The 55,711-nt window shown below is 70.4% G+C and carries 50 protein-coding genes (1 of these 50 cut by a window edge); 16 read left to right on the forward strand and 34 right to left on the reverse strand.

Annotated features, from left to right (window positions below):
* Positions 1-94: 94 nt before the first annotated feature.
* The 9 genes from dnaQ to uvrB form a co-directional block, all read right to left on the reverse strand.
* The gene (gene dnaQ / locus V6M57_RS12305; protein ID WP_332815284.1) at positions 95-823 is read right to left on the reverse strand and encodes a DNA polymerase III subunit epsilon; all 729 of its coding nucleotides are present in this window, start codon (positions 821-823) and stop codon (positions 95-97) included.
* A gap of 56 nt (positions 824-879) precedes the next feature.
* Positions 880-1,218 (reverse strand): ISC system 2Fe-2S type ferredoxin, encoded by a 339-nt coding sequence (gene fdx, locus V6M57_RS12310; RefSeq protein ID WP_332815285.1) that lies wholly within the window; start codon positions 1,216-1,218, stop codon positions 880-882.
* Positions 1,219-1,220: 2 nt separating this feature from the next.
* Positions 1,221-3,080 (reverse strand): Fe-S protein assembly chaperone HscA, encoded by a 1,860-nt coding sequence (gene hscA, locus V6M57_RS12315; RefSeq protein ID WP_332815286.1) that lies wholly within the window; start codon positions 3,078-3,080, stop codon positions 1,221-1,223.
* A 4-nt stretch (positions 3,081-3,084) separates the two neighbouring features.
* Positions 3,085-3,603 (reverse strand): Fe-S protein assembly co-chaperone HscB, encoded by a 519-nt coding sequence (gene hscB / locus V6M57_RS12320; protein ID WP_332815287.1) that lies wholly within the window; start codon positions 3,601-3,603, stop codon positions 3,085-3,087.
* On the reverse strand, positions 3,600-3,923 hold the full coding sequence (gene iscA / locus V6M57_RS12325; protein WP_332815288.1) for an iron-sulfur cluster assembly protein IscA: 324 nt from the start codon (positions 3,921-3,923) through the stop codon (positions 3,600-3,602). Before iscA ends, hscB begins: the two co-directional genes overlap by 4 nt.
* Before the next feature lie 31 nt (positions 3,924-3,954).
* A complete protein-coding gene (gene iscU, locus V6M57_RS12330) occupies positions 3,955-4,341 on the reverse strand; it encodes a Fe-S cluster assembly scaffold IscU (protein ID WP_332815289.1) in 387 nt (128 codons plus the stop codon).
* 31 nt (positions 4,342-4,372) lie between these two features.
* Entirely contained in the window at positions 4,373-5,599 is a 1,227-nt protein-coding gene (locus V6M57_RS12335) for an IscS subfamily cysteine desulfurase (protein ID WP_332815290.1), read from the reverse strand.
* Between the two features lie 55 nt (positions 5,600-5,654).
* Positions 5,655-6,188, reverse strand: a complete 534-nt coding sequence (iscR, locus tag V6M57_RS12340) for a Fe-S cluster assembly transcriptional regulator IscR (RefSeq protein ID WP_332815291.1) — start codon at positions 6,186-6,188, stop codon at positions 5,655-5,657.
* Between the two features lie 239 nt (positions 6,189-6,427).
* A complete protein-coding gene (uvrB, locus tag V6M57_RS12345; protein WP_332815292.1) occupies positions 6,428-8,536 on the reverse strand; it encodes an excinuclease ABC subunit UvrB in 2,109 nt (702 codons plus the stop codon).
* A gap of 112 nt (positions 8,537-8,648) precedes the next feature.
* Between uvrB and V6M57_RS12350 the strand changes: the two genes are divergently transcribed.
* The 3 genes from V6M57_RS12350 to rsxB all read left to right on the forward strand — a co-directional run bounded on the left by V6M57_RS12350 (position 8,649) and on the right by rsxB (position 12,154).
* The gene (locus tag V6M57_RS12350; protein ID WP_332815293.1) at positions 8,649-9,848 is read left to right on the forward strand and encodes an amino acid aminotransferase; all 1,200 of its coding nucleotides are present in this window, start codon (positions 8,649-8,651) and stop codon (positions 9,846-9,848) included.
* 309 nt (positions 9,849-10,157) lie between these two features.
* Positions 10,158-11,501 (forward strand): polyhydroxyalkanoate depolymerase, encoded by a 1,344-nt coding sequence (locus V6M57_RS12355; protein WP_332815294.1) that lies wholly within the window; start codon positions 10,158-10,160, stop codon positions 11,499-11,501.
* Complete coding sequence (gene rsxB, locus V6M57_RS12360) at positions 11,498-12,154, forward strand: electron transport complex subunit RsxB (RefSeq protein ID WP_332815295.1); 657 nt, start codon at positions 11,498-11,500, stop codon at positions 12,152-12,154. The genes V6M57_RS12355 and rsxB overlap by 4 nt, the downstream gene beginning before the upstream one ends.
* 5 nt (positions 12,155-12,159) lie before the next feature.
* On the opposite strand, the gene V6M57_RS12365 is transcribed toward rsxB, so the two are convergent.
* The 10 genes from V6M57_RS12365 to scpA all read right to left on the reverse strand — a co-directional run bounded on the left by V6M57_RS12365 (position 12,160) and on the right by scpA (position 25,917).
* Positions 12,160-12,600, reverse strand: coding sequence for a CBS domain-containing protein (locus tag V6M57_RS12365; RefSeq protein WP_332815296.1), 441 nt, complete (start codon positions 12,598-12,600; stop codon positions 12,160-12,162).
* A gap of 37 nt (positions 12,601-12,637) precedes the next feature.
* Positions 12,638-13,693, reverse strand: a complete 1,056-nt coding sequence (locus tag V6M57_RS12370) for a 2-oxoacid:ferredoxin oxidoreductase subunit beta (protein ID WP_332815297.1) — start codon at positions 13,691-13,693, stop codon at positions 12,638-12,640.
* Positions 13,690-15,543, reverse strand: coding sequence for a 2-oxoacid:acceptor oxidoreductase subunit alpha (locus V6M57_RS12375; protein ID WP_332815298.1), 1,854 nt, complete (start codon positions 15,541-15,543; stop codon positions 13,690-13,692). Before V6M57_RS12375 ends, V6M57_RS12370 begins: the two co-directional genes overlap by 4 nt.
* Complete coding sequence (locus V6M57_RS12380) at positions 15,540-17,363, reverse strand: FAD-dependent oxidoreductase (RefSeq protein WP_332815299.1); 1,824 nt, start codon at positions 17,361-17,363, stop codon at positions 15,540-15,542. The genes V6M57_RS12375 and V6M57_RS12380 overlap by 4 nt, the downstream gene beginning before the upstream one ends.
* Before the next feature lie 136 nt (positions 17,364-17,499).
* The gene (locus V6M57_RS12385) at positions 17,500-18,537 is read right to left on the reverse strand and encodes a D-cysteine desulfhydrase (RefSeq protein WP_332815300.1); all 1,038 of its coding nucleotides are present in this window, start codon (positions 18,535-18,537) and stop codon (positions 17,500-17,502) included.
* On the reverse strand, positions 18,524-19,021 hold the full coding sequence (locus V6M57_RS12390) for a VOC family protein (protein WP_332815301.1): 498 nt from the start codon (positions 19,019-19,021) through the stop codon (positions 18,524-18,526). The genes V6M57_RS12385 and V6M57_RS12390 overlap by 14 nt, the downstream gene beginning before the upstream one ends.
* 121 nt (positions 19,022-19,142) lie before the next feature.
* Positions 19,143-21,191 (reverse strand): acetyl/propionyl/methylcrotonyl-CoA carboxylase subunit alpha, encoded by a 2,049-nt coding sequence (locus V6M57_RS12395; RefSeq protein ID WP_332815428.1) that lies wholly within the window; start codon positions 21,189-21,191, stop codon positions 19,143-19,145.
* Positions 21,192-21,211: 20 nt separating this feature from the next.
* Complete coding sequence (locus V6M57_RS12400; protein ID WP_332815302.1) at positions 21,212-22,744, reverse strand: acyl-CoA carboxylase subunit beta; 1,533 nt, start codon at positions 22,742-22,744, stop codon at positions 21,212-21,214.
* A gap of 32 nt (positions 22,745-22,776) precedes the next feature.
* On the reverse strand, positions 22,777-23,763 hold the full coding sequence (gene meaB / locus V6M57_RS12405; RefSeq protein ID WP_332815303.1) for a methylmalonyl Co-A mutase-associated GTPase MeaB: 987 nt from the start codon (positions 23,761-23,763) through the stop codon (positions 22,777-22,779).
* Positions 23,764-25,917: a methylmalonyl-CoA mutase gene (gene scpA / locus V6M57_RS12410; protein WP_332815304.1), complete on the reverse strand. Its 2,154-nt coding sequence runs from the start codon at positions 25,915-25,917 to the stop codon at positions 23,764-23,766.
* 116 nt (positions 25,918-26,033) lie between these two features.
* Between scpA and V6M57_RS12415 the strand changes: the two genes are divergently transcribed.
* Positions 26,034-26,669 (forward strand): GntR family transcriptional regulator, encoded by a 636-nt coding sequence (locus V6M57_RS12415; protein WP_332815305.1) that lies wholly within the window; start codon positions 26,034-26,036, stop codon positions 26,667-26,669.
* 3 nt (positions 26,670-26,672) lie between these two features.
* Here the strand turns inward: V6M57_RS12415 and ispF are convergent, their stop codons facing one another.
* Entirely contained in the window at positions 26,673-27,155 is a 483-nt protein-coding gene (gene ispF / locus V6M57_RS12420; protein ID WP_332815306.1) for a 2-C-methyl-D-erythritol 2,4-cyclodiphosphate synthase, read from the reverse strand.
* Positions 27,152-27,832, reverse strand: coding sequence for a 2-C-methyl-D-erythritol 4-phosphate cytidylyltransferase (gene ispD, locus V6M57_RS12425; protein WP_332815307.1), 681 nt, complete (start codon positions 27,830-27,832; stop codon positions 27,152-27,154). Before ispD ends, ispF begins: the two co-directional genes overlap by 4 nt.
* Positions 27,833-27,955: 123 nt before the next feature.
* On the opposite strand from ispD, the gene mfd reads away from it, so the two are divergent.
* The 3 genes from mfd to V6M57_RS12440 all read left to right on the forward strand — a co-directional run bounded on the left by mfd (position 27,956) and on the right by V6M57_RS12440 (position 33,702).
* The gene (gene mfd / locus V6M57_RS12430) at positions 27,956-31,402 is read left to right on the forward strand and encodes a transcription-repair coupling factor (RefSeq protein WP_332815308.1); all 3,447 of its coding nucleotides are present in this window, start codon (positions 27,956-27,958) and stop codon (positions 31,400-31,402) included.
* 133 nt (positions 31,403-31,535) lie between these two features.
* Positions 31,536-32,900: an NfeD family protein gene (locus tag V6M57_RS12435; RefSeq protein ID WP_332815309.1), complete on the forward strand. Its 1,365-nt coding sequence runs from the start codon at positions 31,536-31,538 to the stop codon at positions 32,898-32,900.
* Between the two features lie 31 nt (positions 32,901-32,931).
* Positions 32,932-33,702, forward strand: a complete 771-nt coding sequence (locus V6M57_RS12440; RefSeq protein WP_332815310.1) for a slipin family protein — start codon at positions 32,932-32,934, stop codon at positions 33,700-33,702.
* 25 nt (positions 33,703-33,727) lie between these two features.
* Here V6M57_RS12440 and V6M57_RS12445 read toward each other — a convergent pair whose 3' ends face one another.
* Complete coding sequence (locus V6M57_RS12445) at positions 33,728-35,173, reverse strand: carotenoid oxygenase family protein (protein ID WP_332815311.1); 1,446 nt, start codon at positions 35,171-35,173, stop codon at positions 33,728-33,730.
* 172 nt (positions 35,174-35,345) lie between these two features.
* Between V6M57_RS12445 and serB the strand changes: the two genes are divergently transcribed.
* Positions 35,346-36,068, forward strand: coding sequence for a phosphoserine phosphatase SerB (gene serB / locus V6M57_RS12450; protein WP_332815312.1), 723 nt, complete (start codon positions 35,346-35,348; stop codon positions 36,066-36,068).
* Positions 36,069-36,092: 24 nt separating this feature from the next.
* On the opposite strand, the gene V6M57_RS12455 is transcribed toward serB, so the two are convergent.
* Positions 36,093-38,531: a 7TM diverse intracellular signaling domain-containing protein gene (locus V6M57_RS12455; protein ID WP_332815313.1), complete on the reverse strand. Its 2,439-nt coding sequence runs from the start codon at positions 38,529-38,531 to the stop codon at positions 36,093-36,095.
* A 90-nt stretch (positions 38,532-38,621) separates the two neighbouring features.
* On the reverse strand, positions 38,622-39,896 hold the full coding sequence (locus V6M57_RS12460; protein ID WP_332815314.1) for an MFS transporter: 1,275 nt from the start codon (positions 39,894-39,896) through the stop codon (positions 38,622-38,624).
* Positions 39,897-40,016: 120 nt separating this feature from the next.
* Between V6M57_RS12460 and V6M57_RS12465 the strand changes: the two genes are divergently transcribed.
* Positions 40,017-41,132, forward strand: coding sequence for an ABC transporter substrate-binding protein (locus V6M57_RS12465; RefSeq protein ID WP_332815315.1), 1,116 nt, complete (start codon positions 40,017-40,019; stop codon positions 41,130-41,132).
* Positions 41,133-41,253: 121 nt separating this feature from the next.
* Positions 41,254-41,880, forward strand: coding sequence for a CDP-alcohol phosphatidyltransferase family protein (locus V6M57_RS12470; protein WP_332815316.1), 627 nt, complete (start codon positions 41,254-41,256; stop codon positions 41,878-41,880).
* Positions 41,881-41,893: 13 nt separating this feature from the next.
* Here V6M57_RS12470 and V6M57_RS12475 read toward each other — a convergent pair whose 3' ends face one another.
* The 3 genes from V6M57_RS12475 to V6M57_RS12485 are packed head-to-tail and all read right to left on the reverse strand — an operon-like array spanning position 41,894 to position 42,794.
* Positions 41,894-42,160, reverse strand: a complete 267-nt coding sequence (locus tag V6M57_RS12475; RefSeq protein WP_332815317.1) for a DUF5985 family protein — start codon at positions 42,158-42,160, stop codon at positions 41,894-41,896.
* A gap of 3 nt (positions 42,161-42,163) precedes the next feature.
* A complete protein-coding gene (locus V6M57_RS12480) occupies positions 42,164-42,424 on the reverse strand; it encodes a DUF5985 family protein (RefSeq protein WP_332815318.1) in 261 nt (86 codons plus the stop codon).
* Position 42,425: 1 nt separating this feature from the next.
* The gene (locus tag V6M57_RS12485) at positions 42,426-42,794 is read right to left on the reverse strand and encodes a hypothetical protein (RefSeq protein WP_332815319.1); all 369 of its coding nucleotides are present in this window, start codon (positions 42,792-42,794) and stop codon (positions 42,426-42,428) included.
* A 107-nt stretch (positions 42,795-42,901) separates the two neighbouring features.
* Here V6M57_RS12485 and thpR point away from each other — a divergent pair, with 107 nt between their 5' ends.
* From thpR to V6M57_RS12500, 3 genes are all read left to right on the forward strand, one after another.
* Positions 42,902-43,438 (forward strand): RNA 2',3'-cyclic phosphodiesterase, encoded by a 537-nt coding sequence (thpR, locus tag V6M57_RS12490; protein WP_332815320.1) that lies wholly within the window; start codon positions 42,902-42,904, stop codon positions 43,436-43,438.
* 136 nt (positions 43,439-43,574) lie between these two features.
* A complete protein-coding gene (locus V6M57_RS12495; RefSeq protein ID WP_332815321.1) occupies positions 43,575-44,381 on the forward strand; it encodes a DUF6502 family protein in 807 nt (268 codons plus the stop codon).
* A complete protein-coding gene (locus V6M57_RS12500; protein ID WP_332815322.1) occupies positions 44,378-45,676 on the forward strand; it encodes a DUF5666 domain-containing protein in 1,299 nt (432 codons plus the stop codon). Before V6M57_RS12495 ends, V6M57_RS12500 begins: the two co-directional genes overlap by 4 nt.
* Positions 45,677-45,725: 49 nt before the next feature.
* Here V6M57_RS12500 and V6M57_RS12505 read toward each other — a convergent pair whose 3' ends face one another.
* The 4 genes from V6M57_RS12505 to trxC form a co-directional block, all read right to left on the reverse strand.
* Positions 45,726-46,349: a hypothetical protein gene (locus tag V6M57_RS12505; protein ID WP_332815323.1), complete on the reverse strand. Its 624-nt coding sequence runs from the start codon at positions 46,347-46,349 to the stop codon at positions 45,726-45,728.
* Between the two features lie 7 nt (positions 46,350-46,356).
* Positions 46,357-46,710 carry a PilZ domain-containing protein gene (locus V6M57_RS12510; RefSeq protein ID WP_332815324.1) on the reverse strand — a complete coding sequence of 118 codons (354 nt, stop codon included), beginning with the start codon at positions 46,708-46,710 and terminating at the stop codon, positions 46,357-46,359.
* Between the two features lie 50 nt (positions 46,711-46,760).
* Entirely contained in the window at positions 46,761-47,075 is a 315-nt protein-coding gene (locus tag V6M57_RS12515) for a PilZ domain-containing protein (RefSeq protein ID WP_332815325.1), read from the reverse strand.
* 147 nt (positions 47,076-47,222) lie between these two features.
* Positions 47,223-47,687 carry a thioredoxin TrxC gene (gene trxC / locus V6M57_RS12520; protein ID WP_332815326.1) on the reverse strand — a complete coding sequence of 155 codons (465 nt, stop codon included), beginning with the start codon at positions 47,685-47,687 and terminating at the stop codon, positions 47,223-47,225.
* Positions 47,688-47,964: 277 nt separating this feature from the next.
* Here trxC and V6M57_RS12525 point away from each other — a divergent pair, with 277 nt between their 5' ends.
* Both V6M57_RS12525 and V6M57_RS12530 read left to right on the forward strand, forming a co-directional pair.
* The gene (locus tag V6M57_RS12525) at positions 47,965-49,146 is read left to right on the forward strand and encodes a WD40/YVTN/BNR-like repeat-containing protein (RefSeq protein WP_332815327.1); all 1,182 of its coding nucleotides are present in this window, start codon (positions 47,965-47,967) and stop codon (positions 49,144-49,146) included.
* Between the two features lie 115 nt (positions 49,147-49,261).
* On the forward strand, positions 49,262-52,054 hold the full coding sequence (locus V6M57_RS12530; protein WP_332815328.1) for a cation-translocating P-type ATPase: 2,793 nt from the start codon (positions 49,262-49,264) through the stop codon (positions 52,052-52,054).
* Between the two features lie 30 nt (positions 52,055-52,084).
* On the opposite strand, the gene V6M57_RS12535 is transcribed toward V6M57_RS12530, so the two are convergent.
* Complete coding sequence (locus tag V6M57_RS12535; protein WP_332815329.1) at positions 52,085-54,112, reverse strand: penicillin-binding protein 1A; 2,028 nt, start codon at positions 54,110-54,112, stop codon at positions 52,085-52,087.
* A 187-nt stretch (positions 54,113-54,299) separates the two neighbouring features.
* On the opposite strand from V6M57_RS12535, the gene V6M57_RS12540 reads away from it, so the two are divergent.
* Positions 54,300-54,962: a class I SAM-dependent methyltransferase gene (locus V6M57_RS12540; protein ID WP_332815330.1), complete on the forward strand. Its 663-nt coding sequence runs from the start codon at positions 54,300-54,302 to the stop codon at positions 54,960-54,962.
* On the opposite strand, the gene V6M57_RS12545 is transcribed toward V6M57_RS12540, so the two are convergent.
* Together V6M57_RS12545 and V6M57_RS12550 are read right to left on the reverse strand one after the other, a co-directional pair.
* Positions 54,928-55,524: a DUF2889 domain-containing protein gene (locus V6M57_RS12545; RefSeq protein ID WP_332815331.1), complete on the reverse strand. Its 597-nt coding sequence runs from the start codon at positions 55,522-55,524 to the stop codon at positions 54,928-54,930. The two genes, V6M57_RS12540 and V6M57_RS12545, sit on opposite strands and share 35 nt — an antisense overlap.
* Position 55,525: 1 nt before the next feature.
* Positions 55,526-55,711, reverse strand: the end of a protein-coding gene (locus tag V6M57_RS12550) for a helix-turn-helix domain-containing protein (protein WP_332815332.1). Its footprint extends 237 nt past the window's final position; 186 of the gene's 423 nt are visible here — the last part of the coding sequence; its start codon lies off the right edge, out of view; the stop codon is at positions 55,526-55,528.

Below are 55,711 nucleotides of genomic sequence, written 5' to 3' on the forward strand. Positions count from 1 at the left end.
GACCCCTGCCGTGTGAAGGCAGTGCTCTACCGCTGAGCTAATCACCCTCTTCTCGCCAGCGGACCGCGTGTGTCAACTGCCGGAAAGCGCAGGATTATGCCACAGGCGCAAAGCCGCCTTCGCGCGTCTGGATGCGCCAGAGCGTCTTGCCGCCGCTGGCCTTGTCCAACTGGGCCAGCACTTCCTCGTGGGCGGCGGCTTCCTGGTCGTTGGCCCGCAGCACGGGCAGCGTGAAGGCGCGCAGGTCGACGCGGGTCTGGATCGTGGCGATGGCGTCGGCCGGGCCGGCGTCGATCAGCAGGACCTCCTGGCCGCGCGTGAGATTGATGTAGACGTCGGCCAGCAGCTCGGCGTCCAGCAGCGCGCCGTGCAGGGTGCGGCCGGAGTTGTCGACGCCCAGGCGGTCGCACAGCGCGTCCAGGCTGTTGCGCTTGCCGGGGTACATCTCCTTGGCCATCGAGAGCGTGTCGATGACGCTGTCCACGTGCGAGCGGAAGGCGGGCCTGCCGGCCAGTTCCAGCTCCTTGTCCAGGAAGCCGAGGTCGAACGCGGCGTTGTGGATGATGATCTCGGCGCCCTGCACGTACGCCAGCAGTTCCTCGACGATCTGCGGGAAGCGCGGCTTGTCGCGCAGGAATTCGCTGGTGATGCCGTGGACCTTGAGCGCGTCCTCGTGGCTGTCGCGGTCGGGGTTCAGGTACCAGTGCTTGTTGTGGCCCGTGAGCTTGCGCGCCACCAGTTCCACGCAGCCGATCTCGATGATGCGGTCGCCGGTTTCGGCGGACAGGCCCGTGGTTTCGGTGTCGAGGACGATCTGGCGCATGAGGGAATTATGGCTCTGCCATGGCGCCCACCGGGCCCATTCCCCTTGCGAAACCCTCAGTGGTTCTCTTTCGCGTGGTTGATCGAGTACTTCGGGATCTCGACCACCAGGTCCTGCTGCGCCACGATGGCCTGGCAGGACAGCCGCGAGTTCGGCTCCAGCCCCCAGGCGCGGTCGAGCATGTCTTCCTCGTTCTCGTCCATCTCGCCCAGTGAATTGAATCCCTCGCGCACGATGACGTGGCAGGTGGTGCAGGCGCAGCTCATGTCGCAGGCATGCTCGATGCGGATGCCGTTGTCCAGCAAGGCCTCGCAGATCGACGTGCCGGCCGGCGCCTGCAGTTGCGCGCCCTCGGGGCAGTACTCGGGGTGCGGCAGGATGCGGATGACGGGCATGCCTACAGGCTCTCCACCTTGCGGCCGGCCAGCGCCTGCCGGATGCTCTGGTTCATGCGCCGGGCTGCGAAAGCCTCGGTCCCCTTGGCCAGGGCTTCGGTGGCCGCCTCGATGGCGGCCGCCTCGGTGCCGGCCGCCGACTGGCGCTGCAGGTCGTCCATCAGCGTGCCGATCGCGGCCCGTTCGGCCGGCTTCAGCAGGCCGCCGTCGGCCTGCAGCGCGCTGGCCGTCGCCAGCAGCAGGCGTTCCGCATCGATCTTGGCCTCGGCCAGCGCGCGCGCCTGCACGTCCTGCTGCGCGGTGGCGAAGCTCTCCTGCAGCATGGCGGCGATCTGCTCGTCGGTCAGGCCATAGGAGGGCTTGACGTCGATCTTCGCTTCCACCCCGCTGGTTTGCTCGCGCGCGCCGACGCTCAGCAGGCCGTCGGCGTCGACGGTGAAGGTGACGCGGATGCGCGCGGCGCCGGCCGCCATCGGCGGGATGCCGCGCAGCTCGAACCGCGCCAGGCTGCGGCAGTCCTGCACCCGGTCGCGCTCGCCTTGCACCACGTGCAGCGCCAGTGCGGTCTGGCCGTCCCTGAAGGTGGTGAAATCCTGCGCCTTGGCGGTGGGGATGGTCTCGTTGCGCGGGACGATGCGCTCGACCAGCCCACCCATGGTCTCCAGGCCCAGCGACAGCGGGATCACGTCCAGCAGCAGCAGTTCGCCGGCCGCGTCGTTGCCGGCGAGCTGGTTGGCCTGCACGGCGGCGCCCAGCGCGACGACCTGGTCGGGGTCCAGGTTGACCAACGGCTCTCGGCCGAAGAACTCCGCCACCGCACGCCGCACCTGCGGCATGCGGGTGGAGCCGCCGACCAGCACCACGCCCTTGACGTCGTCGCGCGCGAGCTTGGCGTCGCGCAGCGCCTGGCGCACGGCCGACAAGGTGCGCTGGGTCAGGGGCGCGGTCAGGCGGTCGAAGTCGGCTCGCGTCACGGTTACCCGCGCTTGCCCGCCGGACAGTGGCAGCACGGCTTCGGCTTGCTCCTCGTCGGTCAGCCGCTCCTTGGCCGCGCGCGCCGCCAATGCCGCCGTCGCCTTGTCGGCGGGCGACGGCTCCTGCACGCCGGCGACCGCCAGCAAGTGCCCGGCCAGCGCGCGGTCGTAGTCGTCACCGCCCAGGGCCGAGTCGCCGCCCGTGGCGACGACCTCGAACACGCCGCGGGCCAGCCGCAGGATGGAGATGTCGAAGGTGCCGCCGCCCAGGTCGTAGATCGCGTACAGGCCTTCGCTGCCGTTGTCCAGGCCGTAGGCGATGGCCGCCGCCGTCGGCTCGTTGATCAGGCGCAGCACCTTCAGGCCGGCGAGCTGCGCGGCATCCTTGGTGGCCTGGCGCTGCGCCTCGTCGAAGTAGGCAGGCACGGTGATCACCGCGCCGTACAGGTCGCCCCCGAAGGTGTCCTCGGCCCGCCGGCGCAGCGTGGCGAGGACTTCGGCGCTGATCTCCACCGGCGACTTCTCGCCGGCACGGGTGCGCAGCGCCAGCATGCCGGGCTGGTCGACGAAGTCGTAGGGCAGCTGCCCGCGGCCGGCGATGTCGGCCAGGCCGCGCCCCATGAAGCGCTTGGCCGATGCGACGGTGTTCTGCGGGTCGGTGCCCTGTGCCGATTGGGCGTCGTGGCCGACCTGGCGGCCGCCGTTCTCCAGATAGCGCACCACCGAGGGCAGCAGCACCCGGCCCTGCTCGTCCGGCAGGCACTCGGGCACGCCATGGCGCACGGCGGCCACCAGCGAATGGGTGGTGCCGAGGTCGATGCCGACGGCGACGCGGCGCCGGTGCGGGTCGGGCGCCTGGCCCGGCTCGGAGATCTGGAGAAGCGCCATGCACTTATTGTCCCAGCTGGTCGAAGCGCTTTTCCACCTCGCTGGCGAAACGCTCGAGGAACATCAGCGCCCGCACCTGCTGCGCAGCCGCGCGGGGATCGCCCTCGTGGTCGAGCAGCCGCTCGATTTCGGCCAGCACGCCGGCGCGCGTGCGCCCCAGCCGTTCGGCCAAGGCATCCAGCTCGGCTTCCGAATGCGCCTCCTCCAGCGCTTCGCGCCACTCGATCTGCTCGTGCAGGAACTGCGCCGGCATGGCCGTGTTGCGCTCGGCGTCGATCGGCGCCCCGCGCAGCTCGCACAGGTAGGCGGCGCGGCGCAGCGGGTCCTTCAGGCGGTGGTGGGCCTCGTTGATGCGCACCGACCATTGCATGGCCACGCGCTGGGCCGCGGCGCCCTGCGCGGCAAAACGGTCGGGATGGGCTTCGCGCTGCAGATCCTTCCAGCGCGCGTCGATGGCGGCGCGATCCTGGGCGAACCGCTCCGGCACTCCGAACAGTGCGAAATCCGAGTCTGCGAGGTTCACACCCGGAACGATTCGCCGCAACCGCAGCGGTCGCGCTCGTTCGGGTTGTTGAAGCGGAAGCCTTCGTTCAGGCCTTCGCGCACGAAGTCGAGTTCGGTGCCGTCCATGTACGCCAGGCTCTTGGGGTCGACCATCACCTTGACGCCGTGCTGCTCGAACACCACGTCTTCCGGCGCCGCTTCGTCCACGTACTCGAGCTTGTAGGCCAGCCCCGAGCAGCCGGTGGTCTTCACCCCCAGCCGCACGCCCAGGCCCTTGCCGCGCTTGTCCAGGTAACGCTGCACGTGCCGCGCAGCCGCTTCGGTCAGTGTCACTGTCATGGTCTTGCTCGTGTTGGCACGCCCGGATCGCTCAGTGCGCGTGCTTCTTGCGGTAGTCCTCGACCGCGGCCTTGATCGCGTCCTCGGCCAGGATCGAGCAATGGATCTTCACCGGCGGCAGCGCCAGCTCCTCGGCGATCTGGCTGTTCTTCAGCGCCGCCGCCTGGTCCAGCGTCTTGCCCTTGACCCATTCGGTCACCAGCGAGCTGGACGCGATGGCCGAACCGCAGCCGTAGGTCTTGAAGCGCGCGTCCTCGATCACGCCGGTGGACGAGTTGACCTTGATCTGCAGCTTCATCACGTCGCCGCAGGCGGGTGCGCCCACCATGCCCGTGCCCACCGACTGGTCGCCCTTGTCGAAGGACCCCACGTTGCGCGGGTTCTCGTAGTGGTCGACGACCTTGTCCGAATAAGCCATTGCCGTTCCTCTCTTCGATTTATCAACTGCTTCAGTGGGCAGCCCACTGGATGGTGCTCAGGTCCACGCCGTCCTGGTACATCTCCCAGAGCGGGCTCAACTCGCGCAGCCGGGCGACGTTCTTGCGGATGGTGTCCACCGCGTAGTCGATCTCTTCCTCGGTCGTGAAGCGGCCTATGGTCATGCGCAGGCTGCTGTGCGCCAGCTCGTCGCTGCGGCCCAGGGCGCGCAGAACGTAGCTGGGCTCCAGCGAGGCCGACGTGCAGGCCGAGCCCGAGGACACCGCCAGCCCCTTGATGCCCATCATCAGCGACTCGCCCTCGACGAAGTTGAAGCTCATGTTCAGGTTATGCGGCACGCGCCGGCCCGTCGCCAGGCTGCCGTTGATGAACACCTGCTCGATGTCCTTCAGGCCATCGAGCATGCGCTGGTGCAGCGCGCCGGCCTTGGCGTTGTCCTGCGCCATCTCTTCCCTGGCGATGCGGAAGGCCTCGCCCATGCCCACGATCTGGTGGGTGGGCAGCGTGCCGGAGCGCAGGCCGCGCTCGTGGCCGCCGCCGTGCATCTGGGCCTCCAGCCGCACCCGGGGCTTGCGGCGCACGTACAGCGCGCCTATGCCCTTGGGGCCGTAGGTCTTGTGCGAGGCCAGGCTCATCAGGTCGACCGGCAGGTTCGCGATGTCGATCTCCACCTTGCCGGTCGCCTGGGCGGCGTCGACGTGGAAGACGATGTCCTTGTCGCGGCAGATGGCGCCGATCGCCGGGATGTCCTGGATCACGCCGATCTCGTTGTTGACCAGCATGACGCTGGCCAGGATGGTGTCGGGCCGCAGCGCCGCCTTGAACGCTTCCAGGTCGAGCAGGCCGTCTTCCCGCACGTCCAGGTAGGTCACCTCGAAACCCTGGCGCTCCAGCTCGCGCATGGGATCCAGCACGGCCTTGTGCTCGGTTTTCACGGTCACCAGGTGCTTGCCGCGCGTCTTGTAGAACTGCGCGGCGCCCTTGATCGCCAGGTTGTCCGACTCGGTGGCGCCCGAAGTCCAGACGATCTCGCGGGGGTCGGCACCGATCAGGGCGGCCACCTGCTCGCGGGCCTTCTCCACCGCCGCCTCCGCCTCCCAGCCCCAGGCGTGGCTGCGCGAGGCCGGATTGCCGAAGTGCTCGCGCAGCCAGGGAATCATGGCGTCCACCACGCGCGGGTCGACCGGCGTGGTGGCGCCGTAGTCCATGTAGATCGGAAGGTGCGGGGTCATGTCCATCGGAAATCGTCACTCCCGCGAAGGCGGGCTGCTGGCGTTTCTACCCTACTTGGCCTTATTTCGCCGGCGACATGCTGCCCAGCGCGAACACCGAGTTCGGCGCGTTCACGCGGATCGGCTTGACGACCGGGGCGCTGGAAATGGCACGCTTGACGGCCGGCTTGTCCTCGATCTGGATGCCCTTGGCCAGCTGCTCGTCCACCAGCTTCTGCAGGGTGACGGAGTCCAGGAACTCGACCATGCGCTGGTTCAGCTGCGACCACAGCTCGTGCGTCATGCAGCGGCTGCCGTCGTTGCAGTTCTCCTTGCCGCCGCACTGGGTGGCGTCGATCGGCTCGTCGACCGACACGATGATGTCCGCCACGGTGATGTCGGACGCCTTGCGCCCCAGCGTGTAGCCGCCGCCCGGGCCGCGGGTGGATTCCACCAGCTCGTGCCGGCGCAGCTTTCCGAACAGCTGCTCGAGGTACGACAGCGAGATCTGCTGGCGCTGGCTGATCGCCGCCAGCGTGACGGGGCCGTTGTTCTGGCGCAGGGCCAGGTCGATCATGGCGGTGACCGCAAAACGGCCTTTGGTGGTGAGACGCATGGAAATCTCCTTCGTGCGTGTCCTGTCTGGCGCCGGCACCCGGCGCGGGTCTCCGGCGCCTCGACGGGCCGGCTCGCTCTCTTTCCCGAGCAATTCCGTCAAGTATACCCTAAAACCTGATATCCCGCTGGGGTTTAAGGGCAGAAGGTGGCTGAGCGGGGGGCGCGGCCTGGCACAGGGCCACGCGTGCGCAGGCGGCGGGAGATGGATGGCGGCTCAAGGCCGCAACGAGGCCCGCGTCACTCTCGATGCCGGGCGCCCTGAAGCGGGACCACGTTGTCGTCGTGCCCGCCGGCCCCGAATGCTTGCTGCTTGAGCAGGGCCAGCTGGTCGCGAACGCGGGCCGCCTTCTCGAACTCCAGGTTGCGGGCGTGCTCGAGCATCTGCTTTTCCAGCCGCTTGATCTCCTTGGCCATGTCCTTCTCGGACATGTCCTCGGCCAGGGCCCGCTGCAGCTCCTGCCTTTCCTGCTCCCTGGCGGCCTTCTCGCTGTAGACACCGTCAATCAGGTCGCGCACCTGCTTCCTGATGCTGCGCGGCGTGATGCCGTGCGCCAGGTTGTGGGCGATCTGCCGGGCCCGGCGCCGCTCGGTCTCGCCGATCGCCTTCTTCATCGACTCGGTCATCACGTCGGCGTACAGGATGGCCTTGCCGTGCAGGTTGCGCGCCGCCCGGCCGATGGTCTGGATCAGCGAGCGCTCGGCGCGCAGGAAGCCTTCCTTGTCGGCGTCCAGGATCGCCACCAGCGACACCTCGGGGATGTCCAGCCCCTCGCGAAGCAGGTTGATGCCGACCAGCACGTCGAAGGCGCCCAGCCGCAGGTCGCGCAGGATCTCCACCCGCTCGACGGTGTCGATGTCGCTGTGCATGTAGCGCACCTTGACGCCGTTGTCGGCCAGGTAGTCGGTCAGCTGCTCGGCCATGCGCTTGGTCAGCGTCGTGATCAGCACCCGCTCGTGCTTGTCCGAGCGGATGCGGATCTCCTGCAGCACGTCGTCGACCTGGTGGGTGGCCGGGCGCACCTCCACTTCCGGGTCGACCAGCCCGGTGGGCCGCACCAGCTGCTCGACCACCTGCCCGGCATGCTCGTTCTCGTAGTTGGCCGGCGTGGCCGACACGAAGATCACCTGGTGCATGCGCGCCTCGAACTCCTCGAACTTCAGCGGCCGGTTGTCCAGCGCCGAGGGCAGGCGGAAGCCGTACTCCACCAGCGTGGTCTTGCGCTGGCGGTCGCCGTTGTACATGGCGCCGAGCTGGCCGATCATCTGGTGGCTCTCGTCCAGGAACATCAGCGCGTCCTTGGGCAGGTAGTCGGTCAGCGTGGACGGCGGCGCGCCCGGCGGCGACCCGGACAGGTGCCGGGTGTAGTTCTCGATGCCCTTGCAGTGGCCGACCTCGCTGAGCATCTCCAGGTCGAAGCGGGTGCGCTGCTCCAGGCGCTGTGCCTCCACCAGCTTGCCCATGTCCACCAGTTCGCGCAGGCGCTGCTCCAGCTCGACCTTGATCGACTCCACCGCGGACACCACCTTCTCGCGCGGCGTCACGTAGTGGCTGGACGGGTAGATGGTGAAGCGCGGCACCTTCTGGCGGATGCGGCCCGTGAGCGGGTCGAACAGCTGCAGCGACTCGATCTCGTCGTCGAACAGCTCCAGCCGCACGGCCAGCTCGCTGTGCTCGGCCGGGAACACGTCGATGGTGTCGCCGCGCACCCGGAAGGTGCCGCGCGCGAAGTCGTGCTCGTTGCGCGTGTACTGCATGCGGATCAGCTGGCTGATCACGTCGCGCTGGCCGATCCGGTCGCCCACGCGGCAGATGAAGCGCATCTGGGTGTAGTCCTCCGGCGCGCCGATGCCGTAGATGGCGCTCACCGTGGCCACGATCACCGTGTCGCGCCGCTCCAGCACGCTCTTGGTGGCCGACAGCCGCATCTGCTCGATGTGCTCGTTGATCGAGCTGTCCTTCTCGATGAACAGGTCGCGCTGCGGAACGTACGCTTCCGGCTGGTAGTAGTCGTAGTAGCTGACGAAGTACTCCACCGCGTTCTTCGGGAAGAACTCGCGGAACTCCGAATACAGCTGCGCCGCCAGGGTCTTGTTCGGCGCGAACACGATCGCCGGGCGCCCCAGCCGGGCGATCACGTTGGCCATGGTGAAGGTCTTGCCCGAGCCGGTGACGCCCAGCAGGGTCTGGAACACCTCGCCGTCGCGCACGCCTTCCACCAGCTTTTCGATCGCCTGCGGCTGGTCGCCCGCCGGCGGGTAGGGCTGGAACAGCTCGAACGGGGAATCGGGGAAGCGGATGAACTCGCCGTGTTGCTGCTGGGGGCTGGCTTCGATGGCTTCAGGCATGGACTCGTGCTGGGCTGGCGCCTGGGCAGGCGCATAAAATCGCGGGCAGCCTGGCAGCGTAACGCAAGCCCAGGCGCCGCGCCCACCCCCACCCGCTCAAGGATCCCACCGCATGTCTTTGTTCCAGTCCGTCGAAATGGCCCCGCGCGACCCCATCCTGGGTCTCAACGAGCAGTTCAACGCCGATCCCAACCCGAACAAGGTCAACCTCGGTGTCGGGGTCTACTACGACGACGACGGCAAGCTCCCCCTGCTGCAGTGCGTGCAACAGGCCGAACGGCAGATGATGGAAGCGCCCAAGGCGCGCGGCTACCTGCCCATCGACGGCATCGCCGCGTACGACTCGGCCGTCAAGAGCCTGGTATTTGGGGCCGACAGCGAGCCGGTCAAGAGCCACCGGGTGGCCACCGTGCAGGCCCTGGGGGGCACCGGCGGCCTGAAGATCGGCGCCGACTTCCTGCGCAAGGTGAATCCCGGTGCCAAGGTCCTGATCAGCGATCCGAGCTGGGAGAACCACCGCGCCCTCTTCAGCCAGGCCGGTTTCACGGTCGAAGCCTACCCCTACTACAACGCCGCCCGGCGCGGCATCGACTTCGAGGGCATGCTGGCCGTCCTGAATGCCGCCGCCGCGGGCACCATCGTCGTGCTGCACGCCTGCTGCCACAACCCGACCGGCTACGACATCACGCCCGCGCAGTGGGACCAGGTGATCGCCGCCACCCAGGCCCGCGGCCTGGTGCCCTTCCTGGACATGGCTTACCAGGGCTTCGGCCAAGGCATCGCCGAAGACGGCGCCGTGATCGGCAAGTTCGTCGCCTCCGGCCAGGACTTCTTCGTCTCGACCTCGTTCTCCAAGAGCTTCAGCCTGTACGGCGAGCGGGTCGGCGCCCTGTCCGTGCTGTGCCAGGACAAGGACCAGGCCGCGCGCGTGCTCAGCCAGCTGAAGATCATGATCCGCACCAACTACAGCAACCCGCCCACGCATGGCGCCACCGTGGTCGCCACGGTGCTCAATACGCCGGCGCTGCGGGCGCTGTGGGAAAAGGAACTCGGCGAGATGCGCCAGCGCATCAAGCAGATGCGGGTGGCGCTGGTCGACAAGCTCAAGGCCGCCGGCGTGAAGCAGGACATGGGCTTCATCGCCCAGCAGGTGGGCATGTTCAGCTACTCGGGGCTGAGCAAGGAGCAGATGGTGCGCCTGCGCAACGAGTTCGGCGTCTACGGCACCGACACGGGCCGCATGTGCGTCGCGGCGCTCAACAGCCGCAACCTCGACTACGTCTGCCAGTCGATCGCGCGCGTCGTCCAGTAGCGCCCTCCTGGCGGCGTTCCAGCCGCGACCGGCGTTGTCCGAGCCGCAATCCATCTCCCCGCGCACCATTCGACCCGGGAGATGGATTCCGGCTTTCGCCGGAATGACACTGTAGGGCGCCACTGGGGCATCCCCCCATGAGCGCTTGTTCTACAGCAATTCGGCCGCAATTCCGTCGTGTGGTGCACCGCACCAGCGCAAAGCTGTGCGGAAATGGACAGTTGTGCCTCCGGGCTCGCCTAAGGTAATCACGGATGAGCACGGTGCTGGCTCGGCTGTTATATTGCATTGCACAAATCGGGGGTTCGAATGCTTTACCAGATCTATGAAGCCCAGCGCGCGGTGATGGAACCCTTTGCCGATTTCGCGCAGGCGGCGGCCAAGCTCTACAGCGACCCGCTCACCCCCTTCGGCCAGACGCCGCTGGCCCATCGCGTTTCCGCGAGCTACGAGCTGATGCACCGCCTCTGGAAGGACTACGAGAAGCCCGAGTTCGGCATCCAGACCGTCCAGGTCGGCGGCACCGAGGTGGTCGTGCACGAAGCCGTGGAAATCGACAAGCCCTTCTGCGAGCTGCGCCGCTTCAAGCGCTTCTCCGACGACCCCGCCACGCTGGCCGGGATGAAGGCGCAGCCCACGGTCCTGGTGGTGGCGCCCCTGTCGGGCCACTACGCCACCCTGCTGCGCGACACGGTGCGCAGCCTGCTGGCCGACCACAAGGTCTACATCACCGACTGGAAGAACGCGCGAATGGTCCCGCTGGACCAGGGCGTGTTCCACCTCGACGACTACGTCGCCTACGTGCAGGAGTTCATCCGCTACGTACAGGGCATCTACGGCAACTGCCACGTCATCAGCGTCTGCCAGCCCACGGTGCCGGTGCTGGCCGCGGTGTCGCTGATGGCCTCGCGCGGCGAAGTCACGCCGCTGACCATGACCATGATGGGGGGCCCCATCGACGCCCGCAAGTCGCCCACGGCGGTGAACAACCTGGCGATGAACAAGAGCTACGAGTGGTTCGAGAACAACGTGATCCACCGCGTGCCCACCAGCTTCCCGGGAGCGGGGCGCGAGGTCTACCCCGGCTTCCTGCAGCATACCGGCTTCGTGGCCATGAACCCCGACCGGCACCTGTTGAGCCATTACGACTTCTTCAAGCACCTGGTCGCCGGGGATGACGCGGGCGCGGAAGCGCACCGCAAGTTCTACGACGAGTACAACGCGGTGCTCGACATGGACGCCGCCTATTACCTGGACACCATCCGCACCGTGTTCCAGGAGTACGCCCTGGTCAACGGCAGCTGGGACGTGATCAGCGAAGACGGTGAGCTGGAGCGGGTGCGCCCGGAGGACATCACCACCACCGCGCAACTGACCATCGAAGGCGAACTGGACGACATCTCCGGCGCCGGCCAGACCGCCGCCGCACACGACCTGTGCGTGAACGTGCCCAAATCGCGCCAGAAGCACTTCGAGGTCAAGGGCGCCGGCCACTACGGCATCTTCTCCGGCCGGCGCTGGCGCGAACTCGTCTACCCGGAGGTGCGCGAGTTCATCGCACGCTTCAACGACGGCCCGGTGCTGCCCAACGCCAAGCGCAGCGCGCCGGCCAAGGCGGCGGCACGCAGGACGGCGGCCGAACCAGCGGCATGAACGACCTCGCGGCGCGGCTGCACGCCGCGCTGCCGCAGACGCAGTGCACGCGCTGCGGCTACCCCGATTGCGAGTCCTACGCCCGCGCCATCGCCGCGGGGGAGGCGGGCATCAACCATTGCCCGCCGGGCGGCGCCGAGGGCATCGCAAGGCTGGCGGAGATCACCGGGCGGCCGCCCTTGCCGCTCGATCCGGTTCATGGCGTGGAGGGGCCGCGCACCGTGGCGGTGATCGACGAGGACTGGTGCATAGGCTGCACGCTCTGCGCCCGGGTCTGCCCGACCGATGCCATCCTGGGCCTGAACAAGCGCATGCACACCGTGGTGGAACCGTACTGCACCGGCTGCGAGCTGTGCGTCCCGGCCTGTCCCGTGGACTGCATCTCGCTGGAAAACGTCACCGGCGAGCGCACCGGCTGGCAGGCCTGGAGCGCTGGCCAAGCCGACGAGGCGCTCGAGCGCTACCGGTTGCGCCAGCAGCGGCTGGCGCGCGAAGCGCTGGAGCAGGAAGAGCGGCTGGAACGCAAGGCACGCGCCAAGCTGGCCGACCTGCCGGGCCAGACGCACGGCGCGGAAGGCGCGCAAGCCGATCGAAAGCGCGCCATCATCGAAGCGGCCCTGGCGCGCGCACGGGCCCGCAGGCAGGGGGGCTGAGCCGCTCAGCCTCCGCCGGCGTCATTCACCTGTTCATTGAATTCCGCGATCCCCATCGCCGTGCCGATCTCGCGCGGCAGCGCGTCGCGGGCCGCGAACACGCCCATCACGCGGGAGCCGCTGACCACCGGCAGGTGCCGGAAGCCCCGCTCCAGCATGATGACGACGGCTTCGGACACCGGCATCTCGGGCGGCACGCTGATCGGCTTGGCCGTCATCACGTCGCGCGCGGTGGTGCGCGCCGGGTCCAGCGAACGGGCCAGCACGCGGGTGGTCAGGTCGCGCTCGGTGACGATGCCCAGCAGCACGTCCGGCGGCTCCATCACCAGCACGCTGCTGCTGCCCGTGCGCGTCATGGCACAGGCGGTGTCATAGACGCTGGCCGTGGGACCGACCCGGACGACGTGCCGGTTGGACATGGACTGGAAAACGGTGCGCTCGCCCATGGTGCGCCTCCTCGATGGTGCTGCGCCGCGCGGGCCCCTACCTCAGCGCGGCATTGAGCCTCTCCAGCGCCGCCGGCCCCGGGCACAGCCCGGCTTCGTCGAGCGCATTGAGCGGTTGCGCGCTGGTGTTCAGCGCGGTGTGCAGGTCGGTGGCCAGCGGGTCCACGTACAGCAGCCCGGTGGCGATCTCGCCGCGGGCCTGGTACTCCTGCATGCAGGCCATCGCCTTGTGGCGGTCGGTGGGGTCGTACCCGGCATGCAGGCTGCGCAGGCGCAGCAGCGTGCCGTCGTGCTGGCGCACGTCGACCACCTCGCCCGGACCGGCCTCGGCGGTGACCTCCGCGCCCGGCGAGATGAAGTCGATGCGGCTGACGGCCTCGTTGTGCTCGCGGACGTAGTCGTAGCTCTTGGTGCTGCCCGGGTGGTTGTTGAAGGCCACGCAGGGGCTGACCACGTCGATGAACGCGGCGCCCCCGTGCTGGATCGCGCCCTTGATCAGTGGCACCAGCTGCGCCTTGTTGCCGGAAAAGCCCCGCGCCACGTAGGTGGCGCCCAGCTGCAGCGCCATGCCGACCAGGTCCACCGGGCTGTCGCTGTTCACCGCCCCCTTCTTGCTCCTGGACCCCTGGTCGGCGGTGGCCGAGAACTGCCCCTTGGTCAGCCCGTACACGCCGTTGTTCTCGACGATGTAGGCCATGCGCACGCCGCGCCGCATGGCATGGGCGAACTGGCCCAGTCCGATCGAGGCCGAGTCGCCGTCGCCGGACACGCCCAGGTACAGCAGGTCGCGGTTGGCCAGGTTGGCACCGGTCAGCACGCTGGGCATGCGGCCATGCACGGTGTTGAAGCCGTGCGAGGCGCCCAGGAAGTAGTCCGGCGTCTTGGAACTGCAGCCGATGCCCGACAGCTTGGCGACGCGGTGTGGCTCGATGTCCAGCTCCCAGCAGGCCTGCACGATGGCGGCGGAGATCGAGTCGTGGCCGCAGCCGGCGCACAGCGTGGAGATCTTGCCTTCGTAGTCGCGCCGGGTGTAGCCGACCCGGTTCTTCTCCAGCGTCGGGTGGTGCAGCGGCGGCTTGGCGAGGTAGGTCATTTCAGCAACTCCTGCGCAGCCGCGCGCGGCCGGGCCCTGGGCGCCATCGCCTCGACCTGCTTGAGGATGGCGGCGGTGATGAAGCGGGCGGTGATCGGCGTGCCGTCGAAGTGCAGCACCTTGACCAGCCGGGCCGGATCGACTTCCAGCTCGTTGACCAGCAGGTTGCGCATCTGGGCGTCGCGGTTCTGCTCGACCACGAACACCTTGTCGTGGGCGGCGATGAACTGCGCCACGCTGTCCGGGAACGGGAAGGCGCGCAGGCGCATGGCGTCCAGGTGGATGCCCTCTTCCTCCAGGGCCACCAGCGCCTCGGCCATGGCCGGGCTGGTGGAGCCGAAGTACAGGACGCCCAGTCGGGTCGGCTGCGACGCGATCCGCAACAGCGGCTGCGGCACCAGCGTGGCGGCGGTCCTGAACTTGCGCAGCAGCCGTTCGACGTTGTAGATGTAGTCGGGGCCGCGCTCGGAGTAGCGGGCATAGGGGTCGCGCGTGGTGCCGCGGGTGAAGTAGCTGCCCTTGGTCGGGTGCGTGCCCGGCAGCGTGCGCCAGGGGATGCCGTCGCCGTCCACGTCCTTGTAGCGGCCGAAATCCCTGCCGGCCTCGAGTTCCTGTGCCGTCATCACCTTGCCGCGGTCGTAGCGGCGCCCCTCCTCCCACGCGAACGGCTTGCACAGGCGCTGGTTCATGCCGATGTCCAGGTCGGTCATCACGAACACCGGCGTCTGCAGCCGGTCGGCCAGGTCCAGTGCCGCCGCGGCGTGCTCGAAGCACTCGTGCGGGTCTTCCGGCAGCAGCAGCACGTGTTTGGTGTCGCCGTGCGAGGCATAGGCGCAGGCCAGCAGGTCGGCCTGCTGGGTGCGCGTGGGCATGCCCGTGGACGGGCCGCCGCGCTGCACGTCGATGATGGTGACCGGAATTTCGGCGAAGTAGGCCAGCCCGATGAATTCGGTCATCAGCGACACGCCGGGCCCGGAGGTGGCGGTGAAGGCCCGGGCGCCGTTCCAGCCCGCGCCCACCACCATGCCGATGGAGGCGATCTCGTCCTCGGCCTGCACGATCGCGAAGCGGTTCTGCCCGGTGGCCGGATCGACCCGGTATTTGCCGCAGTACTTCTGGAACGCCTCGGCCACGGAGGAGGACGGCGTGATGGGGTACCAGGCGGCCACCGTGGCGCCCCCGTAGACGCAGCCCAGCGCCGCCGCGCTATTGCCGTCGATGAAGATGCGGTCGCCCACCTGGTCGGCGCGGCGCACGCGGATGCCCAGCGGCCACTTCAGGTGCTCGCGGGCGAAGTCGCGGCCCAGGTGCAGGGCCTGCACGTTGGAGGCCAGCAGCTTTTCCTTGCCGCGGTACTGCTCGCCGAACAGCTTTTCGATCACCTGGGGATCGATCTCCAGCAGCACCGACAGCGCGCCGACGTAGACGATGTTCTTGAAGAGCTGGCGCTGGCGCGGGTCGTTGTAGACCGCATTGCAGATCTCCGTGAGCGGCATGCCGATCACGTGGATGTCGGGGCGGAACTTCGAGGGCGGCAGCGGCCGCGTGCTGTCGTGGAACAGGTAGCCGCCGGGCTCGATCTCGGCCACGTCGGCATCCCAGGTCTGCGGGTTCATCGCCACCATCATGTCGATGCCGCCGCGCCGGCCCAGCCAGCCGGCTTCGCTGACCCGCACCTCGTACCAGGTGGGCAGGCCCTGGATGTTGCTGGGGAAGATGTTGCGCGGGCTGACCGGCACGCCCATGCGCAGGATGGCCTTGGCGAACAGCTCGTTGGCCGAAGCCGAACCCGAGCCGTTGACGTTGGCGAACTTGACGACGAAGTCGTTGATGGCTTCGATGGCCTTCATGCGGCGACCCTCTCCTTCGTGGTGCCGCGCGCGCGTGGCCCGGCCTGCGTGGTGTTGAGCAGGAACTTCTGCATGTCCCAGGCCCCGGTGGGGCAGCGCTCGGCGCACAGGCCGCAGTGCAGGCAGACGTCCTCGTCCTTGACCATGATGCGGCCGGTCTTGAGCGGCCCGCCGACGTAGAGGTCCTGGGCGAGGTTCAGCGCGGGAGCCTTCAGGCGCGACCTCAGGTCCGCCTCCTCGCCGTCTTCCGTGAAGGTGATGCAGTCCATCGGGCAGATGTCGACGCAGGCGTCGCACTCGATGCAGGCGCTTTCGGTGAACACGGTCTGCACGTCGCAGTTGAGGCAGCGCTGCGCCTCCTTGAACGCCGTGGCGGCATCGAAGCCCAGCTCCACCTCCACCTTGATGCTGGCCAGCGCCTGCGCGGCCTTGGCCCACGGCACCTTGTAGCGCTTGTCGAGCGAGGTGTCGTTGTCGTAGCTCCACTCGTGGATGCCCATCTTCTGCGACATCAGGTTCGTCATGGGCGCCGGCCGCGCCGCCGTGTCCAGCCCGTTGAGGAAGCGGTCGATCGACACCGCGGCTTCGTGCCCGTGCGCGACCGCGGTGATGATGTTCTTCGGCCCGAAGGCCGCGTCGCCGCCGAAGAAGACCCTGGGCAGCGTGGACTGGAAGCTGTCCTTGGCCAGCCTGGGCAGCCCCCGCTCGTCGAACTGGATGCCGCAATCGCGCTCGATCCAGGGGAAGGCGTTCTCCTGGCCCACGGCCACCAGGACCTCGTCGCATTCGAAGAAGGCGTCGGGCTCGCCGGTGGGCACCAGGCTGCGCCGGCCCTGGGCGTCGTAGACCGCCTCCACGAGCTCGAAGGTCATGCCCTTCAGGCGCCCGCCTTCGTGCACGAAGGCCTTGGGCACGTGGTAATTGAGGATGGGGATGCCCTCGTGCATGGCGTCTTCCTTCTCCCACGGCGAGGCCTTCATCTCCTCGAAGCCGCTGCGCACGATGACCTTGACGTCCTCGCCGCCGAGCCGCCGCGCGGAGCGGCAGCAGTCCATGGCCGTGTTGCCGCCGCCCAGCACGATCACGCGCCGGCCGATCTTCGTGACATGACCGAAGGACACCGAAGCCAGCCACTCGATGCCGATGTGGATGTGCGCGGCGGCTTCGCGGCGGCCGGGGATGACCAGGTCGCGCCCGCGCGGGGCGCCGCAGCCGACGAAGATGGCGTCGTGGTCCTGCGCGAGCAGGGCCTTCATGGATTCGATGCGCCGGCTCGCCTGGAACTGCACCCCCATGTCGAGGATGTAGCCGGTCTCCTCGGCGATGACCGACTCCGGCAGCCGGAAGCGCGGGATCTGGGTCCACATGAAGCCGCCCGCCTTGGCCTCGCCGTCGAAGACGGTGACCTCGTAGCCCAGCGGCGCCAGGTCACGCGCGACGGTCAGCGAGGCCGGCCCCGCGCCCACGCACGCAATGCGCTTTCCGTTGGGCGCGGCCGGCTTCGGCATGCGGCCGCGCACGTCGTCCTTGAGGTCGGCCGTGACGCGCTTGAGCCGGCAGATCGCGACCGGCTCCGGTTGCTGGGCATTGGCCTGTTCGACCCGGCCCCGCCGGCAGGCCGGCTCGCACGGCCGGTCGCAGGTGCGCCCGAGGATGCCCGGGAACACGTTGGACACCCAGTTGACCATGTAGGCATCGCTGTAGCGGCCCTGGGCGATCAGCCGGATGTATTCGGGGACGGGGGTGTGGGCGGGACAGGCGTACTGGCAATCGACGACCTTGTGGAAATAGGCCGGATTCGCGGTGTCGGTTCGCTGCAAGGCTGGGCCTCCTTTGCGATGCCCGCCAGCGCCCTGCAGCCCTGCCGGGAAGGGGCCGCCGGCCCCCTTCCCGGACTATTGCTCGCGGTCGCGGTGCAGCGGCTCCGGGGTAACCCCAAGCCCCGCCCACCGCGGTTCAGTCGGCCGGCGGCTCTTCGCCCAGCACCACCCGCTCGTAGGCGTGCAGCGAAGGCAGCCCGCCGGTGTGCAGGAACAGCACGTTCTCGTCGGGCTGGAAGAAGCCCTTGCGCGCCAGCCCGATCAGCCCGGCCATGATCTTGCCGGTGTAGACCGGGTCCAGCGGGATCCCTTCGGTGCGGGCCAGCATCTGCACGGCCTCGACCATGGCCGCGTTGGGCACCGAGTACTTGGGCTGCCAGTAGCTGCCGATGCTCTGCACCGCCTCGCGCGGCACCTTCAGCCCCGTGCCCAGCAGGTCCAGCACGGCCTGCGCTTCCTTGAACACCAGCGGCTCCTGGTCGGCCGGGTCGCGGCTGACGCCGATGCCGACGATGGGGATGCGGATGTTGTTGCCCAGGAAGCCGGCCACCAGCCCGCCGTGCGTGCCGGAGCTGCCGGAGCCGACCACCAGCCGGTCGATGCGCAGGCCCTGCTCGAACAGCTGTTGCTGCAACTCCTGCGCGCAGGCCACGTAGCCCAGTCCGCCGAGCGCGTTGGAGCCGCCGCCCGGGATGACGTAGCCCTTGCGGCCCTCGGCCGCCAGCGTGTCGGCCACCTTCCGCATGGCGGCCGCCATGTCGCTGCCGCCGGGCACGACGGTGATCGCCTCGACGCCCAGCAGCCGGAACATGAAGTTGTTGCCGCTGGCCTGCCTGTCGTAGCTGCCGGGCACCCGCTCCTCGATCACGAAGCGGCACTTCAGGCCTTCCTTCACGGCCGCCGCCAGCGTGATGCGGCAGTGGTTGGACTGCGGCGCGCCGCAGGTGATCAGGGTGTCGGCGCCCTGTTCCAGCGCATCGGCGACCAGGAACTCCAGCTTGCGCGTCTTGTTGCCGCCCGGGAACAGGCCCAGCATGTCGTCGCGCTTGATCCAGATGCGGGGGCCCTTGCCGCCCGGACAGGACTGCGCCAGGGCGGCGCTGAAGTGGGGGAGGAACTCGATCGGGGTGGCGAACGGCGTGTAGCGCCGGCGGGGGAATCTAGCCAGGTCCATGGACCGATTGTCGCGCAAGGGCCGCAAAGGCCTGCACCACCTCGGGTGGTGCCTGCACCAGCTCGATCAGTACGCCTTCCCCGCCGATCGGGAACTGCTCGTTGCCCTTGGGATGGATGAAGCAGATGTCGAAGCCGGCGGCGCCGCGGCGGATGCCGCCGGGAGCGAAGCGCACGCCCTGCCCTTCCAGCCACTGCGCCGCGGCCGGGAGGTCGTCGATCCACAGGCCGACGTGGTTCAGGGGCGTGGCGTGCACGGCCGGCTTCCTGTCCGGGTCGAGCGGCTGCATGAGGTCGACCTCGACCTTGAACGGGCCGGTGCCGAGGTTGCAGATGTCCTCGTCCACGTTCTCGCGGTCGCTGCGGTAGGTGCCGGCGACTTCCAGGCCGAAGACGTCGACCCACAGCTTGCGCAGGCGCTGCTTGTCGGGGCCGCCGATGGCGATCTGCTGGACACCCAGGACCTTGAAGGGACGCATTTCCATTCCTCTTCCTTGAAATGTCATTGCGGCCTTGAGCCGCAATCCACCACCTGCCGGCTGAACACGCGCCGCGGCACGCCAGCGACAGGCGATGGCTCCAGGCTTTCGCCGGAATGACAGGCCGTCATTCGAACTCCACGATCGGCTGGTCCACCGACAGCGACTCGCCCTTGCCGGCCAGCACCTTGGCGACCACGCCGTCGGCGCTGGCGAACAGCACGTTCTCCATCTTCATGGCCTCGATCACGGCCACCCGCTCGCCGGCCTGCACCTTCTGGCCGGGCTGCACGGCCACGTCCACCAGCAGGCCGGGCATGGGCGAGAGCACGTAGCGGCTCATGTCCGGCGGCGCCTTGTAGGGCATGAGGGCCTGCAGTTCCGCGGCGCGCGGCGTGAAGACCATGGCGGCCAGCCGCGTGCCGTCGTGGCTGATGGCGACGGCCAGCGGGTTCTTGGGCAGCCCGCGCTCGACCTGGGCCGTGAACGGCTTGCCATCCACGGTGCCGCGGATGCGGGCGCCGCCCAGGTGCCAACCCGAGCAGATCTCGTAGCGCCGCCCGTTGGTCTCGACCACGCTGGAGCCGGACACGGCCTTGAAGTCGGTCACCCGGGCCGACTGGCGCCGGCCTTCGCCGCCCTCGCCCAGCGTGACCGCCACGAAATCCTCGCCGACCCGGAACTCGTGGCCCCGCATCTGGCCGCTGATGCCGGCCGAGCGCTGCAGGATGCGGCGGTTCACGTAGGCCACCAGTGCCACCAGGAAGTCCGGATCGGCGTGCCGCACGTCCTCGGCCCGGAAGCCCCTGGCGTAGTGCTCGGCGATGAAGCCCGTGTTGAAGCGGCCGGCGACGAACTCCGGGTGCGCCAGCAGCGCGGCCTGGAAGGGCACGTTGCTGGAAATGCCACGGATCACGAAGGCATTGAGCGCCTCGCGCATCTTCGCGATCGCGTCCTGGCGGTCCGTCCCGTGCACGATCAGCTTGGCGATCATGGAGTCGTAGTACATCGGGATCTCGCCGCCCTCCATCACCCCGGTGTCCACGCGCACGCCGTGCAGGTGTTCGGGGTCGGCCGCCCACATGGTTTCGCGCGGCGGCTGGAAGCGCACCAGCCGGCCGGTGGAGGGCAGGAAGCTGCGGAACGGGTCTTCCGCGTTGATGCGGCACTCGATGGCCCAGCCCTCGCGCTTCACGTCGGCCTGGGCGATGGGCAGCTTCTCGCCGGCCGCCACGCGGATCATCAACTCGACCAGGTCCAGGCCGGTGATGCACTCGGTGACCGGGTGCTCCACCTGCAGCCGGGTGTTCATCTCCAGGAAATAGAACGACTGGTCCTTGCCGACCACGAACTCCACGGTGCCGGCGCTCTGGTACTTCACCGCCTTGGCCAGCGCCACCGCCTGCTCGCCCATGGCCTTGCGCGTGGCCTCGCTGATGAAGGGCGACGGCGCTTCCTCGATCACCTTCTGGTGGCGGCGCTGGATCGAGCACTCCCGCTCGTTCAGGTAGACCACGTTGCCGTGCGCGTCGCCCAGCACCTGGATCTCGATGTGGCGGGGTTCCTCGACGAACTTCTCGATGAACACCCGGTCGTCGCCGAAGCTGTTGCGCGCCTCGTTGCGGCAGGAGGCGAAGCCTTCCAGCGCCTCCTTGTCGTCGTACGCCACCCGCAGGCCCTTGCCGCCGCCGCCGGCGCTGGCCTTGATCATCACGGGGTAGCCGACGTCGCGGGCGATCTCGACCGCCCGCTCGGCCGATTCGATCGCATCGTTCCAGCCCGGGATGGTGTTGACCTTGGCTTCCTTGGCCAGCTTCTTGGAGGCGATCTTGTCGCCCATGGCCGCGATCGAATGGTGCTTGGGCCCGATGAAGGTGATGCCTTCTTCCTCCACCTGCCGGGCGAAGGCTTCGTTCTCCGACAGGAAGCCGTAGCCGGGGTGCACCGCCTGCGCGCCGGTCCGCTTGCAGGCTTCGATGATTCGGTCGGCCTGCAGGTAGCTCTCGCGGCTGGGGGCGGCGCCGATGTGCACCGCCTCGTCCGCCATCTGCACATGGCGCGCGTCGCGGTCCGCGTCGGAGTAGACCGCGACGGTCTTGATGCCCATCTTGCGGGCCGTCTTGATCACGCGGCAGGCGATCTCGCCGCGGTTCGCGATAAGGATCTTGTCGAACATGTTCTCGTCCTTGCCGTCCATCAGAGCGGGATGTTCCCGTGCTTCCTCCACGGGTTCTCGAGCTTCTTGTCCCGCAGCATCACCAGCGAGCGGCAGATGCGCTTGCGGGTCTCGTGCGGCAGGATCACGTCGTCGATGAAGCCGCGGGCGCCGGCGACGAAGGGGTTGGCGAAGCGGGCCTTGTACTCGGCCTCGCGCGCGGCCAGCTTGGCCGGGTCGTTCTTGTCCTCGCGGAAGATGATCTCCACCGCGCCCTTGGCGCCCATCACCGCGATCTCGGCGTTCGGCCAGGCGAAGTTGACGTCGCCGCGCAGGTGCTTGGAGCTCATCACGTCGTAGGCGCCGCCGTAGGCCTTGCGGGTGATCACCGTCACCTTCGGCACCGTGCATTCGGCATAGGCGAACAGCAGCTTGGCGCCGTGCTTGATGATGCCGCCGTATTCCTGGCTGGTGCCGGGCATGAAGCCGGGCACGTCGACGAAGGTGATCACCGGGATGTTGAAGGCGTCGCAGAAGCGCACGAAGCGCGCCGCCTTGATCGAGCTCTTGATGTCCAGGCAGCCGGCCAGCACCAGCGGCTGGTTGGCGACGATGCCCACCGTCTGCCCCTCCATCCGCGCGAAGCCGATCACGATGTTCTTCGCGTACTCCGGCTGCAGCTCGAAGAAGTCGCCGTCGTCCACCGTCTTGACGATCAGCTCCTTCATGTCGTAGGGCTTGTTGGGGTTGTCCGGCACCAGCGTGTCGAGCGAGTAGTCCATCCGGTCGACCGGATCGTTGCTGGGGCGGGTGGGCGGCTTCTCGCGGTTGTTCAGCGGCAGGTAGCTGTACAGGCGGCGCAGCATCTCCAGCGCTTCGACGTCGTTCTCGAAGGCCAGGTCGGCCACGCCGCTGCGGGTGGTGTGGGTGCCGGCGCCGCCCAGCTCCTCGGCCGTCACCTCCTCGTGCGTCACCGTCTTCACCACCTCGGGGCCGGTGACGAACATGTAGGAGCTGTCGCGCACCATGAAGATGAAGTCGGTCATGGCCGGCGAATACACCGCGCCGCCCGCGCAGGGGCCCATGATCAGGCTGATCTGCGGGATCACGCCGGAGGCCATCACGTTGCGCTGGAACACGTCGGCATAACCGCCCAGCGAAGCGACGCCTTCCTGGATGCGGGCGCCGCCCGAGTCGTTCAGCCCGATCACCGGCGCGCCGACCTTCATGGCCTGGTCCATCACCTTGCAGATCTTCTCGGCATGCGCCTCCGACAGCGCGCCGCCGAACACGGTGAAGTCCTGGCTGAACACGAACACCAGCCGGCCGTTGATCATCCCGTAGCCGGTGACCACGCCGTCGCCCGGGATCTTGTTGTCCTGCATGCCGAAGTCGTGGCAGCGGTGCTCGACGAACATGTCCCATTCCTCGAACGTGCCCTCGTCCAGCAACAGCTCCAGCCGCTCGCGCGCGGTCAGCTTGCCCTTCTTGTGCTGCGCCTCGATGCGCTTGGTGCCGCCGCCCAGGCGCGCGGCCGCCCGCTTCTTCTCCAGTTGGTCCAGGATGTCCTGCATCGCTCTTCTCCGGGGTGTTCCGTCGTCGTGTGTCAGTCTTGTGCGCGCCAGCTCGCCAGCAGGCGCCGGGCGGCGGTGGAGGCGGGCAGCTGGCCGCCCTCGACCTCGGCGGTCAGCTCGGGCAGCAGGGCCTGCACCTGCGGGTGCTGCCGGAAGTCCTGCCGCAGCCCGCTTTCGATGCGCTCCCACATCCACGCGCGGGCCTGGTGGCGGCGCCGGCCGGCCAGTTCGCCGCTGGACTGGCGCAACTCGCGGAAGCGGCTGACGGCCGCCCAGAAGCGGTCCACGCCCTCGCCCTTCAGGGCACTGAGTTGCAGCACCTGCGGCTGCCAGGCGCCGCGCTCGCGGCCCTGCTGCGTGAACAGGCGCATCGCGCTGGTGATCTGGGCCTGCGCCCGGGTGGCGGCCGCCGCGTCGATGTCGGCCTTGTTGATCACCACCAGGTCGGCCAGCTCCATCACGCCCTTCTTGATCGCCTGCAGGTCGTCGCCGGCGTTGGGCAGTTGCAGCAGCACGAACATGTCCGTCATCCCGGACACGGCGGTTTCGCTCTGGCCGACGCCGACCGTCTCGACGATGACCACGTCGTAGCCCGCGGCCTCGCACACCAGCATCGCCTCGCGCGTCTTCTCGGCCACCCCGCCCAGCGTGCCGCCGGAAGGGCTGGGCCGGATGTAGGCGTGCTCGTGAACGGAGAGCTTCTCCATCCGGGTCTTGTCGCCCAGGATGGAGCCGCCCGACACGCTGCTGGACGGGTCGATGGTCAGCACCGCGACGCGGTGTCCCTGCCCGATGAGGTGCAGGCCGAGGGTCTCGATGAAGGTGCTCTTGCCCACGCCGGGCACGCCGGAGATGCCCAGCCGGAAGGACCGGCCGGTGTGCGGCAGCAGTGCGGTCAGGAGGCCATCGGCCCGCGCGCGATGGTCGGCGCGCGTGGACTCCAGCAGCGTGATGGCCTTGGCGACCGCCCGCCGCTCGCCGCGCAGGATCGGCGCGATGAAATTGGAATCGGACCCCAATTAGGCGGCCGCTTTCTTGATCTGCTCCAGCACATCCTTGGCGCTGGCCGGGATGGGCGTGCCCGGGCCGTAGATGCCCTTGACGCCCGCCTCGTACAGGTAGTCGTAGTCCTGCTGCGGCACCACGCCGCCGACGAACACGATGATGTCGTCGGCACCCTGCTTCTTCAGTTCCGCCAGGATGGCCGGCACCAGCGTCTTGTGGCCGGCCGCCAGCGTGGACACGCCGACCGCGTGCACGTCGTTCTCGATCGCCTGGCGGGCGCACTCCTCGGGGGTCTGGAACAGCGGCCCGATGTCCACGTCGAAGCCCAGGTCGGCGAAGGCGGTGGCCACCACCTTGGAGCCGCGGTCGTGCCCGTCCTGCCCCAGCTTGGCGATCATGACCCGCGGGCGCCGGCCCTGTTCGCGGGCGAACTGGTCGATCTCGCCCTTCAGCTTGTCCCAGCCCTCGGCCGAGTCGTAGGCAGCTGCATACACGCCGGTCACCTTTTGCGTATCGGCGCGGTGGCGCCCGTAGACCTTCTCCAGTGCGTCCGAGACCTCGCCGACCGTCGCGCGCAACCGGATCGCCCGGATGCTCAGGTCGAGCAGGTTGCCTTCGCCGCTCTTGGCGGCGGCGGTGAGCGCCTCCAGCGCCGCCTGCACCGCCGCGGTGTCGCGCGTGGCGCGGATCTTCTGCAGGCCCGCGACCTGCTGCTCGCGCACCTTGTGGTTGTCCACCTCCAGGATCTCGACCGGGTCTTCCTTGGGCAGCCGGTATTTGTTGACCCCGACGATCACGTCCTTGCCCGAATCGATGCGGGCCTGCTTCTCGGCGGCCGCCGCCTCGATCTTCAGCTTGGCCCAGCCCGAGTCCACGGCGCGCGTCATGCCGCCCATGGCCTCGACCTCCTCGATGATGGCCCAGGCGGCGTCGGCCATGTCCTGGGTCAGCTTTTCCATCATGTAGCTGCCGGCCCAGGGATCGATCACGTCGGTGACGTGGCTTTCCTCCTGGATGATCAGCTGGGTGTTGCGCGCGATGCGCGAGGAGAACTCCGAGGGCAGCGCGATCGCCTCGTCGAAGCTGTTGGTGTGCAGCGACTGGGTGCCGCCGAACACCGCCGCCATCGCCTCGATGGTGGTGCGCACCACGTTGTTGTAGGGGTCCTGCTCGGTCAGCGACCAGCCCGAGGTCTGGCAGTGCGTGCGCAGCATCAGGCTGCGGGGGTTCTTCGCGCCGAAGCCCTTCATGATGCGGCACCACAGCAGGCGGGCGGCGCGCATCTTGGCGATCTCCAGGTAGAAGTTCATGCCGATCGCCCAGAAGAACGACAGGCGCCCGGCGAAGGCGTCCACGTCCAGACCCTTGGCCATGGCGGTCTTCACGTACTCCTTGCCGTCGGCCAGCGTGAAGGCCAGTTCCAGCGCCTGGTTGGCTCCGGCCTCCTGCATGTGGTAGCCGGAGATCGAGATCGAGTTGAACTTCGGCATCTTCGCCGCCGTGTAGGCGATGATGTCGCCGACGATCCGCATGCTCGGCTCGGGCGGGTAGATGTAGGTGTTGCGGACCATGAACTCCTTGAGGATGTCGTTCTGGATGGTCCCGGACAACTGGTCCTGCGCCACGCCCTGCTCCTCGGCCGCCACCACGTAGCCGGCCAGCACCGGCAGCACGGCGCCGTTCATGGTCATGGACACGCTCACCTTGTCCAGCGGGATGCCGTCGAACAGGATCTTCATGTCCTCCACCGAGTCGATCGCCACGCCGGCCTTGCCGACGTCGCCGGTGACGCGCGGGTGGTCGCTGTCGTAGCCGCGGTGGGTGGCCAGGTCGAAGGCCACCGACACGCCCTGCCCGCCGCGGTCCAGGCCCTGGCGGTAGAAGGCGTTGGACTCCTCCGCGGTGGAAAAGCCCGCGTACTGGCGGATGGTCCAGGGCCGCGAGGCGTACATGGTGGCCTGCGGACCGCGGATGTAGGGCTCGAAGCCGGGCAGGCTGTCGGTGTGCGGCAGGCCTTGCAGGTCGGCCGCGGTGTACAGCGGCTTGACGGTGATGCCGTCGGGCGTGACCCAGTTCAGCGCGGCGGGGTCGCCGCCGGGCGCGGACTTGGCGGCGGCCTTGGCCCAATCCTGCAGGCTGGCTTGCTTGAATTCGGGGGCAGAGCTCATGGGAGGGTTCTTCCGGAGATCCCGGGATCTTACCTGATTCATAATTATTGATGCAAAATGCGTGAGCGACGCGCTTCCGGCCAGTCGCGCCCCTCGACCTGCACCCACCGCCTCCCATGTCCGCCGTTTCGCTCGCCCCTCGCGCCCTCTACGAAGAGGTGGCGGAACTGCTGCGCCAGCGCATCTTCCGGCGCGAACTGGAGCCGGGCGCCTGGATCGACGAGGTGAAGATCGCACAGGAGTACGGCATCAGCCGCACGCCCATGCGCGAGGCGCTCAAGGTGCTGGCCGCCGAGGGCCTGGTGACCATGAAGGTGCGGCGCGGCGCCTATGTCACCGAGGTGTCGGAGCAGGACCTGGCCGAGGTCTACCACCTGCTCTCGCTGCTGGAGAGCGACGCCGCTGCCGTCGCAGCGACGCGCGCCAGCGAGGCCGAACTGCGCGAGCTGCAGGCCCTGCACAAGGAACTGGAAGGGGCCGTGCGCCAGCGCGAGAAGTTCTTCGCCATCAACGAGCGCTTCCACATGCGGCTGCTGGAGATCGCCGGCAACCGCTGGCGCAACCAGATGGTGGCCGACCTGCGCAAGGTGATGAAGCTGCACCGGCACAACTCGCTGTTCAAGTCCGGCCGCATCGACGAGAGCCTGGCCGAGCACCGGCTCGTGATGAATGCGCTGGAGAAGCGTGACGCCGCCGCCGCGCAGCAGCGCATGCAGGAGCACTTCAGGAACGGACTGGAAGCGGCGGGTTGAGGCTCAGGCCCGCTGCAGCAGCACGACGGCGCGCGCCTCGATGCTCTGGCCCTGCCCGACCGGGCCGAGCCGCTCGGCCGTCTTGGCCTTCACGTTCACCTGCTCCGGCGGCAGGCCCAGCGCGCCCGCGATGCGCGCGCGCATGGCTTCGATGTGGGGCGCCAGCTTCGGCGCCTGCGCGACCACGGTGCTGTCGACATTGGCGATGGTCCAGCCCGCAGCCGCCACCCGCGCGGCAGCTTCCTTCAGCAGCAGCACCGAGTCCGCGCCCTTGAACCGGTCGTCGGTGTCCGGGAAGTGCCGACCGATGTCGCCCAGGCCCGCGCCGCCCAGCAACGCATCGGTGATCGCGTGCAGCAGCACGTCGGCATCCGAGTGGCCGAGCAGGCCCCGCTCGTACGGCACCACCACCCCGCCGATCACCAGCGCGCGCCCCGGCACCAGCGCATGCACGTCCCAGCCTTCGCCGATGCGGATCGCCTTCATGCCGCCCGGCTCCTGAGTACCGCCTCGGCCAGCGCGAAATCCTCCGGCCAGGTCACCTTGAAGTTGTCGAGGCTGCCGGGCACCAGCAGCGGCTTGAGTCCCAGGCCCTCGACGGCGGAGGCCTCGTCCGTGACGCTGCCGGCGTGGTCCAGCGCGCGGCGCAGCAGGCCGAGCCGGAACATCTGCGGCGTCTGCGCCAGCCACTTGTGCTGGCGCGGCAGGGTCCGGGTCACGCGGCCATCCTCCTCTTCCTTCAGCGTGTCGGCCAGCGGCTGGGCCAGCAGCCCGCCGACCTCGTCGCCGATGCAGGCATCGATCAGGCGCTCGACCTGCACAGCCCGCAGCAGGCAGCGTGCGGCATCGTGCACCAGCACCCAGTCCTCGTCCTGGGCGCCGCGCGCCTCCAGTTCGGCCAGCCCGTTGGCGACGGTCTGCGCGCGCGTCTCGCCGCCGCAGCGCGCCACGTGCCAGCCCTGGCCCTGGGGCATGCGCTCGTCGCCGGGCGCGACAACCACGACCACGGAGCCGATGCGCGGCACGCACAGGAAGACGTCCAGGGTGTGCAGCACCAGCATGCGGCCGGCCAGCAGTTCGTACTGCTTGGGACCGGCCGTACCGGCGCGGCTGCCGGAGCCCCCGGCGGGGATGAGGACGTGGCAGGTCGGGGGGCGGTTCACGGAAGTCCTTGGGCACCGGCGCGGATGGCCATGACGGCCTGCGCGGGGACGGGGCATTCTAGAATCCCTGCACACCCCTCACCTTCGCCGTGCGGGGTGTTCGCGTTTGTTCCGCACTTCCTGATGGACCTCCCCAAGCTTTCCCCCGGCAAGCGATTCGCCTTGCCGCGCCCGCCCGGCTCGGCCGACGCCCTGCTGCTGGCGCGCCTGGCCGAGCGCGAGCACGCCGCCGGCCGCCCGGTGGCGATCGTCACCGCCACCGCCACCGACGCGCGCCGCCTGCTGGACGAACTGGCCTTCTTCGCGCCGGACCTGCGCTGCTGCCTGTTCCCCGACTGGGAAACCCTGCCCTACGACAGCTTCTCGCCGCACCAGGACCTGATCAGCGAACGCCTGGCCACGCTCTGGCGCATCTCGCAGGGCGAGGCCGACGTGGTGATCGTGCCCGCCACCACGGCGCTCTACCGGCTGGCACCGCCGGCGTTCCTGGCGCGCTACACCTTCCACTTCAAGGACAAGCAGAAGCTCCAGGAAGCCAGGCTCAAGGCCCAGCTCACCCTGGCCGGCTACAACCACGTGACGCAGGTGGTCAGCCCGGGCGAGTACGCGGTGCGCGGCGGCCTGATCGACCTGTTCCCCATGGGCTCGGCGGTGCCCTACCGCATCGACCTGTTCGACGACGAGATCGACTCGATCCGCGCCTTCGACCCCGACACCCAGCGCAGCCTGTACCCGGTGCCCGAGGTGCGACTGCTGCCCGGCCGCGAGTTCCCCATGGACGAGGACGCGCGGGCGAAATTCCGGCACCGCTGGCGCGAGCTGCTGGAGGGCGACCCGACCCGCAGCCGCATCTACAAGGACATGGGCAACGGCGTGGCCACCGCCGGCATCGAGTACTACCTGCCGCTGTTCTTCGACCAGACCGCGACGGTGTTCGACTACCTGGGCGCGCAGGCCACGCTGGTGCTGCATGGCGAGCTGGAGCCGGCTTTCCAGCAGTTCTGGCAGGACACGAAGGACCGCCATCGCCTGCTGCAGGGCGACCCGGACCGCCCCATCCTGCCGCCCGAGGCGCTGTTCCTGTCGATCGAGCAGTTCTACGGCAAGGCCAACGAACAGGCGCAACTGGCGATCCGCCCGGGCGTGCAGGACGTGGAAGACAGCGCCCGGTTCCGGAAGCTGCCGGAGCTGTCGGTGGTTCGCGGCGCCGAAGAGCCCCTGGCGCGCTTCAAGCAGCACGTTTGCGCCACTTCGCACCGGGTGCTGGTGCTGGCCGAGAGCGCCGGCCGGCGCGAGAGCCTGCTGGACTTCCTGCGCGCCAGCCAGCTTTCCGTGCCGGCCTTCGACTCGCTGGAGGAATTCCAGGGCAGCGACGAGAAGCTGGGCATCGCCACGGCCGCCCTGGTGGAAGGCTTCGCCTGGCCGGAAGCCGCGATCGACTTCGTCACCGAGACCGAGCTGTTCGCCGCCGGCCCGACCACGCGCCGGCGCCGCAGGCAGGAGCAGGTCAGCGACGTCGAGTCCCTGATCAAGGACCTGTCGGAGCTGAACGTGGGCGACCCGGTGGTGCACGCGCAGCACGGCATCGGCCGCTACAAGGGCCTGGTCAACATGGACCTGGGCCAGGGCAGCACCGAGTTCCTGCACCTGGAATACGCCGACAAGGCCACGCTGTACGTGCCGGTCAGCCAATTGCACCAGATCAGCCGCTACACCGGCGTATCGGCGGAGGAAGCGCCGCTGCACAAGCTCGGCTCCGGCCAGTGGGAGAAGGCCCGGCGCAAGGCCGCCGAGCAGGTGCGCGACACCGCCGCCGAGCTGCTGAACATCTACGCCCGCCGCGCCGCCCGTGAGGGCCACGCCTTCCGCTTCTCGCCGCAGGACTACGAGGTGTTCGCCAACGATTTCGGCTTCGAGGAAACGGCCGACCAGAACGCGGCCATCCACGCCGTGATCCAGGACATGATTTCGCCGCGGCCGATGGACCGGCTGGTGTGCGGCGACGTGGGCTTCGGCAAGACCGAAGTGGCGCTGCGGGCCGCCTTCATCGCCGTCACGGGCGGCAGGCAGGTCGCCTTCCTCGCGCCCACCACGCTGCTGGCCGAGCAGCACTACCAGACGCTGGTGGACCGCTTCTCGCGCTGGCCGGTGAAGGTGGCGGAGATGAGCCGCTTCCGCTCGCAAAAGGAGATCACGGCGGCGGCCAAGGGCCTGGCCGACGGCAGCGTGGACATCGTGGTGGGCACCCACAAGCTGCTGTCGCCGACGATCGGGTTCAAGAACCTGGGCCTGCTGATCATCGACGAGGAGCACCGCTTCGGCGTGCGCCACAAGGAGGCGATGAAGGCGATGCGCGCCGAGGTGGACGTGCTGACGCTGACCGCCACGCCGATCCCGCGCACGCTGGGCATGGCGCTGGAGGGCCTGCGCGACCTGTCGGTGATCGCCACCGCGCCGCAGCGCCGGCTGGCGATCAAGACCTTCGTGCGCAACGAGGGCAGCGGCGTGATCCGCGAGGCCATCCTGCGCGAGTTGAAGCGCGGCGGCCAGGCCTATTTCCTGCACAACGAGGTCGAGACCATCGAGAACCGGCGCGAGCGGCTGCAGCAACTGCTGCCCGAAGCGCGCATCGCCGTGGCGCACGGCCAGATGCCCGAGCGCGAGCTGGAGCGGGTGATGCGCGACTTCGTGGCGCAGCGCTTCAACGTGCTGCTGTGCTCGACCATCATCGAGACCGGCATCGACGTCCCCACCGCCAACACCATCGTCATCGCGCGCGCCGACAAGTTCGGGCTGGCGCAGCTGCACCAACTGCGCGGCCGCGTCGGCCGCAGCCACCACCAGGCCTATGCCTACCTGATGGTCCCGGACACGCAAAGCCTGACCCGGCACGCGAGCCAGCGGCTGGACGCGATCCAGCAGATGGAGGAGCTGGGCTCGGGCTTCTACCTGGCCATGCACGACCTGGAGATCCGCGGCGTCGGCGAGGTGCTGGGCGAGAACCAGAGCGGCAACATGCTGGAGGTCGGCTTCCAGCTGTACAACGAGATGCTGGCCGAGGCCGTCACGTCGCTCAAGGCCGGCAAGGAGCCGGACCTGCTGGCCCCGCTGTCGGTCACCACCGAGATCAACCTGCACGCGCCGGCCCTGCTGCCCGTCGACTACTGCGGCGACGTGCACCTGCGGCTGTCGTTCTACAAGAAGCTGGCCACAGCCAAGACCAGCGACCAGATCGACACGCTGATGGAGGAACTGGTCGACCGCTTCGGCAAGCTGCCGCCGCAGGCCCAGACGCTGGTCGACGTGCACCGGCTGCGGGTGCTGGCGCGCCCCTATGGCGTGGCCAAGGTGGATGCGGCGCCGGGCGTGACCCACATCACCTTCCGCGCCAACCCCCCCGTGGACGCGATGCGCATCATCGAGCTGGTCCAGAAGAACCGCCACATCAAGCTGGCCGGCAACGAGAAGCTGCGCATCGAGCGCGAACTGAAGGAGCCCAGGGACCGGGCGCTGATGGTGCGCGACGTGCTGCGGTCGCTCGGCGCGCCGAAGGCGATGGAGCCGGCGTAAGCCACTGCGCCGGCCCCGCGAACGCGGGGAACGACGCGCGCGCTCTGCGGAAGGCCCGCAGCTCGGCCATGCGCCCGCGCCGCCGCAAATGGACGAGCTTGCGAAATCGCTGACGTGTGTCGAGACTGGCCCCATGAGCCGCGCCGTCCGCCTGCTCTGCCTGCTGGCCCTGTGGTTCACCGGACCCTGGGCGGCTGCGAACGACATCGCCCGGTCCGACGTGGTGGTGCTGCAGGTCGATGGCGCCGTCGGTCCCGCGAGCGCGGACTACCTGCGCCGCGGACTGGCTGTGGCGCAGAAGCGGCAGGCGCAACTGCTGGTGCTGCAGATCGACACGCCGGGTGGCCTGGACAGCTCGATGCGCATGATGATCAAGGACATCCTGTCCTCGCCGGTGCCGGTAGCCTCCTTCGTCGCGCCCGGCGGCGCCCGGGCGGCGAGCGCCGGCACCTTCATCCTGTATGCCAGCCACATCGCCGCCATGACGCCGGCCAGCACGCTGGGCGCGGCGACGCCGGTGGCCATTGGCATGCCCGGCGGTCCGTCGCCGAACAACCCCGCTCCGGCGGCGGGCCAGCCGGCTCCCGGGGCCAGCGCGCCCGCGCCGGCCGACACCGGCGATGCGCTCTCGGCCAAGCGCGTCTCCGATGCCGCCGCCTACATCCGCGGCCTGGCGCAACTGCGCGGACGCAATGCGGAATGGGCCGAGAAGGCGGTGCGCGAGGCCGTCAGCCTCTCGGCGCCGGAGGCGCTGCAGCTCAAGGTGGTGGACGTGGTCGCCACCGACCTGCCCGACCTGCTGGACAAGCTCGAGGGCCGCGAACTGCGCATGGGCGCCAGCGTGCGCCGCCTGAGCACCCGCGAGGCACCGGTGGTGACCTTCGACGAGGACTGGCGCAGCCGCCTGCTGTCGGTGATCACCAACCCCAGCCTGGCGCTGCTGCTGATGATGGCCGGCGTGTACGGTCTGATCTTCGAGTTCAGCAACCCCGGCATGGTGGCGCCGGGCGTGGTCGGCGCCATTTGCCTGGTGCTGGCGCTGTTCGCGCTGCAGATGCTGCCGGTCGACTACGCGGGGCTCGCACTCATCCTGCTGGGTATCGCCTTCCTGGTCGCCGAAGCCTTCCTGCCGAGTTTCGGCGTGCTGGGCCTGGGCGGTCTCGCGGCCTTCGCGTTCGGCTGCGTGATGCTGATCGACAGCGACTCGCCGGGCTGGGGCATCCCGCTGCCCCTGGTGGGCGGGCTGGCGCTGGTGACCGCCGCCTTCGTGCTGCTGGTCGCCGGCATGGCCGCGAAGGCCAGGCGCCGCCCCGTCGTGACCGGCCTGCAGGGGCTGGTGGGCGCCGCCGGCGAACTGGTGGAGTTCTCGGGCGGCCAGGGCTGGGCGCTGGTGCAGGGCGAGCACTGGAAGGTGCGCGGCCCCGTGCAGCTGCGGGTGGGCGACCGGGTGCGGGTGAGCCGCCTGCAGGACGGCGTGCTGGAAGTGGTGGCAGCCTGAGGCCCCCGGCTTCGGGCCACGGGAGAACGAGATGATCGCTGGCGGCATCGGTTTGGGCTTCGTGGTGCTCCTGCTCGCGGTGTTCCTGGGGACCGCGCTGCGGATCCTGCGCGAGTACGAGCGCGGCGTGGTGTTCCAGCTCGGGCGCTTCTGGAAGGTGAAGGGGCCCGGCCTGGTGATCCTGGTGCCGGTCATCCAGCAGCTGGTGCGCGTGGACCTGCGCGTGGTGGTGATGGACATCCCCAGCCAGGACGTGATCACGCGCGACAACGTGTCGGTCAAGGTGAGCGCCGTGCTGTACTTCCGCGTGGTCGACCCGGCCCGCGCCATCATCCAGGTGGAGCGCTACCTCGAGGCCACCAGCCAGCTGGCGCAGACCACGCTGCGGGCCGTGCTGGGCAAGCACGAGCTGGACGACCTGCTGTCCGAGCGCGAGCGCCTCAACCTGGACATCCAGAAGATCCTGGACGCGCAGACCGACACCTGGGGCATCAAGGTCACCAACGTGGAGATCAAGCACGTGGACCTGGACGACACCATGGTCCGCGCCATCGCGCGCCAGGCCGAGGCCGAGCGCGAGCGGCGCGCCAAGGTCATCCACGCCGAAGGCGAGCTGCAGGCCTCGCACAAGCTGGCCGAGGCCGCCGCGGTGCTGGCGACGCAGCCGCAGGCGCTGCAACTGCGCTACCTGGAGACGCTGACGGTGATCGCCGCCGACAAGAACTCCACCATCGTCTTCCCGCTGCCGGTGGAGATGCTCGGGCCGATGCTGCGGGGAATCGCCGGCGCGCCCGAACGCTGAGGCGTCCGCCTGAGGGCCCAGGCCCTCAGGCCGGCCCGTTCCAGGCCGCGTGGAACCCGAACGGCACCACCTGCGGCAGTTCCAGCGTGGCCAGGCACTGCATCGAAGCCGGGTCGAGCACGGCCAGCTGCGTGCCGGCGTCGCCGTCGGCCAGGGTCGGCACCAGCAGCACGCCGTCCTCCTCGTCCTGCGACCCCGGCCGGTCCACCATCAGGGGCTCCATCTGCACCGCGCCTTCCGGGCGCTGCCAGCTCCCGGCGACCGCCCTGGCATCCAGGTCCAGCTTCAGGGTGCGATCGAACATCGGCGCCTGCCCGGCCGGGTCCACCCCGGCACACCAGGCGAGCCGGGCCCGCTGCCGGCCCCAACGGGAGCCGTGCACCACCGGCAGTTCGGCCCCCTCGGCCAGCCGCTGCGGCGAGGCCGCGCCGGCACCGGGCGCCAGTCGGTACCGCAGGACCTCCATCGGCAGGCCGGTGGGCCGGCCCGCGCGCAGGCGATCCAGGCGCAGGGCCTCGAAGATGCCGTCGCCCCAGGTGCACAGGTCCAGCACGGTGTCCTGGCCGTCCTCCCAGGCCTGCACGGCATGGAAGGCCATCATCGGCGGCACCGCCCAGGTCTGCACGCCGCCGTCGGCGCGCGAGACGCGGTGGATGCGCGAGCCGCCCTCCGGCTCCCAGCCGAACTTGTCCATGTACGGCGAGCCGCTGAACATGAACCTGAACATGTGCGCGCGCAGCGCGGGCTCCCACACCAGCACGTGCTCCGGCGTCAGCGCGAAGGCATGCAGGTAGCCCGGCTTGCCCACCGGGATGCGGGCCAGCACCTCGCGGCGGCGGCTGCCCGGCCGCACGCGGAACACCTTGTAGCTGCAGTGCGGGCCGAACTCGGCGCCCACGTTCCACCAGGTGCCGTCGGTCTCGGTGATGCCGTGCGCGGCCATCAGGTGCAGCGGCTCGTGGTCGTCGAACGCGAAGCGGCCGACGGTTGCCAGCGTGTCCGGATCGAATTCGGTCAGCAGGGGCGTTTCGGTCTGGGCCACCCAGCGCCCGTCGACGCGCGACATCACCACGGCGCCGTTGTCGGTGACGCGGGGCTGGCGCAACTGCCGCAGGCGCTGCCACCAGGGCTGCGGCTCGGGCGAGCCGAACCCGCCGTACGCGGGCCGCCCTGATTCGATGCTCTCGAGGTAGTCGCGGCTGCGCAGGAAGCGGCTGCGGTAGCTGGCGCCGCCCGGGGCGATGCGCACCCGGTGCAGCATGGCCAGGCCGTCGAACCAGTGCGCGTAGCTGCCGCCGGGCAGGTCCCACAGGGCCGGGCCGTTCAGCAGCAGGTCGCCGCGCAGCCACTCGGGCAGCGCGCCGCGCACCGCCACGCCGGCTTCGTCGATCTCGCGGGCGCCGCTGGCCAGGCCCCGGAGCCTTCCGGCCAGTGCGACGGCGCGGGCTTCGGCGGGATGGTGGGCAGTCATGGCAGATCCTTGCGGGCCGGCGAAGGCGGCCCCCGGGCGGCAGCATCATGCGCCTGCCCGCGACGCGCGCCAAGGCCGGTTTCAACCCGACAACGGATGACCTCGCGCTGGCCGTGGCCGGCTCGGCCGCCAGCCGGGGAGGCTGCCGCACAGATGGGACAATCGACCCATCATGAGCACCCGCGCATTCGCACCCGGCCTTGCCATCCAGGGCTTCATGCCCCCCCTGAAGCTCAGCGACTTCAAGCTCGCCGTCTTCGACATGGATTCCACGCTGATCAACATCGAATGCGTGGACGAGATCGCCGACGCGGTTGGCCTCAAGGAGGAAGTGGCGGCGATCACCGAGGCGGCCATGCGCGGCGAGATCGCCGACTACAAGGAAAGCCTGCGCCGGCGCGTGAAGCTGCTGCGGGGCGTGACCATCGCCGACATGGAGCTGGTCTATACCGGGCGGCTGCAGCTCAACCCGGGGGCGGAACGCCTGGTGCAGGCCTGCAAGGCGGCCGGCCTGAAGACGCTGCTGGTGTCGGGCGGCTTCACCTTCTTCACCGACCGCATCCGGGAGCGGCTGGGCATCGACTTCAGCCGCTCCAACGTGCTGGAGATCGAATCCGGCCCCAACTGCGGCCAGCTCACCGGCCGCATGGTCGACCAGCCCTGGGGCGACATCTGCGACGGCGCCGAAAAGCGCAAGATGCTGCTGGAGACCTGCGCGCAGCTGGGCATCGGCCCGCGCCAGGCGATTGCCATCGGCGACGGCGCGAACGACCTGCCGATGATGCGCGAGGCGGGCCTCTCCGTGGCCTACCACGCCAAGCCCAAGGTGCGCGAGCAGGCGATGGTGCAGATCAACGAGGGCGGGCTCGACCGCCTGCTGGAAGTCTTCGGCTGACCGCGCCGCGGCGCGAGCGCGCCGCTAGGCCGCCGGATCCTCGCCGCAACGCACCTCCACCCGGGCCGGGGCATCCGGATGCTGCGCCGTGGCCTCCTGCGCCAGTTCGCGGCACAGCGCCTGCAGGTCCAGTTCGCCGGGCTGCGGCGCCAGCAGGCCGGCGTCGGCGCGCGCCAGCACGCCCACCCGGTCGAGCAGGCGCGCCATGCGCTGGGTCGCCGTGCCGATCTCGTCCAGGGCCTGCAGCCGCCCGGCATCGGCCGGTGCCGCGCCCCGGCGCAGACGCTCCGCGGACGCCCGGATGGCCGCCAGCGGGGTGTGGAACTCGCGGCAGGCGACCGCCACCACCCGCGCCCGCAGTTCATTGAGCGCCTTCTGCTGCTCCAGCGCGCTGCGCATCCCGGCCTCGGAGGCCTTGCGCCCGGTGACGTCCAGGAAGGTCCAGATCACCCCGGCGTCGGGGTCGTGCGGGCGGATGCAGCTGCCGCCCATCTCCACCCAGAACAGCTCGCCGCTGCGCCGGCGCAGCTGCCGCTCGCTGGAATAGCTGTTGGACGCGATCAGCGAAGCGCGCGCTTCGGCACCGAAACGCTGCCAGCTCTCGTCGTCCGGATGGATGTAGGAGGACGGCTGGCCGATCAGCACCTGCCGCGGGTAGCCCATCATGCTGGCGAACTTCTCGTTCACCCACTCGTGCTGCCGGTTGACCGACAGCACGATGCCGACCACGGCATTGTTCAGGATCGCCTCGCGCTCCGACATGGTCACGCGCAGCTGCTGCTCGAGCTGCTTGCGCCGGCTGATGTCCATGATCACCCAGACCGTGCCCCCGCTGAGGTCGCGCCCGTTCACCGCCTTGCCCGACAGGTGGATCCAGATGCGCGTGCCGTCGAAGCGCTGCACCTGCAGCTCGCGCTCGAAGGTCTCGCCCCGCGCCACCGCGCGCGCCGAGTCGCCGCCCACCTCCAGGTACTGCTCGCGCGAGAGGTAGAACGGCTCCATCGAGGACACCGGCCGCTTGCCGGCGCCGAACATGTCCAGCATGGCCCTGTTGGCCCACTTGAGGCGTCCCGCGGCGGTGAGGAACGCGATGCCCACGATCGAGTTCTGCAGCACGATCTCGCGTTCCTGCAGCACCTCCTTGATGCGCGCCTCCGACTGCCTCAACGCCTCCACCATCGCGTGCTCGGCAGCGATGCGCGCCTGCGCCAGCTCCTTGAAGCGGCGCGCCACGTTGATGCGGTCGCCCAGCGCGAAGGACAGCAGCACCATCTCCAGCGCCGAGCCGATCAGCAGCGAGTTGGAGGTGAGCGCATTGGACGGCAGCACGCCGGTGTCGTGCAGCGCCAGCGTGCCCACGCCCAGCAGCAGCAGCGCCCAGGCCGTGAAGAACCAGCGCGCGCCGGCGTACTCGCGCCGGATGCTGACGACGCCGACCAGCGCCATCGTCACCACGCTGACGACGGCCAGCACGATCACCATCCGCGCCGAGACGACGTAGGGCAAGGCCAGCGCTGCCAGCAGGGCCAGCCCCCAGCCCGCCATCTGCGCGAGCAGCACGCGGTCCAGCCGCGGCAGCCGCGCCGCGCTGGACAGGAAGTCGCGCGCGAACAGCAGCCCGAACACCGCGGCGGCCGACAGGCCCACCGGCACCGACACGTTGTTCCACCAGCCGGCCTGCGGCCACAGGAACTGCGCGCCCAGGCCGCTGAGCGAGGCCTGCGCCAGGCCCATGGCGGCCGCGAAGGCCACGTAGTACGCGTAGCCGGGCTCTCGCACCGAGACGAACAGCAGCGCGTTGTACAGCAGCAGGCCCAGCAGCAGGCCGAAGTACAGGCTGAGCAGCGCATAGCTGGCCTGGTCGTCCCGCGCCATCGCCTCCGGCTGCCACAGGCGCACGGGCGCCACCACGGTCCCCTCCGACTGCACGCGCATGTACAGCGTGCTGCGGGCGCCGGGCGGCAGGCGCACCGGGAAGACGTGGTTGCGGTGCGCGGCCGCGCGGCTCGCAAAGGGCAGGCGGTCGCCGCCGGCCTGGTGCTCGAAGCCGAACGCACGATCGGGCGACCAGACGTCCACGCGGTCCAGCGGCGGATAGGCCACCTCCAGCAGCCAGTCGCGCGGACCGCCGGACGGAAGATCCAGCTCCACCCGGAGCCAGATGGCCGACTGCGTCAGGCCGAAATTGGCGGCGGCGCCGGCCCGCACCGGCTGCCAGCGGGCTTGCGGCGCGAGGACGTCGTCGAAGCGAAGTTCGCCCGCCGGATCTTCCAGGTAGTGGAAGGCGCCGGAGAGGTCATGCAGGCCGGCATCGAGCCGGACGCCCTCGGCCCGGACCGGCTGCAGCGCCAGGAGGAGCAGGCAGGCGCAGGCGAAAGCGAGCCGCCATGCGTGCCGCAGCAGGCCGGCCGCTAGGGCCGGCAGCGGGGTTCGACGGCGATCCGGATCGGGACCTGCGCGCATGGCCGAGCCACTATAGCAACCCGTCCATGGCGCTCCACCGACCCGAAAAGCCGGCGGACGGATGGCTGCGGCGGCGGCGCCAGCGGCGCTTCAGGCCGCCCGGCGCCGCGCCAGCACGTGCACCCGGTGCAGCAGGAACAGCACGATCGACAGGTTCAGCGCGTTCCAGGCAATGCCATTGAGGAAGGCCGCGCGGTACGAGCCGGTGAGGTCGAACACGGCGCCCGACATCCATCCGCCCAGCGCCATGCCGAACAGCGTCGCCATCAGGACCGTGCCCACCCTCGCGCCCGCCTCGGCCGGCGAGAAATGCTGCCGCACGATCAGCGCGTACGAGGGCACGATGCCGCCCTGGAACAGGCCGAACATCGCCGACACCAGGTACAGCGACACCAGCCCGTCGAACGGCAGGAACATCAGCAGCGCGACGCCCTGCAGCACCGAGCCGAGCAGCAGCGTCTTGAGGCCACCGATGCGGTCGGAGATCCAGCCCGACACCAGCCGGCTGATCACGCCCATGCCCAGCATCACGGCCAGCATTTCGGCGCCGCGCGCGGCGCCGAAGCCGAGGTCGGTGCAGTAGGCCACGATGTGCACCTGCGGCATCGACATCGCCACGCAGCAGGCCACCCCCGCCACGCACAGCAGCGCCTGCGCCGTCGCCGGGCTCAGGCCCATGGGCCGGCTCGTCCCGGAGGCCGCCGCAGCGGCCGCTTCCGGCGACGGCGCGGGCGCGGCCACGGCGAGCGGCGGGCGCGGGCGCAGGAACAAGGCCAGCGGCAGGATGCTGAGCAGGCAGAACACGCCGATGCCGATGTAGGTGTGGCGCCAGCCCGCAGCGTCGATGAAGTGCTGCATGACCGGCGGCCAGATCGCCCCCGCCACGTAGTTGCCGCTCATGCAGATGGCCAGCGCGGTGCCACGGCGGCGGTCGAACCACTGGGAGGTGTCCGAGACCAGCGGCGCGAAGGTGGCCGAGGTGCCCAGCAAGCCGATGAGAAGCCCCTGCGCAAGGCCGAAAGTCCACATCCCCGGAGCCAGGCCGGCCGCGATGAAACCGGCGCCCAGCGCCACCCCGCCCACCGCGACCGGCACCAGCACCCCGAAGCGGTCGGCCATGCGCCCCATGAGCACGCCGCCCAGCCCGAAGCCGATCATGGTCAGCGTGTAGGGCAGCGAAGCGGCCGCTCGGTCGATGCCGAACTCCGCCTGGATCGCGGGCAGCACCACCGTCACGGAATACATGCCCGAGCCGCCGATGGTCATGAGCAGCAGGGAGACGGCGAGCCGCCACCAGGCATAGGGGGATTCGACGGCGTGGCGGGCGGGGGCGGCGGGCGAGCCCAGCGTGGCGGTTCGGAGCATCCGCGGATTGGAACACTGCCGCGCGAAATGGCACAGCGGGGGCGCGCCTAGGCAATTCCCGCGATGGCCAACGGCTGGGCTTTGCTATCTTCGCCGTGTCCGCACGGAGAAGGAACCGCCATGAAGAAACTGCGCGCCGTCGCCGCAGCACTTGCCCTCGCAGCCCCGCTCGCCCACGCCGCCCCCATCGTCGTCGGCCAGGTCGCCGCAATGACCGGCATGGAAGCCAGCCAGGGCCGCGCCTATGCCGCCGGCATGCAGCTCGTCTTCAACAGCGTCAATGCCGCGGGCGGCGTGAACGGCCACACCTTCACGCTGGTGCGCAAGGACGACGGCGGCCGTTCCGAGGACACGGTGCCCGCCACCCGCCAACTGCTGGCCGACGACAAGCCGACGGTGCTGGCCGGCTACATCGGCAGCCGCAACGTGGGGGAACTGCTGCAGTCGGGACTGCTGGAGAAGGAACGCATCGCGCTGGTCGGCTACCGCACCACCGAGATCCGCCCCGACAAGGCCTGGGTGTACAGCGTGCGCGCCGGCCTGCGCGACGAACTGAACAAGCTCGCCGAACACCTTGCGACCATCGGCATCAACCGCCTGGGCCTGTTCTACGAAGACGGGCCCGGCGCACCGGCGCTGATCGCCGCGGCCGACGAATCGGCCGCCCGGGTCAAGGCGCAGGTCATTGCCCGCGGCTCCTACCCGGCGGGCGGCGCCGCCGTCGCGCAGGCCGTGGACCTGTTCATCAAGCAGCCCCCGCAGGCCATCCTGATGGTGTCCAGCGGCGCCGCGGCGGCCGCCTTCATCGAGCAGTACCGGGGCAACGGCGGCACGGCCCAGCTGTTCGCGCACTCGGGCGCCGACATCGAGCAGATGTCCAAGCGGCTGGGCGAGGAGCAGATGCAGGGCGTGGCCATCGCGCAGGTCACGCCCAGCCCCTACAAGATCGCGAACCGGCTGGCCAAGGAGTTCACCGACCTGGTCGCCAGGACGCCCAACCTGGAAGTGCCGGTGAGCTACGCCATGATGGAGGGCTTCATCACCGCCAAGGTGATCGTCGAGGCGGTGCGGCGCCAGGGCGCCCGGCCCACGCGCGAAGGCATGGTCGCGGCCCTCGACGGCATGGACCGGGTCGACCTGGGCGGCTACCTGATCGGCTTCAGGCCGGGCATGCGCACCGGCTCGCGCTTCGTCGAACTGTCCATCATCAGCGGCTCCGGCCGGATCCGGCAGTAGCGGTCGCCCGCCGGGGGCGGCTCATCCGCCGTCGGACGCTGACTACAAGGTCGCGTGCCGGGGGCCGACCGGGCACGCCGGCCGCACGGCCTAAGGTGGAGCCAGCACGCCCCACCGCCCCATGCAGCCAGCCGCCCGGCGCCACTTCTCCATGCTGCGAGGCTTCCACCTCGCCGACTTCCTCACGCTGGGCAACGCGGCCTGCGGAGTCGGCTCGGTGTTCCTGGCCATGCTGTACCTGGCCAGCGGCGACACCTCGCACTTCCTGGCGTCCGCCGCGCTCGCGCCGGCCGCCCTCGCCTTCGACGTGCTGGACGGTCGCATCGCCCGCGCCCGCCACGAGCATTCGCCACTCGGGCGCGAACTGGATTCGCTGTCCGACGTGATCTCGTTCGGCGTGGCACCCGCCGCCCTGGGCTTCGCCGCCGGCCTGCAGGGCGGCTGGGACGCGGCGGTGCTGGTCTACTTCGTCTGCTGCGGGGTGAGCCGGCTGGCCCGCTACAACGTCACTGCCGACGCGCTGGCCGGCGCCGGCGGCAAGGTCGCCTACTTCGAGGGCACGCCCATCCCGACCAGCGTGCTGCTCACGGCCGTGCTGGCCTGGGCGGCCTGGCACGGCCGGCTGGGCGATGCGATCTACGGCGGCGCGATCGCACTGGGGCCCTGGGTGCTGCACCCCCTGTCGCTGCTGTTCGCGCTGTCCGGCACCCTGATGGTCAGCAAGACCCTGCGCATCCCCAAGCTGTGAGGGTGAGCCGCCCTCAGGAGGCCGGCGGGCGCTTGCGGTTCTTCTGCAGGATGGCCAGCACGATCAACCCGTAGGCGACCACCCGCAGCAGGTAGAAGAGCGGTTCCAGTTCGCTGGCGGCGAACAGCAGGCCCAGCGCGACCCGGTTGACGGCCTCCAGCCAGAACGAAAGCGCGAAGCACAGGAAGAAACTGTCGCGGGTGCTCCGCCAGAACCGGAAGAAGAACAGTCCGACCACGAACGAACCCATCGCGATGGCGCCCGTCAGCATCTGGCTCATCGGCTACTCCTCCTCCCACACCAGGCCGAACAGCAGCAGCAGCACGGCAGCCAGGGCGGCCCACAGACGCCAGCTGCTGAGGTCGATCTGCGTCGGGTAGATCACCTTGTCCGCGACCAGCATGAAATTGTTGAAGGTCATCCCGATGAAGCACAGCGCGGCCCAGAACAGCAGCCGGTGCCCCCCTGCGCGCCAGCCACGCCAGAGCAGCACGAAGCAGGTCAGGCTGGTCAGGGCGCACAGCGCATACACGACAGCGGCCATCTCAAGCGTCCTTTCTCCAGCGGAAGGCGTCCGCGAACTGCCGGGCTTTCTTGTCGACGCCGGAATGGATCAGGTCGCTGACGCCCACGAGGTCGGCGGCGTACTGGGCAGCGAGCCGGTCGATCATCTCGCGCAGCTCGTCGGTGGCGGGATGGTAGCGGCAGGCATCGGCACTGGCCGACGCTGCGACGCCGGCACTGCCGAGTTGCTGGAGCAGTTCGGCCGCGCGCGACTCGGGCAGGTACAGGCGGCGGGCGACATCGGCCGCCGCCCAGTCGTGCGTCGGCGCCGCGCGCAGCAGCAACACCGCCTCCAGGTAGGGCACCGAGGGGATGCTGGTGAGGATGAAGCGCCGCAGGTCCGCGGGCATCTCGGGCCGCGTCACGGCACCGTGCAGCAGGAGGAAGGCAGGAACATGGCGCCGCGCACTCTACCAAGCGCCACTGCCCTTGTGGACTCATCAATGGAATCCGTGCCATGAAACCCACGAAAAAGCCGGCCGTTCGCCTGTTCCTGGCGCTCTGGCCGGACGACGCCGTCCGCCGGCAGCTCCACTCGATCCAGCAGGGCTGGGCCTGGCCGCCGGAAGCGGCGCCGGTGGGCGCGGACCAGCTCCACCTGACGCTGCACTTCCTCGGCAACGTGCCGCTGGAGCGCCTGGGCGAGTTCGCCCGCGCGCTCGCGGTCGAGGCCGGGCCGGTGACGCTGGAGCTGCGCACCGCGCGGCCCCGCGTGTGGCCGGGCGGCATCGCCGTGCTCGAGCTCGCATCCACGCCGGCCCTGTTGCGGCTGCATGCGTCGCTGGCCGGCGCGCTGGCGGGCCTGGGCTGGCCGCAGGAGGAGCGCCGCTATCGTCCGCACGTCACCCTCGCGCGCAGGGCCGCCGGAGCGCGGCCGCCGGCAGGAGAACCGGCGCCGGCCGAGTGGCACGCCGGCACCGGCTACGCGCTGGTGCGCAGCATCCCCGGGCACGGCTACGAAGTGGTTCGCCTGTACGGCCGCCGCGATCCCTGAAGTGGCTCGGCAGTTCCCCGCCGGGCATGGCCCGATCGGACTACCGGAAGGGTCGCGAGGGCCTTGCGAATGGGAAAAGCGCGCACAGCGCCGGGGCCGCCGTGAACAATGGAACGAACCTCCTGCGCCCGCCTCCATGCAAGACCGCCTGACCTGGGCCCAAGCCGCCTGCGCGCGCGTGATGCGCCCGCTGGTGCGGCTCGCGCTGGGCATGGGCCTGAAGCACCCGCACCTGGAAACCCTGCTGCGCGAGCTGCTGCTCGAAGAGGCGACCCGCCTGTGGCGCCAGCAGGGCGTGGCTGCGCCCAACATCAGCCAGCTGGCGGTGACCACCGGGCTCAATCGCAAGGACGTGACGGCGCGCGTGCGGCGGCCGGCCGACCCGCTGCCGCACACCGAGTTGTCGGCCGCGGCGAAGACCTTCACCCGCTGGCTGCAGCTGGCGGGCGAGGACCCGGCGCTGCAGCGCCTGCCGATCGCCGGCAGCGACGAAGGCCTGTCCTTCGAGCAGGTGGCGCGCGAGGCCAGCCGCGGCGACGTGCACCACCGTGCCGTGCTCGACGAGCTCATGCGCCTGGGGATGGTGGCCAAGGCCGATGCCACGCACGTCGAGCTCTCGGCCGAAGGCTTCGTGCCCACGTCGGACCTGCAGACCACGCTGGCCTTCCTGGGCGACAACCTGCGCGACCACGCCGCCGCCGCGGTGTCCAACGCCATGGGCGAGGGCCCCTTGCTGCTCGAGCGCGCCGTGTTCGCCGAAGGCCTGAGCGAGGACGACTGCGAGGCCGTGCACCAGTGGATGCGCCAGCGCTGGGCGGCGCTGCACCGCGACCTGGTCAGCCAGCTCAGCGAGGCCATCACCCGCAGCGGCGCCCAGGGTTCCCAGCGGCTGCGGGTGGGCGTCTACCTCCATTACGGCGAGCGGGAGGCGGCCGGGGAATGAAACTCGCCGGCCGCCTCCTGTCCGGGCTGCTGCTCGCCGCCTGGCTGGCGCTGACCGGGTGCGGCGGAGGCGGCGGCGTCGGCGGCTCCGGCTTCGAGGGCTTCATGGACGGGGCGAGCGCCGGTGGACCGGGAGTTGCCGGTGCTGGCGGCGGGGACACCAGCGTGGCCGGCGTCGGCTCGGGCGGCACCGGCATCTCCGGCGAAGGCGTGGGCTCCGGCGGCACCGGCGCGGTGGCCGACAGTGGCGGGATAGGCTCGGTCGACGGCTTCGGCAGCATCATCGTCAACGGCACCCGCTTCGACACCAGCACTGCGCAGCTGTTGCTGGAGGACACGGTGTCGCTGCGGCTGGGCATGACCGTGCGGGTCTCCGGCACGCTCAGCGCCGACCTCGCATCCGGCACCGCGACCCTGGTGCTCTCGGCCGCCGACCTGCGCGGCGCCGTGGCCGACCTGGACGTGGCCGCCGGCCGCCTCAGCGTGCTGTCGGCGCCGGTGAGCGTGGATCCGTCCACCGTCTATGCCGGCGGGCTGGGCTCGCTGGCCGACCTGCGCGCAGGCGACACGGTCCAGGTGCACGGACTTCCCGGCCTGGGGGCGCAACTGCGTGCCACCCGCATCGAGCGGCTGGCAGCCGGCGCCCTGCCGGTGCTGTCGGGCACCGTGCAGTCGCTGGACCCTGCGCAGCGCACGTTCACCGTGGCCGGGGTGCGGGTGAGCTATGCCGGCGCCACCCTGCGCGGCCTCTGGCCGGCCTCGGGCCTGGCCGAAGGCCAGCTGGTGCGGGTGCGGGCCCGCTCGCCCGGTGATCCCCTGGCGGCGGACTCGGTCGAGCCCTGGTACCCGCTCCCTGCGGCCGGCGGCGGCCGCTTCTCGCTCGGCGGGGTGCTCACGCGCGCGGCCGGGTTGGCGGACCTGCAGGTCGACGGCCTGCCGGTCGATGCGTCGGGCGCGCAGGTGTCGGGCGGGTCGGCCGCCGACCTGGTGCCCGGCGTCCGCGTGGAGGTCGCCGGCACGCTGCGCGCCGGTGTGCTGGTGGCCACCCGCCTGAAGCTGCGGCACGCACCGTCCGCACCGCCCGAGTCGCACTTCAGCGCCACCGGCACGATCGGGGCCTGGCAGTCGCCGGCCAGCTTCCGCATCCAGGGCCAGGAGATCGACGCCAGCGGCGCTGGCGTGGTGTTCGTGAATGGCTCGGCCGCCGACCTGCACAACGGCCGCAGCGCGCGGGTCACCGGCTCGCGGGTGGTGGATGACGTTCTGCTGGCCGAGCGCGTCGAATTCCTGCCCTGACCGGACTGGGGCGGCTCCGGGCTGCGCGCCAGTGCGCGAGCCGGGGCTCCTAGGCCTCGTCGGCGCCCGGGCGGGTCGGCTCGAAGTCGGGCTGCGCCTCGGTGGGCGCGCCGTCCTGGAGCGCCGCGTCGCGGATGGCGTACAGCGCCTGCAGGTCCTCGGACAGGTCATCGTCGGCGGCCGTGGCCGCCGGGCTGGCGGCTTCGGCGGGAGCGGGCGCCGCGGCGGCGCCCATGCGCCCTCCGAGCGCGGCGGGGGCCTCGGCGGCGCTCCGGGACGTGATGCCGGCGAACTGCCACGAAATGCTCAGCAGCCACTCCCAGGCGCGCGGGTCGAACTTCTCGATCTCGGCCATCAGGCCGGACTGGAAGGCGGGGATGTAGGTCAGCAGGCTGCCCTGCCCCTGCTTGACGATCAGCTGCACATGCAGGCCGCTCTTGTTCCTGCGCGAGACGACCGGAAGCATGCGCACCTCGAGCCAGTCGGACGGCACCGCGTGGCGGCGCATGGCCTCGCGCAGCGTGACCTGGACCAGCTCGCGCCGCAGGGCCAGGCGCGCGGCGGCGGCATCCTCCGGCGCCACATCGCTGTCCTGGAACTGGGTGCCCGAAGGCAACACCGAAGGCGCGCCGTTGCGCTGGTCCGTCTTCAAGAACTTGTCGAACAGCCCCATCGGCCCATTATGATGCGCCGGGCGGCTCCAGCCCATCCGGGCCTTCCTCGATGAACGCGGTCGCCAGGCGGGCGCCGATCGTGAAGCCGACGGCGCCGGATTCGCAGCGCACCACCACTGCCTCGCAGCGCAGCGGGTAGTTGTGGCCGTCCAGCAGGTACTCGACGGTGAGCTCGATCCGCTCGCCGGCGGCGTAGGGCCGGCGCGAGGTGAACGACAGCCCGCTCACGCTCACGTCCCGGGTGATCCCGCCCTGCCCCTGCGCAACCGTCAGCGGCAGTTCCATTTCGAACCGCTCGGCGCCGCGCTTTTCCTGCAGCCGCCCCAACGGCACCACAACCCGGGGTTCGCTCGTTGCCATGTTCTGCTCTCCCTGGGCCGCCCGCCGCGGCCCGACCCTGCCTGCCGGCGTCAGCCCGTTCCGCCTTCCTGCGGCACCGCGCCCGCAAACAGGGGCTCGGACAGGCGCACCGCGATGTTGTAGGTGTCGCCGTGGCGCTCCACCCGCACCACTTCGCCGCGGCAGTCCAGGCAGAAGTCCTGGCCCTCGGCGCGGTACTGCAGCGTCAGCGACACCGAGGCACCCAGGTCGGGTGCCGCAGGGCACTCCAGCAGCACGCCGGTCGCGCTGATGTCGTGGCTGGCGCATTCCTCGCCTTCCATGGTGATGGGCAGCGCCAGCCCGAAGCGCTCGGCGGCCCGCTGGACTGGCTGTGCATCCCGCATTCGCATCTCTCCCGTGCGCTCGGCTGCGCGATGGGTGAGCGTAGGCACGCCGCCGCCGGCCGGCGTGTAGGAGGGAGTCGTAACAAGCTGTCGTCGCGGGCAACCCGCTGTGCGCGCGCCGCCGCAGCCGCGCTCGCGCGCGACCGTTCAGATGGGCTGGCCGGCCGGGTTCGATGCCGCGTGGGCCCGGGCCCAGCGGGCGATGTCGTCGGCCCGGGTCAGCGCGCCCGGCTGCCGCGCCACCTCGCGGCCGGCGACGAAGAGCGCCAGGGTCGGGATGCTGCGGATGCCGAGCCGCGCGGCCAGGGCCTGTGCCTGTTCGGTATCGACCTTGGTCACGCGCATGTGCGGCTCCAGCAGCTGCGCAGCGCGCTCGTAGGCGGGCGCCATCATCCGGCAGGGTCCGCACCAGGGTGCCCAGAAGTCGACCAGCACCGGGACCTGGCTGCGCTGCACCTGGCGGTCGAAGCCGGCCTCGTCGAGTTCGACCGGCCGGCCCCGGAACAGCGGCTGCTTGCACTGGCCACAGTCCGGCGAACGCCCCAGGTCGCCGGAGCGGACGCGATTGGTGGCCCCGCAGGAAGGACAGACGACGTGCAGCGGTTCGTTCATGCGCTGCACATGGGGCGGCGGCCGCCCATTGCAAGCCGCTGCCGCGGCGCCCGCGGGCGCACTGGGGCAGCGTCAATGGCTCGGTCGGGCCCCGCGCCGAAACAACTTGCAATCGGCAGAGTTTTCGGCACGGAGTTCTCCTACACGCACACGCTCCAAACCGGCAAGCGCGGCCATAGGCACGCCACGACCATTCGTTTCGACGTGTATCGACCGCGTCATCAACGCAACTTGGAGGCACCAGATGTTCAAGGGATCAACGAAAACGCGAGTCGTGGTGACGGCCGCTGTGGCCGCGCTGTGGCTCACTGCCTGTGGCGGGGGCGGTGACGACGAGATCGCTGCCGCGCCTGCCCCGGCTGCGGGTGGCGCGCCCGCCCCGGCACCCGCGCCGGCGCCGGCTCCGGCGCCCGCACCGGCGCCGGCACCGGCGCTCGGCCTGAACTGGACTGCGCCCGGACCGCTGGACGTGTGGCACTCGCTCTCGTCCAGCGACGACGGCCAGGTCATCGTGGCCGGGCAGGCCGAGGCGGCCACCTTCAACAACAGCATGCTGAGCCTGTCCACCGACGGCGGCCAGACCTGGACCGAGCAGACCGCCCTGGGCGCGGGAATCTGGATCGCCTCCGACGTGTCGGGCAACGGCAACCGGATCGTCGCGGTCACGCTGGGCGGCACGATGGTGCTGTCGAACGACCGGGGCGCCACCTTCACGCCCGTCACGCTGCCGGTGACGCCTCCTCCGGCCTTCGAGGGGGTCACGCTGTCGCAGGACGGCACGCGCGTCGCCGCAGTGACCATGGGCGGCCCGGTGCTGGTCGGCACCATCGATGCCGCCGGCGCAGTCACCTGGGTCACGCCGACGACGGCTGCCCCGAACGCCGGCTGGCGCGCCGTCGATAGCTCGAGCAACGGACAGGTCATGGTTGCCGTGGGGCAGGACCCGGCCGCCTACATCTCGACCAATGGCGGCATGGACTGGGCGATCCTTCCGGTGACAGTGGGCACGCCACCGGTCGCCGTGACCAACCAGAACTGGTACCGGGTGAAGGTGTCCGGCGACGGCAACACGATCGTGATGGCCGCGAACGCCTTCGGCGGCGACTCGGGCGACGGCATCTACGTGTCCAAGGACCGGGGCGCGACCTTCACGCAGGCGCACGCCCTGGTCGCGGACTACACCGGGATCGCCATGTCGGCCGACGGCGGCGTGATCGCCGTCACCCACTCCACCAACGACCCGGCCGCCGCCGGCGCCGGCCAGATCCTGATGTCCACCAACGGCGGCACCACCTTCGCGCCGGTCGCCGTGAGCGTGGGCGGCACGCCGGTGGCGGATGCCTACTGGCGCACCATCACGATGTCCGCCGATGCCACCCGCATGGCGGCCGCCATCGGACGCTTCGACTCCAACATCAGCGGCCCGATCGTGTTGTCCACGGGCAGCCGCCCGCAGTAACGACAGCTGTCGCCCTTCAGGGAGGGAGACCGGACCGGGCCGCCAGGCCCGGTTTTTTCTTGCCGCCCGCGCGCCAGTGCCTGTGCCAAGATGGCCGGATGGCGACTGGACACCGATGACCGCCAGCCCCGATTCGGGCCAGGACCCTTCCCTGCTCGACGCCGGCCAGGTGGCGCTGGCGGTCGGGGCCGACCTGTCGCAGGGGCTGACCGCCGCCGAGGCCGGACGCAGGCTCGCGCAGCACGGCCCCAATGCGCTGCGCGGGCGGCCGCCGCCCACGCCCTGGCGCCGCCTGCTGGCGCAGTTCCGGGACCCGCTGGTGTACCTGCTGCTGGGCGCGCTGGCGGTGGCGCTCGCCGCCTGGATGGCCGAAGGCCGCCGCGGCTGGCCGATGGACGCCGTCGTCATCGCGGCGGTGATGGTCTTCAACGCGCTGCTCGGTTTCGCCCAGGAGAGCAAGGCCGAGCGCGCCGTGGCCGCCCTCGCCCGCATGACGGCCGCCACCTCCCTGGTGCTTCGCGAGGGCCGCCGGCAGCGCATCCCGAGCGAGCAGCTGGTTCCCGGCGACCTGCTCCTGCTCGCCGAGGGTGACGCGGTCGGCGCCGATGCACGGCTGCTGCAGGCCGCCGGCCTGCGCGTGCAGGAAGCTTCGCTCACCGGCGAGAGCGCCGCCGTGCTGAAGGACCCCGCCCCGCTGGCCGCCCCGGCTCCGCTGGGCGACCGGCGCTGCATGGTGTTCAAGGGCACCGCGGTGGCGCAGGGCAATGCCCGGGCCGTGGTCACCGCCACCGGCATGCGCACCGAGATGGGCGCCATCGCGCAGATGCTGGAGTCCACCGGCGAGGAGCCGACGCCCCTGCAGGAGGAGGTCGCCCGCATCGGCCGGATGCTGGCGGTCGCCGTCTGCGCCATTGCCGTCGTGGTGGTGGCCACCGTCCTGCTGCTGTCCGACGCCCGTGGTCCCGCCGACGTGATCGCCGTGCTGCTGCTGGGTGTCTCGCTGGCGGTGGCGGCGGTGCCCGAAGGCCTGCCGGCCATCCTGTCGGTGGTGCTGGCGCTGGGCGTGCAGCGCATGGCGGCACACCGGGCGGTGGTCAGGAGGCTGTCCTCGGTCGAGACGCTGGGTTCGGCCTCGGTGATCTGCTCGGACAAGACGGGCACGCTCACCCGTGCCGAGATGACCATCCAGCGGGTGTGCACGGCGTCCGGCGGCACCACCGTGACCGGCGCCGGCTACGCGCCCGAAGGGCAGGTGCAACTCGGCGGCGCCGCCCTGGCGGCCGGGCCGGTGCATGCGGAGCAGGCCGTGGTGCTCGGCGGCGGCAGCCTCGCCGGCAATGCGCATCTGCGCCAGGCGGAAGGCGGCCGTTGGGAGATCCAGGGCGACCCGACCGAGGCGGCCTTCCTGGTGGCCGAGCGCAAGCTGGGGGTGCACGAGCGGCGGCAGCGGCGCTTCGAGCGGGTGGCGGAGATCCCGTTCAGCTCCGAACGCAAGCTGATGTCCTCGGTCGAGCGCGACCACGAGCACGGCGATGCCCTGGTGCTGGTCACCAAGGGCGCGCCCGACGTGCTGATCGGCCGCTGCACCCGGGTGCGCGTCGGCACGCAGACGCTGCCCTTCGACGACACGCAGCGGGCGCGCGCCCTGGCCGACGTCGCGCAGCTGTCGGACGCCGCGTTGCGCACCCTGGCCGTGGCCTACCGGCCGCTGGCGCAGGGCGAGGACCCGGCGACGGCGGCGGAGCAGGACCTGGTCTTCGCCGGCACGGTCGGCATCATCGACCCGCCGCGCGAGGAGGCCGCACAGGCCATCCGGGAGGCGCGGCGCGCCGGCATCCGGGTGCTGATGATCACGGGCGACCACCCGGGAACGGCGGCGCGGATCGCGGCCGACCTCGGCATCGTGGAGCCCGGCGCACCCGCACTGACCGGCGCCGGTCTCGATGCGCTGGACGAGCCGGGCCTGGCCAGGGCCGTGCGCGAGGTGTCGGTGTATGCGCGGGTCGCCCCGGCGCACAAGCTGCGCATCGTGCACGCGCTGCAGGCCGCCGGCGCCGTGGTCGCCATGACCGGGGACGGCGTCAACGACGCCCCCGCGCTGAAGGCCGCCGACATCGGCATCGCCATGGGCCTCACCGGCACCGAGGTGAGCAAGGAGGCGGCGCGGATGATCCTGGCCGACGACAACTTCGCCACCATCGTCGAGGCGGTGCGGCAGGGGCGCGCCATCTTCGACAACATCCGCAAGTTCCTGCGCTACCTGCTGTCGTCCAACATGGGCGAGGTGCTGACGGTGTTCCTCGGCGTGGTCGGCGCCGGCGTGATCGGGCTGCAGCCGCAGGGGCCGGGCGGCGCGCTGGTGTTGCCGCTGCTGGCCACGCAGATCCTGTGGATCAACCTGATCACCGATTCGGGCCCGGCGCTGGCGATCGGCGTCGATCCGCCCACCGCCGACCTGATGGCCCGTCCGCCGCGCCGGCGCGGGGAGCGCGCCATCGACGCCCGCATGTGGCGCGGGGTGATCGAGACCGGGCTGGTGATGGCGCTGGCCACGCTGCTGACGATCGACCTGTACCTGCCGGGCGGGCTGATCGAGGGTACGCAGCGGCTGGACAGCGCCCGCACGGCCGGCTTCACGGTGCTGGTGTTCGCACAGCTGTTCAACTGCTTCAACGCCCGCTCGGAAACGGCCAGTGCGTTCCGCCACCTGTTCACCAACGGCTGGCTGTGGGCCGCGATCGGGCTGTCGCTGGCGCTGCAGGTGGCGGTGGTGCACCTGGGCATGCTCAACGCGGCTTTCGGCACGGTTCCGCTCTCGCCCGGGCAATGGGCGGTGTGCGCCGCCATGGGCAGCAGCGTGCTGTGGTTCGGCGAGTTGCGCAAAGGGCTGCTGCGGTCACGGGGCTGAAAGCCCCGCCCGCCGGCGGGCCGCCGCGCGTCACTGCAGGATCTTGAAGATCCGGTCGATCACGTCGTTGACCAGCTCCCCGATCGGGTCGCGCGGCGCTTGCCTGGGCTTGGGCCGCGGCCGCGGGATGTCCCATTCGGCACCGCCATCGATCCACTTGCGGCCCAGCGACTGCTGGAAGAAGTCGCCCACCATGGGCAACGCGGCGCGCGCTCCGGTGCCCCAGCTGTCGGCCATGGTGACGCGGGCATCGTTGAAGCCCACCCATGCGCCGGCCACCAGCTGCGGGTGCATCAGGATGAACCAGGCGTCGGTGTTGTCCTGGGTGGTGCCCGTCTTGCCGGCCACGTCGGCCTGGATGCCGTAGCGGGTGCGGATCGCGCTGCCCGTGCCCTCGTCCACGACGCCGCGCATGACGTTGACCAGCGCCAGCGCGCGCGCCTTGGACATCGCCTCCTGCGAGCGCGGGGGCACGAAGGCATCGAGCACCTTGCCACTGGCATCCTCGATGCGCAGCACCAGCAGCGGGTCCATCCAGCGCCCGTTGTTGGCCAGCGTGGCGTAGCCGGACACCATTTCGCGCAGCGTGACCGGGCTGGTGCCCAGCGCCAGCGAGGGCACCGCCTGCAGCTCGCTGTCGAGCACGCCCATGGCCCGCGCCACCCGCGCCACCTTCTGCGGCCCGACGCGGGCCATCAGCTGCGCCGTGATCGAGTTGCGCGACTGCACCAGGCCCTCGCGCAGGGTCCAGGGCCGGTTGGTCGGCGGGGTCGCGTCGCGCGGGCTCCAGGTTTCGCCATCCTCGCCCTGCAGCCCGACCGGCTGGTCCACCAGCGTGTCGCTGGGCTTCCAGCCCTCCATGAACGCCGCCGCGTAGACGAAGGGCTTGAAGGTCGATCCGGGTTGCCGCCGGGCCCGGTTGACGTGGTCGAACTGGTCGACCCTGAAGTCGCTGCTGCCCACCCAGGCCAGCACATGGCCGTTGCGCGGGTCCATCGCCATGAAGCCGGCCTGCAGCAGCTCCCGGTCCTGCCCGGCCCTGCGCCGCCGGTCGGCCAGCGGCTGCAGCTGCGCGAGCTGGCGCGCCACGGCCTGGTTGGCGGCCTTCTGCAGCCGGGTGTCCAGCGTGCTGCGCACCACCAGCCCGTCGGAGTGGATGTCGTAGCCGTTGCGGTCGGCCCAGGCGATCAGCCACTTGCGCACCTGCTGCGCGGCGTGCGGCGCCGGCCCGAGCGGCTCCTGCTGGCGCTCGAAGTCGATGCGCAGCGGCCGCTTCGCCAGCTCCTGCGCGCGCTGGTCGGGCAGCTTGCCGCGGCGCGCCAGCTGGGCCAGCACGACGTTGCGGCGCTCGCGCGCCCGGTCGGGGTTGAGCACCGGGTTGTAGTAGCTGGTGCCCTTGAGCATGCCGATCAGGGTGGCGCTCTCCAGCAGGTCCAGCTCGCTCGCCGGCTTGTCGAAGTAGGTGCGCGCGGCCATCTCGATGCCGAACGCGTTGTAGAGGAACGGGACCGTGTTGAGGTAGGTCTCCAGGATCTCCTGCTTGCTGTACACCGCTTCGATCTTCAGCGCGGTGATCGCCTCCTTGACCTTGCGGTGCAGCGTGGGCGAGCGGCCGATCTCCTCGGGGTACAGGTTGCGAGCCAGTTGCTGCGTGATCGTGGAGCCGCCCTGGCGATCGCCCTGCAGCGTGTGCCACAGCGCGCCGGCGGTGCGGTACAGGTCGATGCCGTGGTGCTCCCAGAAGCGATGGTCCTCGGTCGCGATGAGCGCCTGCACCACGGCCGGCGCCACCCGCTCCAGCGGCACCCACTCGCGGTGCACGCGCTGGTAGCGCGCCAGCACCACGCCATCGGCGGACACCAGCACCGCCGGTGCCTCGACCTTGGCCTTGCGCAGGTTGGCGATGCCCGGGGTGAAGGGCACCAGCAGCAGCACGTAGAGCAACGCCAGCGCAGGCGGCAGCAGCGCCGCCCGCCAGGGGTGTCGCCGCAGGTGGTGCGCGCCGGCCCGCAGCCGGGAGGCGACGGCCTCGAGCCCCTGCCGCATGGCCGGGTTCATCGTCCGAATCTAGGGCCTGCGGCCCCGGGCGGCTGTAGGACCGAAGCCTCCCGGGGGCCCCGCGGCGCACGGGCGGCCCCTTGACGGCGGGCCAGACCGAAGGCAGCCTTGTCGACCCTGTCCGACAACGATGGCTGCGCCGCACCACCAGAATCGCCGCAACCCCACGACAACTCCAACACGACCCATGGCGCCTCCCGAACCCCGCGCCGGCCAGGCGGCCGGTTCCAACGTGCTGCCTGCCGGCCCGGCCCCCTCGGGTGCAAGGCGCGACCGGATCGAATTCCTGCGTGGCTTCCTGCGCCATCCGGCCCAGGTCGGCTCGGTGGTCCCGAGTTCGCACCGGCTGGAGCAGCGGCTGGTGCGCAGCGCGGCCATCCCGCAGGCGCGCACCGTGGTCGAGCTCGGCCCGGGCACCGGCGGCACCACCGCGGCCTTCCTGCAGGCCCTGGCGCCGGGCGCGCGGCTGCTGGCGATCGAGCTGGACCCGGCCTTCCACGCCCATTTGCGCGCGTCGCTGCACGATCCGCGGCTGCTGCTGGAACTGGGCAGCGCCGAGCGCCTGGCCGGGTTCCTGGCCACGCGCCGCCTGCCGGCCCCCGACGCCATCGTCTCGGGCATCCCGTTCTCCACCATGCCGCCGGACGTGTCGGACCGCATCGCCGCGGCGGTGTCGCAGGTGCTGCGCCCGGGCGGGCGCTTCGTGGCCTACCAGGTCCGCGCGCACGTGGCGGGATTCGCATCGCCCTACCTCGGCGCGCCGGACAGGCGCTGGGAATGGGTCAACGTCCCGCCGGTGCGGGTGTTCACCTGGGTCAAGCCGGGGGGTCCTTCGGCCGCAGCGGCTTGAGCGGCCGGCCGAAGAACTGCGGGTAGTAGCGCGCCGTCACGGCGCCATTCGGATCCCACGCGATGCACCGGCCCAGGTGGTAGGGCGGCTCGGTCACGGCTTCGCTGGCCTGGCCGGCCAGCCGACGCTCGCGCTCGCGCCACGGAAAGATGGTCTGGTAAGCGGCCGTCGCCATGTTGAAGAGCAGTTCGCGCAGGTGGGTGCAGCCGCGCAAGCCGCCCAGCGCCTTCTCGATCGACTGCCGCCAGCCGGGGCCGAGCCGCGCGCCGACCATGCGCTGCATCGGGTCCTCGCCCTGGAGGCACTCGCCGAAGGGCGTATGGTCCATGGCCACGGCGATCGCCCGGATGGTCATGGACTCGTCCACCGTGACGCGGATGCTCATGTGGTGGATGGGGCGGCCCGGCGGCATGTCGGTGCCGTCGGAGCGCTGGAACCCGTAGGTCTTGGTGTCGGACAGCTCGCCTTCGATGTCCCACAGGCCATCCTCGCGCAGGAAACCCCGGTAGCTGACGGCGCGGGTGTGCAGGTGCCGGCGCGGGGCCGGTTCGGGCAAGGGCATCTCAGGCGGCCAGCCGCGCCATCGCTTCGCGCTTGCCCATCTTGCGCAGCGATGCGATCGCTTCCAGCTGCCGGGCGCGCGGCCGGGTCTTGCCGCTCTCCCACTTGTAGACCGACAACGCCGACACCCCCAGGATCTTGGCCACCGAAGCAGCCGACAGCCCCAGGCGCTGGCGCTGCGCAGCCAG

Source organism: Ramlibacter sp. (assembly GCF_036676645.1).
Classification (GTDB): Bacteria; Pseudomonadota; Gammaproteobacteria; order Burkholderiales; family Burkholderiaceae_C; genus Ramlibacter.

What these genes read in the sequence shown, in the direction of transcription:
- dnaQ (WP_332815284.1), bottom strand. Translation starts at nt 823, where the DNA reads ATGCGCCAGATCGTCCTCGACACCGAAACCACGGGCCTGTCCGCCGAA.
- fdx (WP_332815285.1), bottom strand. Translation starts at nt 1,218, where the DNA reads ATGCCCGTCATCCGCATCCTGCCGCACCCCGAGTACTGCCCCGAGGGC.
- hscA (WP_332815286.1), bottom strand. Translation starts at nt 3,080, where the DNA reads ATGGCGCTTCTCCAGATCTCCGAGCCGGGCCAGGCGCCCGACCCGCAC.
- iscA (WP_332815288.1), bottom strand. Translation starts at nt 3,923, where the DNA reads ATGACAGTGACACTGACCGAAGCGGCTGCGCGGCACGTGCAGCGTTAC.
- iscU (WP_332815289.1), bottom strand. Translation starts at nt 4,341, where the DNA reads ATGGCTTATTCGGACAAGGTCGTCGACCACTACGAGAACCCGCGCAAC.
- V6M57_RS12335 (WP_332815290.1), bottom strand. Translation starts at nt 5,599, where the DNA reads ATGGACATGACCCCGCACCTTCCGATCTACATGGACTACGGCGCCACC.
- iscR (WP_332815291.1), bottom strand. Translation starts at nt 6,188, where the DNA reads ATGCGTCTCACCACCAAAGGCCGTTTTGCGGTCACCGCCATGATCGAC.
- uvrB (WP_332815292.1), bottom strand. Translation starts at nt 8,536, where the DNA reads ATGCCTGAAGCCATCGAAGCCAGCCCCCAGCAGCAACACGGCGAGTTC.
- V6M57_RS12350 (WP_332815293.1), top strand. Translation starts at nt 8,649, where the DNA reads ATGTCTTTGTTCCAGTCCGTCGAAATGGCCCCGCGCGACCCCATCCTG.
- V6M57_RS12355 (WP_332815294.1), top strand. Translation starts at nt 10,158, where the DNA reads ATGCTTTACCAGATCTATGAAGCCCAGCGCGCGGTGATGGAACCCTTT.
- rsxB (WP_332815295.1), top strand. Translation starts at nt 11,498, where the DNA reads ATGAACGACCTCGCGGCGCGGCTGCACGCCGCGCTGCCGCAGACGCAG.
- V6M57_RS12365 (WP_332815296.1), bottom strand. Translation starts at nt 12,600, where the DNA reads ATGGGCGAGCGCACCGTTTTCCAGTCCATGTCCAACCGGCACGTCGTC.
- V6M57_RS12370 (WP_332815297.1), bottom strand. Translation starts at nt 13,693, where the DNA reads ATGACCTACCTCGCCAAGCCGCCGCTGCACCACCCGACGCTGGAGAAG.
- V6M57_RS12375 (WP_332815298.1), bottom strand. Translation starts at nt 15,543, where the DNA reads ATGAAGGCCATCGAAGCCATCAACGACTTCGTCGTCAAGTTCGCCAAC.
- V6M57_RS12385 (WP_332815300.1), bottom strand. Translation starts at nt 18,537, where the DNA reads ATGGACCTGGCTAGATTCCCCCGCCGGCGCTACACGCCGTTCGCCACC.
- V6M57_RS12390 (WP_332815301.1), bottom strand. Translation starts at nt 19,021, where the DNA reads ATGGAAATGCGTCCCTTCAAGGTCCTGGGTGTCCAGCAGATCGCCATC.
- V6M57_RS12395 (WP_332815428.1), bottom strand. Translation starts at nt 21,191, where the DNA reads ATGTTCGACAAGATCCTTATCGCGAACCGCGGCGAGATCGCCTGCCGC.
- V6M57_RS12400 (WP_332815302.1), bottom strand. Translation starts at nt 22,744, where the DNA reads ATGCAGGACATCCTGGACCAACTGGAGAAGAAGCGGGCGGCCGCGCGC.
- scpA (WP_332815304.1), bottom strand. Translation starts at nt 25,917, where the DNA reads ATGAGCTCTGCCCCCGAATTCAAGCAAGCCAGCCTGCAGGATTGGGCC.
- V6M57_RS12415 (WP_332815305.1), top strand. Translation starts at nt 26,034, where the DNA reads ATGTCCGCCGTTTCGCTCGCCCCTCGCGCCCTCTACGAAGAGGTGGCG.
- ispF (WP_332815306.1), bottom strand. Translation starts at nt 27,155, where the DNA reads ATGAAGGCGATCCGCATCGGCGAAGGCTGGGACGTGCATGCGCTGGTG.
- mfd (WP_332815308.1), top strand. Translation starts at nt 27,956, where the DNA reads ATGGACCTCCCCAAGCTTTCCCCCGGCAAGCGATTCGCCTTGCCGCGC.
- V6M57_RS12435 (WP_332815309.1), top strand. Translation starts at nt 31,536, where the DNA reads ATGAGCCGCGCCGTCCGCCTGCTCTGCCTGCTGGCCCTGTGGTTCACC.
- V6M57_RS12440 (WP_332815310.1), top strand. Translation starts at nt 32,932, where the DNA reads ATGATCGCTGGCGGCATCGGTTTGGGCTTCGTGGTGCTCCTGCTCGCG.
- V6M57_RS12445 (WP_332815311.1), bottom strand. Translation starts at nt 35,173, where the DNA reads ATGACTGCCCACCATCCCGCCGAAGCCCGCGCCGTCGCACTGGCCGGA.
- serB (WP_332815312.1), top strand. Translation starts at nt 35,346, where the DNA reads ATGAGCACCCGCGCATTCGCACCCGGCCTTGCCATCCAGGGCTTCATG.
- V6M57_RS12455 (WP_332815313.1), bottom strand. Translation starts at nt 38,531, where the DNA reads ATGCGCGCAGGTCCCGATCCGGATCGCCGTCGAACCCCGCTGCCGGCC.
- V6M57_RS12460 (WP_332815314.1), bottom strand. Translation starts at nt 39,896, where the DNA reads ATGCTCCGAACCGCCACGCTGGGCTCGCCCGCCGCCCCCGCCCGCCAC.
- V6M57_RS12465 (WP_332815315.1), top strand. Translation starts at nt 40,017, where the DNA reads ATGAAGAAACTGCGCGCCGTCGCCGCAGCACTTGCCCTCGCAGCCCCG.
- V6M57_RS12470 (WP_332815316.1), top strand. Translation starts at nt 41,254, where the DNA reads ATGCAGCCAGCCGCCCGGCGCCACTTCTCCATGCTGCGAGGCTTCCAC.
- V6M57_RS12475 (WP_332815317.1), bottom strand. Translation starts at nt 42,160, where the DNA reads ATGAGCCAGATGCTGACGGGCGCCATCGCGATGGGTTCGTTCGTGGTC.
- V6M57_RS12480 (WP_332815318.1), bottom strand. Translation starts at nt 42,424, where the DNA reads ATGGCCGCTGTCGTGTATGCGCTGTGCGCCCTGACCAGCCTGACCTGC.
- V6M57_RS12485 (WP_332815319.1), bottom strand. Translation starts at nt 42,794, where the DNA reads ATGCCCGCGGACCTGCGGCGCTTCATCCTCACCAGCATCCCCTCGGTG.
- thpR (WP_332815320.1), top strand. Translation starts at nt 42,902, where the DNA reads ATGAAACCCACGAAAAAGCCGGCCGTTCGCCTGTTCCTGGCGCTCTGG.
- V6M57_RS12495 (WP_332815321.1), top strand. Translation starts at nt 43,575, where the DNA reads ATGCAAGACCGCCTGACCTGGGCCCAAGCCGCCTGCGCGCGCGTGATG.
- V6M57_RS12500 (WP_332815322.1), top strand. Translation starts at nt 44,378, where the DNA reads ATGAAACTCGCCGGCCGCCTCCTGTCCGGGCTGCTGCTCGCCGCCTGG.
- V6M57_RS12505 (WP_332815323.1), bottom strand. Translation starts at nt 46,349, where the DNA reads ATGGGGCTGTTCGACAAGTTCTTGAAGACGGACCAGCGCAACGGCGCG.
- V6M57_RS12510 (WP_332815324.1), bottom strand. Translation starts at nt 46,710, where the DNA reads ATGGCAACGAGCGAACCCCGGGTTGTGGTGCCGTTGGGGCGGCTGCAG.
- V6M57_RS12515 (WP_332815325.1), bottom strand. Translation starts at nt 47,075, where the DNA reads ATGCGGGATGCACAGCCAGTCCAGCGGGCCGCCGAGCGCTTCGGGCTG.
- trxC (WP_332815326.1), bottom strand. Translation starts at nt 47,687, where the DNA reads ATGAACGAACCGCTGCACGTCGTCTGTCCTTCCTGCGGGGCCACCAAT.
- V6M57_RS12530 (WP_332815328.1), top strand. Translation starts at nt 49,262, where the DNA reads ATGACCGCCAGCCCCGATTCGGGCCAGGACCCTTCCCTGCTCGACGCC.
- V6M57_RS12535 (WP_332815329.1), bottom strand. Translation starts at nt 54,112, where the DNA reads ATGAACCCGGCCATGCGGCAGGGGCTCGAGGCCGTCGCCTCCCGGCTG.
- V6M57_RS12540 (WP_332815330.1), top strand. Translation starts at nt 54,300, where the DNA reads ATGGCGCCTCCCGAACCCCGCGCCGGCCAGGCGGCCGGTTCCAACGTG.
- V6M57_RS12545 (WP_332815331.1), bottom strand. Translation starts at nt 55,524, where the DNA reads ATGCCCTTGCCCGAACCGGCCCCGCGCCGGCACCTGCACACCCGCGCC.